This window comes from Nitrobacter winogradskyi Nb-255, from assembly GCF_000012725.1.
Lineage (GTDB): Bacteria > Pseudomonadota > Alphaproteobacteria > Rhizobiales > Xanthobacteraceae > Nitrobacter > Nitrobacter winogradskyi.
In genome coordinates, this window is the sequence record NC_007406.1 from 3,339,311 (window position 1) to 3,395,953 (window position 56,643).

53 protein-coding genes, 1 tRNA gene and 10 pseudogenes (1 of these 64 running past the window's edge) are annotated in these 56,643 nt (G+C 60.0%); 34 read left to right on the forward strand and 30 right to left on the reverse strand.

Annotation, left to right across the window (positions count from 1 at the left end):
* From yidC to rpmH, 3 genes are all read right to left on the reverse strand, one after another.
* Positions 1-600 carry the 5' portion of a membrane protein insertase YidC gene (gene yidC / locus NWI_RS16000; protein ID WP_011316238.1) on the reverse strand. It extends 1,245 nt beyond the left edge of the window, so only the first 600 of its 1,845 coding nucleotides appear in the window; it begins with the start codon at positions 598-600; its stop codon lies beyond the left edge, outside the window.
* A gap of 72 nt (positions 601-672) precedes the next feature.
* Complete coding sequence (gene rnpA / locus NWI_RS16005) at positions 673-1,008, reverse strand: ribonuclease P protein component (protein ID WP_011316239.1); 336 nt, start codon at positions 1,006-1,008, stop codon at positions 673-675.
* Between the two features lie 22 nt (positions 1,009-1,030).
* Entirely contained in the window at positions 1,031-1,165 is a 135-nt protein-coding gene (gene rpmH, locus NWI_RS17270) for a 50S ribosomal protein L34 (protein ID WP_006609582.1), read from the reverse strand.
* Positions 1,166-1,483: 318 nt separating this feature from the next.
* Between rpmH and NWI_RS16010 the strand changes: the two genes are divergently transcribed.
* From NWI_RS16010 to NWI_RS17770, 7 genes and pseudogenes are all read left to right on the forward strand, one after another.
* The gene (locus tag NWI_RS16010; protein WP_011316240.1) at positions 1,484-2,962 is read left to right on the forward strand and encodes a sensor histidine kinase; all 1,479 of its coding nucleotides are present in this window, start codon (positions 1,484-1,486) and stop codon (positions 2,960-2,962) included.
* 226 nt (positions 2,963-3,188) lie between these two features.
* Positions 3,189-3,265, forward strand: a tRNA-Arg gene (locus NWI_RS16015).
* A gap of 677 nt (positions 3,266-3,942) precedes the next feature.
* A complete protein-coding gene (locus NWI_RS16025; RefSeq protein ID WP_011316242.1) occupies positions 3,943-4,455 on the forward strand; it encodes an RNA polymerase sigma factor in 513 nt (170 codons plus the stop codon).
* 165 nt (positions 4,456-4,620) lie between these two features.
* Positions 4,621-5,619, forward strand: coding sequence for a FecR family protein (locus NWI_RS16030; RefSeq protein WP_041345218.1), 999 nt, complete (start codon positions 4,621-4,623; stop codon positions 5,617-5,619).
* A gap of 211 nt (positions 5,620-5,830) precedes the next feature.
* Complete coding sequence (locus tag NWI_RS16035) at positions 5,831-7,495, forward strand: TonB-dependent siderophore receptor (protein ID WP_049750597.1); 1,665 nt, start codon at positions 5,831-5,833, stop codon at positions 7,493-7,495.
* Complete coding sequence (locus tag NWI_RS18405) at positions 7,402-8,286, forward strand: TonB-dependent siderophore receptor (RefSeq protein ID WP_049750598.1); 885 nt, start codon at positions 7,402-7,404, stop codon at positions 8,284-8,286. Before NWI_RS16035 ends, NWI_RS18405 begins: the two co-directional genes overlap by 94 nt.
* A 386-nt stretch (positions 8,287-8,672) precedes the next feature.
* Positions 8,673-9,011, forward strand: a pseudogene (locus tag NWI_RS17770) (Mu transposase domain-containing protein); the annotation flags it as partial.
* Here NWI_RS17770 and NWI_RS16045 read toward each other — a convergent pair.
* A pseudogene (locus NWI_RS16045) lies at positions 8,985-10,235 on the reverse strand (SAM-dependent methyltransferase); the annotation flags it as partial. The pseudogenes NWI_RS17770 and NWI_RS16045 overlap by 27 nt on opposite strands.
* A 229-nt stretch (positions 10,236-10,464) precedes the next feature.
* Here NWI_RS16045 and NWI_RS16050 point away from each other — a divergent pair.
* Positions 10,465-10,740, forward strand: coding sequence for an AbrB/MazE/SpoVT family DNA-binding domain-containing protein (locus tag NWI_RS16050; protein ID WP_011316245.1), 276 nt, complete (start codon positions 10,465-10,467; stop codon positions 10,738-10,740).
* Positions 10,727-11,116, forward strand: coding sequence for a type II toxin-antitoxin system VapC family toxin (locus tag NWI_RS16055; protein WP_011316246.1), 390 nt, complete (start codon positions 10,727-10,729; stop codon positions 11,114-11,116). The genes NWI_RS16050 and NWI_RS16055 overlap by 14 nt, the downstream gene beginning before the upstream one ends.
* Positions 11,117-11,176: 60 nt before the next feature.
* On the opposite strand, the pseudogene NWI_RS16060 reads toward NWI_RS16055, so the two are convergent.
* The 10 genes and pseudogenes from NWI_RS16060 to NWI_RS16105 form a co-directional block, all read right to left on the reverse strand.
* A pseudogene (locus tag NWI_RS16060) lies at positions 11,177-11,554 on the reverse strand (hypothetical protein); the annotation flags it as partial.
* Positions 11,555-11,627: 73 nt separating this feature from the next.
* Positions 11,628-12,979 (reverse strand): IS3 family transposase gene (locus NWI_RS16065; RefSeq protein ID WP_148203761.1). Its coding sequence is split into 2 segments (ribosomal slippage): positions 11,628-12,643 and positions 12,643-12,979, totalling 1,353 coding nucleotides; the frame shifts between segments, so codons are not numbered across the junction.
* Between the two features lie 85 nt (positions 12,980-13,064).
* A pseudogene (locus NWI_RS18410) lies at positions 13,065-13,241 on the reverse strand (DUF6117 family protein); the annotation flags it as partial.
* A gap of 94 nt (positions 13,242-13,335) precedes the next feature.
* A pseudogene (locus NWI_RS16075) lies at positions 13,336-14,697 on the reverse strand (ParB/RepB/Spo0J family partition protein); the annotation flags it as partial.
* Between the two features lie 257 nt (positions 14,698-14,954).
* A complete protein-coding gene (locus tag NWI_RS16080) occupies positions 14,955-15,653 on the reverse strand; it encodes a methyltransferase family protein (protein ID WP_011316250.1) in 699 nt (232 codons plus the stop codon).
* A gap of 48 nt (positions 15,654-15,701) precedes the next feature.
* Positions 15,702-16,016, reverse strand: coding sequence for a YdeI/OmpD-associated family protein (locus tag NWI_RS16085; RefSeq protein WP_041345222.1), 315 nt, complete (start codon positions 16,014-16,016; stop codon positions 15,702-15,704).
* 177 nt (positions 16,017-16,193) lie between these two features.
* Positions 16,194-16,487 (reverse strand): type II toxin-antitoxin system RelE/ParE family toxin, encoded by a 294-nt coding sequence (locus NWI_RS16090; protein WP_011316252.1) that lies wholly within the window; start codon positions 16,485-16,487, stop codon positions 16,194-16,196.
* The gene (locus NWI_RS16095; protein ID WP_011316253.1) at positions 16,487-16,741 is read right to left on the reverse strand and encodes a type II toxin-antitoxin system ParD family antitoxin; all 255 of its coding nucleotides are present in this window, start codon (positions 16,739-16,741) and stop codon (positions 16,487-16,489) included. Before NWI_RS16095 ends, NWI_RS16090 begins: the two co-directional genes overlap by 1 nt.
* A 112-nt stretch (positions 16,742-16,853) precedes the next feature.
* Positions 16,854-17,111: a hypothetical protein gene (locus NWI_RS16100; protein ID WP_041345224.1), complete on the reverse strand. Its 258-nt coding sequence runs from the start codon at positions 17,109-17,111 to the stop codon at positions 16,854-16,856.
* 117 nt (positions 17,112-17,228) lie between these two features.
* Positions 17,229-17,486, reverse strand: a complete 258-nt coding sequence (locus tag NWI_RS16105; protein WP_011316255.1) for a hypothetical protein — start codon at positions 17,484-17,486, stop codon at positions 17,229-17,231.
* Positions 17,487-17,906: 420 nt separating this feature from the next.
* On the opposite strand from NWI_RS16105, the gene NWI_RS16110 reads away from it, so the two are divergent.
* Entirely contained in the window at positions 17,907-18,320 is a 414-nt protein-coding gene (locus NWI_RS16110) for a hypothetical protein (RefSeq protein WP_148203894.1), read from the forward strand.
* A gap of 417 nt (positions 18,321-18,737) precedes the next feature.
* Here the strand turns inward: NWI_RS16110 and NWI_RS17280 are convergent, their stop codons facing one another.
* The 3 genes from NWI_RS17280 to lpxD all read right to left on the reverse strand — a co-directional run bounded on the left by NWI_RS17280 (position 18,738) and on the right by lpxD (position 21,863).
* A complete protein-coding gene (locus NWI_RS17280) occupies positions 18,738-18,875 on the reverse strand; it encodes a hypothetical protein (protein ID WP_244374941.1) in 138 nt (45 codons plus the stop codon).
* An 89-nt stretch (positions 18,876-18,964) separates the two neighbouring features.
* Positions 18,965-20,316, reverse strand: a protein-coding gene (locus NWI_RS16115; RefSeq protein ID WP_148203749.1) for an IS3 family transposase whose coding sequence is annotated in 2 segments (ribosomal slippage) — positions 18,965-19,983 and positions 19,983-20,316 — 1,353 coding nt in all. Because the reading frame shifts where the segments join, the coding sequence is not laid out codon by codon here.
* 521 nt (positions 20,317-20,837) lie between these two features.
* On the reverse strand, positions 20,838-21,863 hold the full coding sequence (gene lpxD / locus NWI_RS16125; protein ID WP_011316260.1) for a UDP-3-O-(3-hydroxymyristoyl)glucosamine N-acyltransferase: 1,026 nt from the start codon (positions 21,861-21,863) through the stop codon (positions 20,838-20,840).
* Positions 21,864-22,495: 632 nt separating this feature from the next.
* Between lpxD and NWI_RS17775 the strand changes: the two are divergent.
* The 4 genes and pseudogenes from NWI_RS17775 to NWI_RS16145 form a co-directional block, all read left to right on the forward strand.
* A pseudogene (locus NWI_RS17775) lies at positions 22,496-22,643 on the forward strand (IS110 family transposase); the annotation flags it as partial.
* A gap of 494 nt (positions 22,644-23,137) precedes the next feature.
* Complete coding sequence (locus NWI_RS16130; protein ID WP_041345226.1) at positions 23,138-23,398, forward strand: hypothetical protein; 261 nt, start codon at positions 23,138-23,140, stop codon at positions 23,396-23,398.
* A gap of 360 nt (positions 23,399-23,758) precedes the next feature.
* Positions 23,759-24,121 (forward strand): DUF768 domain-containing protein, encoded by a 363-nt coding sequence (locus NWI_RS16135; RefSeq protein ID WP_187148052.1) that lies wholly within the window; start codon positions 23,759-23,761, stop codon positions 24,119-24,121.
* 1,217 nt (positions 24,122-25,338) lie between these two features.
* A protein-coding gene (locus NWI_RS16145) for an IS3 family transposase (protein WP_148203749.1) occupies positions 25,339-26,690 on the forward strand; the annotation gives its coding sequence in 2 pieces (ribosomal slippage) (positions 25,339-25,672 and positions 25,672-26,690; 1,353 coding nt in all).
* 1,691 nt (positions 26,691-28,381) lie between these two features.
* On the opposite strand, the gene NWI_RS16150 is transcribed toward NWI_RS16145, so the two are convergent.
* From NWI_RS16150 to NWI_RS18425, 3 genes and pseudogenes are all read right to left on the reverse strand, one after another.
* A complete protein-coding gene (locus NWI_RS16150) occupies positions 28,382-28,702 on the reverse strand; it encodes a DUF488 domain-containing protein (protein ID WP_011316266.1) in 321 nt (106 codons plus the stop codon).
* A 213-nt stretch (positions 28,703-28,915) separates the two neighbouring features.
* A pseudogene (locus NWI_RS17780) lies at positions 28,916-29,209 on the reverse strand (TrbI/VirB10 family protein); the annotation flags it as partial.
* 285 nt (positions 29,210-29,494) lie between these two features.
* Positions 29,495-29,992, reverse strand: a pseudogene (locus NWI_RS18425) (recombinase family protein); the annotation flags it as partial.
* Between the two features lie 147 nt (positions 29,993-30,139).
* On the opposite strand from NWI_RS18425, the gene NWI_RS16160 reads away from it, so the two are divergent.
* On the forward strand, positions 30,140-30,451 hold the full coding sequence (locus NWI_RS16160) for a type II toxin-antitoxin system HigB family toxin (RefSeq protein ID WP_011316268.1): 312 nt from the start codon (positions 30,140-30,142) through the stop codon (positions 30,449-30,451).
* Positions 30,451-30,825 carry a helix-turn-helix domain-containing protein gene (locus NWI_RS16165; protein ID WP_011316269.1) on the forward strand — a complete coding sequence of 125 codons (375 nt, stop codon included), beginning with the start codon at positions 30,451-30,453 and terminating at the stop codon, positions 30,823-30,825. The genes NWI_RS16160 and NWI_RS16165 overlap by 1 nt, the downstream gene beginning before the upstream one ends.
* A gap of 129 nt (positions 30,826-30,954) precedes the next feature.
* Here NWI_RS16165 and NWI_RS16170 read toward each other — a convergent pair.
* Both NWI_RS16170 and NWI_RS18075 read right to left on the reverse strand, forming a co-directional pair.
* Positions 30,955-32,306, reverse strand: a protein-coding gene (locus NWI_RS16170) for an IS3 family transposase (RefSeq protein ID WP_148203856.1) whose coding sequence is annotated in 2 segments (ribosomal slippage) — positions 30,955-31,970 and positions 31,970-32,306 — 1,353 coding nt in all. Because the reading frame shifts where the segments join, the coding sequence is not laid out codon by codon here.
* Between the two features lie 63 nt (positions 32,307-32,369).
* Positions 32,370-32,555: a hypothetical protein gene (locus tag NWI_RS18075; RefSeq protein WP_041345227.1), complete on the reverse strand. Its 186-nt coding sequence runs from the start codon at positions 32,553-32,555 to the stop codon at positions 32,370-32,372.
* A 463-nt stretch (positions 32,556-33,018) separates the two neighbouring features.
* Between NWI_RS18075 and NWI_RS17310 the strand changes: the two are divergent.
* A pseudogene (locus tag NWI_RS17310) lies at positions 33,019-33,710 on the forward strand (IS5 family transposase); the annotation flags it as partial.
* Between the two features lie 19 nt (positions 33,711-33,729).
* On the opposite strand, the gene NWI_RS17315 reads toward NWI_RS17310, so the two are convergent.
* Both NWI_RS17315 and NWI_RS18430 read right to left on the reverse strand, forming a co-directional pair.
* Positions 33,730-34,305, reverse strand: a complete 576-nt coding sequence (locus NWI_RS17315; RefSeq protein WP_081431754.1) for a helix-turn-helix domain-containing protein — start codon at positions 34,303-34,305, stop codon at positions 33,730-33,732.
* Positions 34,302-34,472: a hypothetical protein gene (locus NWI_RS18430; protein ID WP_244374942.1), complete on the reverse strand. Its 171-nt coding sequence runs from the start codon at positions 34,470-34,472 to the stop codon at positions 34,302-34,304. The genes NWI_RS17315 and NWI_RS18430 overlap by 4 nt, the downstream gene beginning before the upstream one ends.
* A 494-nt stretch (positions 34,473-34,966) precedes the next feature.
* On the opposite strand from NWI_RS18430, the gene NWI_RS17320 reads away from it, so the two are divergent.
* The 10 genes from NWI_RS17320 (at position 34,967) to arsH (ending at position 42,977) form a co-directional block, all read left to right on the forward strand.
* Positions 34,967-35,239: an N-6 DNA methylase gene (locus NWI_RS17320; RefSeq protein ID WP_283805217.1), complete on the forward strand. Its 273-nt coding sequence runs from the start codon at positions 34,967-34,969 to the stop codon at positions 35,237-35,239.
* The gene (locus NWI_RS16200) at positions 35,232-36,260 is read left to right on the forward strand and encodes a virulence RhuM family protein (protein ID WP_011316274.1); all 1,029 of its coding nucleotides are present in this window, start codon (positions 35,232-35,234) and stop codon (positions 36,258-36,260) included. The genes NWI_RS17320 and NWI_RS16200 overlap by 8 nt, the downstream gene beginning before the upstream one ends.
* Positions 36,261-36,399: 139 nt before the next feature.
* Complete coding sequence (locus tag NWI_RS16205; RefSeq protein ID WP_049750601.1) at positions 36,400-36,954, forward strand: restriction endonuclease subunit S; 555 nt, start codon at positions 36,400-36,402, stop codon at positions 36,952-36,954.
* Positions 36,954-38,405 (forward strand): Shedu immune nuclease family protein, encoded by a 1,452-nt coding sequence (locus tag NWI_RS16210; protein ID WP_011316276.1) that lies wholly within the window; start codon positions 36,954-36,956, stop codon positions 38,403-38,405. Before NWI_RS16205 ends, NWI_RS16210 begins: the two co-directional genes overlap by 1 nt.
* A complete protein-coding gene (locus NWI_RS16215) occupies positions 38,353-39,246 on the forward strand; it encodes an HAD family hydrolase (protein WP_244374943.1) in 894 nt (297 codons plus the stop codon). Before NWI_RS16210 ends, NWI_RS16215 begins: the two co-directional genes overlap by 53 nt.
* A gap of 617 nt (positions 39,247-39,863) precedes the next feature.
* The gene (locus NWI_RS16220) at positions 39,864-40,226 is read left to right on the forward strand and encodes an ArsR/SmtB family transcription factor (protein WP_011316278.1); all 363 of its coding nucleotides are present in this window, start codon (positions 39,864-39,866) and stop codon (positions 40,224-40,226) included.
* Complete coding sequence (locus tag NWI_RS16225) at positions 40,219-40,761, forward strand: arsenate reductase ArsC (RefSeq protein WP_011316279.1); 543 nt, start codon at positions 40,219-40,221, stop codon at positions 40,759-40,761. Before NWI_RS16220 ends, NWI_RS16225 begins: the two co-directional genes overlap by 8 nt.
* Before the next feature lie 9 nt (positions 40,762-40,770).
* Positions 40,771-41,196, forward strand: coding sequence for an arsenate reductase (glutaredoxin) (arsC, locus tag NWI_RS16230; RefSeq protein WP_011316280.1), 426 nt, complete (start codon positions 40,771-40,773; stop codon positions 41,194-41,196).
* Between the two features lie 9 nt (positions 41,197-41,205).
* Complete coding sequence (gene arsB / locus NWI_RS16235) at positions 41,206-42,261, forward strand: ACR3 family arsenite efflux transporter (protein WP_011316281.1); 1,056 nt, start codon at positions 41,206-41,208, stop codon at positions 42,259-42,261.
* Positions 42,261-42,977, forward strand: coding sequence for an arsenical resistance protein ArsH (gene arsH, locus NWI_RS16240; RefSeq protein WP_011316282.1), 717 nt, complete (start codon positions 42,261-42,263; stop codon positions 42,975-42,977). The genes arsB and arsH overlap by 1 nt, the downstream gene beginning before the upstream one ends.
* A gap of 79 nt (positions 42,978-43,056) precedes the next feature.
* Here the strand turns inward: arsH and NWI_RS18080 are convergent, their stop codons facing one another.
* Positions 43,057-43,368, reverse strand: a complete 312-nt coding sequence (locus NWI_RS18080; RefSeq protein ID WP_011316283.1) for a hypothetical protein — start codon at positions 43,366-43,368, stop codon at positions 43,057-43,059.
* A gap of 226 nt (positions 43,369-43,594) precedes the next feature.
* Between NWI_RS18080 and NWI_RS16250 the strand changes: the two genes are divergently transcribed.
* The 5 genes and pseudogenes from NWI_RS16250 to NWI_RS18435 all read left to right on the forward strand — a co-directional run bounded on the left by NWI_RS16250 (position 43,595) and on the right by NWI_RS18435 (position 49,521).
* Positions 43,595-44,002 (forward strand): FixH family protein, encoded by a 408-nt coding sequence (locus NWI_RS16250; protein ID WP_011316284.1) that lies wholly within the window; start codon positions 43,595-43,597, stop codon positions 44,000-44,002.
* Entirely contained in the window at positions 43,999-45,420 is a 1,422-nt protein-coding gene (locus tag NWI_RS16255; protein ID WP_011316285.1) for an efflux RND transporter periplasmic adaptor subunit, read from the forward strand. Before NWI_RS16250 ends, NWI_RS16255 begins: the two co-directional genes overlap by 4 nt.
* Complete coding sequence (locus NWI_RS16260) at positions 45,417-48,593, forward strand: efflux RND transporter permease subunit (protein ID WP_011316286.1); 3,177 nt, start codon at positions 45,417-45,419, stop codon at positions 48,591-48,593. The genes NWI_RS16255 and NWI_RS16260 overlap by 4 nt, the downstream gene beginning before the upstream one ends.
* 196 nt (positions 48,594-48,789) lie before the next feature.
* Positions 48,790-49,275, forward strand: a pseudogene (locus NWI_RS16265) (DUF411 domain-containing protein).
* A 27-nt stretch (positions 49,276-49,302) separates the two neighbouring features.
* Positions 49,303-49,521: a GDCCVxC domain-containing (seleno)protein gene (locus tag NWI_RS18435; protein ID WP_081431756.1), complete on the forward strand. Its 219-nt coding sequence runs from the start codon at positions 49,303-49,305 to the stop codon at positions 49,519-49,521.
* A gap of 8 nt (positions 49,522-49,529) precedes the next feature.
* Here the strand turns inward: NWI_RS18435 and NWI_RS16270 are convergent, their stop codons facing one another.
* A complete protein-coding gene (locus tag NWI_RS16270; RefSeq protein WP_011316288.1) occupies positions 49,530-49,949 on the reverse strand; it encodes a MerR family transcriptional regulator in 420 nt (139 codons plus the stop codon).
* 66 nt (positions 49,950-50,015) lie between these two features.
* Between NWI_RS16270 and NWI_RS16275 the strand changes: the two genes are divergently transcribed.
* Entirely contained in the window at positions 50,016-52,154 is a 2,139-nt protein-coding gene (locus tag NWI_RS16275) for a heavy metal translocating P-type ATPase (RefSeq protein ID WP_011316289.1), read from the forward strand.
* A 52-nt stretch (positions 52,155-52,206) separates the two neighbouring features.
* Here the strand turns inward: NWI_RS16275 and NWI_RS16280 are convergent, their stop codons facing one another.
* The 4 genes from NWI_RS16280 to NWI_RS16295 all read right to left on the reverse strand — a co-directional run bounded on the left by NWI_RS16280 (position 52,207) and on the right by NWI_RS16295 (position 56,251).
* On the reverse strand, positions 52,207-53,286 hold the full coding sequence (locus NWI_RS16280; protein WP_011316290.1) for a tyrosine-type recombinase/integrase: 1,080 nt from the start codon (positions 53,284-53,286) through the stop codon (positions 52,207-52,209).
* The gene (locus NWI_RS16285; protein ID WP_011316291.1) at positions 53,283-54,965 is read right to left on the reverse strand and encodes a site-specific integrase; all 1,683 of its coding nucleotides are present in this window, start codon (positions 54,963-54,965) and stop codon (positions 53,283-53,285) included. Before NWI_RS16285 ends, NWI_RS16280 begins: the two co-directional genes overlap by 4 nt.
* Positions 54,966-55,184: 219 nt before the next feature.
* Positions 55,185-55,322 carry a hypothetical protein gene (locus tag NWI_RS16290; RefSeq protein ID WP_187147995.1) on the reverse strand — a complete coding sequence of 46 codons (138 nt, stop codon included), beginning with the start codon at positions 55,320-55,322 and terminating at the stop codon, positions 55,185-55,187.
* Positions 55,323-55,465: 143 nt separating this feature from the next.
* Positions 55,466-56,251 carry a hypothetical protein gene (locus NWI_RS16295; protein WP_011316292.1) on the reverse strand — a complete coding sequence of 262 codons (786 nt, stop codon included), beginning with the start codon at positions 56,249-56,251 and terminating at the stop codon, positions 55,466-55,468.
* Positions 56,252-56,434: 183 nt separating this feature from the next.
* Here NWI_RS16295 and NWI_RS16300 point away from each other — a divergent pair, with 183 nt between their 5' ends.
* The gene (locus NWI_RS16300) at positions 56,435-56,641 is read left to right on the forward strand and encodes a hypothetical protein (protein WP_041345232.1); all 207 of its coding nucleotides are present in this window, start codon (positions 56,435-56,437) and stop codon (positions 56,639-56,641) included.
* Positions 56,642-56,643 lie beyond the last annotated feature (2 nt).

The window sequence follows — 56,643 nt, forward strand, 5'->3', positions numbered from 1 at the left end:
TGTGACCTCGTCTTTGATGGTGAACAGATACTGATCATCCACCGAGACGGTACGACGGAACGTCAACCCTTCGCCGTTGTCGTATTTCAGCGTGACAGGGGTGGACGGGGTCAGGGCGCCCGCCCCCTCCTGTTGCCACAGGGTGCTCCGGTCCGGAACCCGGACGGTCGATCCGGTGCCCGGAACCCATCCGAACTCGGCGTAATAAGGAGAGGCCGTGCCGGACGGCGAGAACAGTTCGATCGCGGGAGAAGCGGGATTGACCGTCTCGCGGTACTTGGTCAGCAGAAGATCATCGATGCGCGCGCCGGTCAGCGAGATGCTTCCGCTGAGGCGAGGGGTGTTGATCTGGACGCGCGGCTTGGACGCGATGGCAACATCACGGGCAACCACCGCCGATCCGGCCGCGGATTGACCGGGCGCGGCGGTATTGGGCGCAGCCTCGCCCTGTGACTTGCTCTGGGACTTGGCAAGCTCGCTTTGCGCCTGGTGGGCGGCGCGGTCCTTCTCCATCTGCGGGATGTTGTAGAAATACTGCCAGGCGATCAGCACGAGAGCCGACAGAACGATAGCGATGATGGTATTGCGGTTCTCAGACATCGTTCAGGGTCTCGTCACTCGGTTCGGGTTGCGGCTGGATGCACCGTTGATGCCGCCGATTTGACGCCGCGTTCATCCTGGATGCCGGCGGTCGAGACGCTGAAGCGCCGAACGCAAATCATCGAGCATCACTGCGAAACGGCGGTTCAGCGCGGCACGGCGGCCGATTATCACATAATCGCTGTGCGGTCGCATGGATACGGCGTCCACGCGCTTCACCAATTCGCGAAGTCTGCGGCGGATGCGATTTCGTTCGGTCGCGGTGCCATTTTTCTTGGTCACCGTGAAGCCGATCCTGATCGCACCGTCATCGCTGCGGCGGCGATTTTGCACCACGAAGGCTGGGGTGCTCACCCGCGGCCCATGGGCAGCGGCGAGGAAGTCCGCCCGCTGCCGCAACCGGTCCATGATGATTCCCGGAACGATCCGCTCAGGCGCTCAGGCGCTTGCGGCCCCGCGCGCGCCGCGCTGCGAGAACCTTCCGGCCGCCGGTGGTCGCGAGGCGGGCACGAAAGCCATGACGCCGCTTGCGTACCAATTTACTGGGTTGATAAGTCCGTTTCACGGGAGTCTCCGCTGACCGGGCGCGTCGCCTGATGTTGAGGTTGAGTCCGGCAAGGCCGCCCGAACCGAGCCGTTTTTCGGCTCGGACAAGCCGCCCCGGCCGAAACCGGGCCGTCACGGACAATTGGCGCGGCTTATACGGGAGCGACCTCTTTTCGTCAATCTTGCCCTCTATCGTTTCCTGGTCCCGTCAAACTGGCCAACCTGTCGCGCCGGCCTATATTACACAGGTGTTCGGCAGTATTTCCTGAGGTCCCGTCGTCCGTTTCAGGAGCGCGGATCATGGTCAGTTTGCCGCAGGGCCCGCAGAGGAAAACCCGTGTCTCAGGCGATCGAACAGCTCCGGATTCGCGCCGCGCGTCTGTCGTTGCGCGGCCGGCTCGGCCTGTCCGGCAAGCTCCTGCTACTCACGATCCCGCTGGTCATGATCGCTGAAGTCCTGATCTACGTCCCGTCGATCGCGAACTTCCGGGTAAACCGGCTCAATGATCGGCTGGCGGCCGCGAACACAGCCGCCCTGGTGCTCGACGCGGCCCCCTCGGGCATGGTGCCCGAGTCGCTCGCGCGGCAGATCCTCGGCAGCATCGGCGCGCGGGCGGTCGCCATCAAGATGGGTCAGCAGCGGCGACTGCTCGCCAGCGCGGATCTGCCGGCGTCGATCGACCATGACATCGACATGCGCACCATGACGCCGTGGTCAGCCATTGTCGGCTCATTCGAAACCATGCTGGAAAGCGGCAACCAGGCGATCCGCATCATCGGGCCCGGGCCACGCGGTGCCCAGTTCATCGAAGTCGTCACCGACGAGGAGCCGCTACGCCAATCGATGTACCGCTTTTCACGCAACCTGTTGCTGGTCTCGCTGGCGATAGCTGTTCTGACGGCCGCATTGGTTTATCTGGCGCTGCACTACCTGTTCGTCCGCCCGATGCGGCGACTGACCGCCAATCTCGTGGGTTTCCACCAGAACCCCGAAAGCCCCGCGCGAATCATCGTGCCGTCGCAGCGCGGCGACGAGATCGGCGTCGCCGAGCGTGAACTCTCCGACATGCAGCGCGACCTGGTGTCCATGTTGCATCAGAAGAGCCGGCTGGCCGCGCTCGGTCTCGCCGTTTCGAAGATCAATCACGACCTTCGCAATCTATTGGCGTCCTCCCAGCTGCTTTCCGACCAGCTGGCCAGCGTACCCGATCCACGGGTGCAGCGGTTCGCGCCGAAGCTGATGCGCTCGCTGGAGCGCGCCATCGCGTTCTGCCAGTCAACGCTGTCTTATGGACGGGCGCAGGAGGCTACCCCCGACCGGCGGCTGATGGCGATCGAGCCCATCGTCAACGAGGTGCGGGAATCAGCCGGGCTGACGCCGGAGGGGTCCATAACCTGGATCGATGCGATCGAGCGCGGCCTTACGATCGACGCGGATCCGGATCAGCTTTTCCGTATTCTGCTCAATCTGGTGCGCAACGCCGCACAGGCTTTGGAAACCCAGCCGCGAAACGAAGCGGCGACCCGGCAAATCCGGGTCGCCGGCCGCCGCGAAGGCGCGGTGGCGATCATCGAGGTTTCCGACACCGGACCGGGCGTTCCGGAACAGGCGCGCAGCCACCTGTTCGAGGCGTTCCAGAGCTCAGGACGCCCAGGCGGCAGCGGCCTCGGCCTTGCGATCGCGGCGGAACTGGTGCGTGCGCATGGCGGCGATATCCACCTGGTGGAAGGCACCATAGGCGCCACGTTCCGGATTACGATCCCGGACCGTCCCGTGGAGTTGCAAACCATCCGTAACGAACGCGCGCGGGCCTGATCGATTCAGGGATTGCCGCCGCTCCGTATCACCGGATTTCGGTTGTCTGCCATAAGGTTGATAATCACCCTTCCGTCGCACCGTTCTCGGTTCATCCTATGGGATTTCGTGTCATCCGCCGTTGGTAGCGCCGCGCCGCTTGCAAAGCCGCCCGGGAGCCGTTAGCAATGGCCCGCTTCGGGATGCCTGTTCCGAAATGCGATGATTTTGATTTCCGCCGACAAACGCGCCCGTAGCTCAGCTGGATAGAGCACCAGACTACGAATCTGGGGGTCAGAGGTTCGAATCCTTTCGGGCGCGCCAATAAAATCAAATACTTAATACAATCTAACCGTTTCAAAAACACGATTTGAAACGGTTTTTGAAACGGTTTTCGCCGTGGCACACTCTATGACCGCATACTCTACTTATTGTCGCGCCAGTGTTCGCAGCCTCGTCTCGGCGAAACGTGCGTAAAGCTCTGCGCGTCGAAGCGTTGCCGCCGACTGTGATCATTGGAGCGAGTTGCGGCAGGGGTTTCAGGAAGATGGGCGCTTGAGCGGCGCGGGCGATCAAGCCAATCCTTGAAGATATCCAGCCTGATGTGATTGCACTGCCACAACGACGCATAAACGAGGCCTGGATAGGTCGCCCGGAAGAGTTTCAGGAAAGCGTCCGAGATCGCTATCGCTTCGAAAAACCTCACGATTCCTGCAGACTCGGGTCCCGTAAAACATCTGCAAGCCGACCAGATTTCTAGAACAGGTCTAAATCATTGCTGTTGCACGCGAATTTTCATCTGATAGTGAAGCGGGATCAACGATAGCGATCCTTGCGCGGTCGTGTGAAAGTGCGTGAACCTTGGGAAACGGTCCAACCAAAAGGATTGCTGAAGCAGATATGCTTCGCCCTGCGGCAGGGTGCAGCTTCGCATCTTTGTCGGCTGACCGGGTCAGGGTAGCCCCGGAAGCGCTTCCTCCTCAGGCCGGCCGGAGGCGATCATGTCGGCTGCGTTGAACGCGATTTTCCAGTCGCACCGCCGCTCCCTCCTTTGGACCGTCATGAGGATCGTGCGCGATCCGCAAACGGCCGAGGACCTCGCGCAGGAAACCTATTTGAAGGTCCGAAAGGCACTTGAGACAAGGCCGATCGAGCACGTTGAGAGCTTCCTGTTTCAAACTGCTCGGAATCTGGCGATCGACCATCAGCGGCGTAAGGCGGTTCGCAATCGGTACGAGGCGTCCGACGCAGCAAGGGAAGACATAGAGAATGTCGCCGCCGCGGAGCCCTCGATCGAAGACGATTTGATTCAGCAGCAGCGGTGGCGGGCGTTCGAGGACGCACTGGCGGAACTCCCGGTGCGAGCAAGAACCGTATGGTCCATGATTCACCTGCAAGGACGTACGTGCGCTGAGATCGCGGAACATCTCGGCGTTTCCCGCAATACCGTCTATAATGACATCAAACTTGTCATGGGGCATTGCCAGGATGTGCTTGCGCGGCTTGAGGATTGAAGCCGGTGACGTGTACAGAAAAACTCTGGCAACACGCTCTGAGCAACCTGTCGGAATCGCTCAAGCTGCCATCATTGGTATCGCAAGGAGAAATTTGTGACGGGTCTTCCTGTCAAACGTCTCACTCATATGAGCGTCCGAACAATCGAATGGCGGATCAGCTAGGTGAGACAGAAACTGACAGGGGATTACGAATCGGATGGAGAATACATGCATCCGGATCCCGTGACGGATCAGGCCCTCGACTGGTTCATTCGACTCCAAGAAGAGCGTGATTCCGCGACGCTGGCGGAGTTTGAGGCGTGGCGGCGATCGGACATGCGCTGCGGCCAGGCATTTGCGCGTATCTCCGCGATGCACGGCATGGCTTCCTTGCGCAAGGCAACCGAGACCGACGCCCGCCGGCTCGGGCTGGACGTGCCCGCGTCCGCGGTTTCGGTGCGGGAACGGAAGGCACCACGAAGCTGGATCCCGGCTGTTGCCGCGGCCGTTCTCCTGCTGCTGATAGGCTGGCAGCAGTTGCCGGGCGTCATGCTGCGGTGGCAATCTGACTATATGACAGCAACCGGCCAGCGGGATACCATCACGCTTCCGGACGGCTCGACCGCGACGCTCAACACCTCGACCGCCATAGCCGTTGATTTTTCTGGCGGTCGCCGCCGGGTTACATTGCTCGACGGTGAAGCCTATTTCGACGTCCAGCATGACCCGTCGCGCCCATTTGTTGTCGCAGGCCATTTCGCGCAGGTCGAGGTCAAGGGGACTGCTTTCAGCGTCAGGACCGAAAATGATCAGGACACTGTCGTGCTCGAACGTGGCCGCGTTGAGGTGAGCAGCCAGGCCGGTCACGAGTTCCTTGCGCCGGGGCAGATGATTGTCGCCAGCGCGTCCGGCTTATCTGCGGTGGAGGCAGCGGACATCGATAAATCGCTTGCATGGCGCGACGGCCGGATCGTGTTTCGCGACCGGCCATTCCGCGCCGCATTGGCCGACCTCGAGCGCTATTTCGACGGACGGGTCGTGGTTATAGGCAGCGTGGCCTCGGATCGCCTGGTGAGCGGACATTATCGCATCGATGATCCTGACGCGGCGATCAGGACGCTCGCGCGATCGGCCGGTGCCGACGTCACGCGGCTTCCGGGTGGAATCTTGATCTTGCGTTAAAGCATTTTTCGGCGAAGTGGATACCGGTTAGCCGGAAGAAAATGCGACCAGACAATAATCTAGAGCATGGTCCGATTCAACTTGATCGGATCATGCTCTAGCGACCAAACTTTTTTTGTGACGGGTCGACCCCTCATCGTCCCTGTTATGAGGGCCGAGTTTTCACAAGGTGTGACAGCAGCCCTCTGCATCTGGTTGAGGGCAGCGAGCGATGAACGATCGGGGGATCGCAGATCGGAATAATACTTCGGCATCGAGCAAGGACGGACGAACGAAACGTCTCGGCGTTGTTCTGCTCGGTTCGACGATCCTCGCCTGTGGCATCGCGAATGCGCCCGTCATCGCGCCCGCCCAGGCGCAGCAGGCGGTCCGCACTGTTCAATTCTCGATCCCCGCCCAGCCGCTTTCCTCCGCGATAGATGCATTTAGCCGTGTCACTGGCTGGCAGGTCGGATATTCATCCGACATTGCTCGCTCGACGACCACGCGTGCTGTCTCGGGCGCCATGACGCCTGCTCAGGCGCTGCAGACCATGGTGGCCGGAACGGGCGTCAAGGTCAGCATCACAGGCCCGGCGAGCGCCGCGTTGGTTTCGAGTACAGCCAATGCAGGGAGCGGCGGCGGCGCGCCGGCAGGCGCGATCGCGCTCGATACGATTGACGTGCAGGGCGAGACCGCGTGGGGGCCGGTGAACGGTTTTGTCGCTAGCCGCAGCGCCACCGCCACCAAGACCGACATTCCGATCCTTGAGGTGCCGCAGTCGGTCTCGGTGGTGACGCGTGATCAGATGAAAACGCGGCAAGTCCAGTCTCTGCACGAGACGCTGCAATACACATCGGGTGTCTTCGCCGGATTTAGCGGTCAGCAACAATTTAATCCCAGGTTCCAGATACGCGGTTTTTATTCTGAAGGTTGGGATGGGCCGATCTATCTGAACGGGCTGCCTACCTTCGGAGCCGCCGACATCGAGACCTACGGGTTGGAACGTGTCGAGGTGATGCGCGGGCCTGCTTCGGTTCTTTACGGTCAGGGCCAGCCCAGCGGCGTGATCGCTCTTGTCACCAAGCGTCCGACCGAACAGCCCCTCCGGGAAGTGCAGCTTCAAGGCGGCAGCTTTGATCGAAAAAGTGGCGCCTTCGATTTCAGTGGTCCAGTCACGGAGGACAAGTCGCTGCTTTATCGTTTCACTGGCTTATGGCGCGACGGCGGCAATGGCATAGACTTCTCAAAAGAGAACCGCACGTTTTTGTCGGGCTCGTTGACCTGGCGTCCCACCGCTGCGACGGAAATCATGGCCTACAGCCTTTATCAAAAAGACAAGGGACGATGGAACTTCGGTCTTCCAGCACGGGGTACGGTACTGCCAAATCCAAATGGACCAATCCCGCTCACTCGCTACCCTGGCGAGCCAAGCCTCGATTACTACAATACAGAGAAAACCACTGTCGGGTATAGCCTCCAACATCGCGCCACCGACGGCCTGACTTTCAGGCAGAATCTTCAGTACTCACGGGATACTTACGACGAGCGTGACATTAGTACGTCCGCCCTTGCAAGTGATTTGCGTAGGATAAACCGTATTGGTCTCCTAACCCACTATACGTTTGATACGTTTGCGATCGACAATCAGGCTGAGTTGAAAGCCACCACTGGCAGCCTGCAACACACCCTTCTGTTTGGCGTGGACTATCGATGGCGAGGGAGGAGTAATCAAGGTATCGGATGGGACAGTGTCGTTCCTCTGCTCGATATCTACGCCCCCGTTTATGGCTTGCCTGTTATTTGGTCGACCACGCCAACTTCATCCCGCCACAGACACAAAATGTCACCGGTATCTATCTTCAGGATCAGATCAAGTTCGACCAATGGATTCTGACACTTGGCGGCCGCTACAATTGGGCGGAATCCAAGACTGTTAATGTCCTCAGCAGTTCGGCGACGACTCAGGATGATCAAGCCTTCACCAAGCGGGCCGGGCTCGGTTACGAGTTCGATAGCGGCTTTGTCCCCTACATCAGCTACGCTGACTCGTTCGTGCCTCTTTCCGGGACAACATTTGATTTGGTGCCGTACAAGCCGGAAACCGGGAGACAGTATGAGGCTGGCATCAAGTATCAGCCGAAAGATGCAAGATGGCGGATCACGACAGCCGTGTATGATTTAATAAAGCAGAATGCCTTGACGCGGGATGTCGCCCATCCCGGATACTCTATACAGACCGGTGAAATTAGCTCACGTGGTTTCGAGTTCGAGGCGGTCGCTAGCCTGACCAACAATCTAAATCTGACTGCCGCTTATGCCTATAATCATGCACGCGTGACCAAGAGCAACGATGTCAATCTCGGTAAGCGGCCAGTGACCACACCGGCGCATATGGCGTCGGTGTGGGCCGACTACACCATTCGGGAGGGCGCGCTGAACGGGCTCGGCTTCGGTGCCGGCGTGCGTTATGTCGGGGCTACGCCCGGTGACATGCTCAACAGTTTTTACGCGCCAGCTTACACGCTGGTGGATGCCCTGGTCCGTTATGAGATCGACAACTGGCTTTTTACGGTCAACGTCAGCAACCTGTTTGACACGCAGTACGTGGCAGCGTGCGCCAGTCTCAATCAGTGTAACGTCGGGCGTTTTCGTACCGTGCTCGGCAAAGTGAGCTATCGCTGGTAGCTGATGGTGTCATTTGCGGAGAAGATCCACAGTGCTGCCGCAACACACAGGAGTTCAGAGCGCCGCGAGTACAAAACGCGTCGATTCGGCGCTTTCCTCATCTGATGACAATAGCGGCTGATGTCGGCAAGGCCGTAGAAGCAGGAAGCGGAACGGGATAGCAGAGCCCGATCAAGAGAATGGCCCCTCTCATGTGAGGACATGTCAATGCTGACGTTGGCAAAGGATATATCGGATCACCAACTCCTGACGCCGCTCAAACGTCGATCGGAGCCGCAACCGCGCCGAAGCGATTATAATCGTCGCCGCTTCCTCGCCTGGCTGCGCGACGAGGTGGCGGTGCTGCGCTCCGTTGTCATTCGGCCTGCAATATTGACCCTCTAAGCCGGGGGATCGACGAGCTAAACGCCTGGCTGCTCGACAAATGCATCACTTACGCCAAGGCGCATCGCCATCCGGAACTGGCCGATCAGACGATCTGGGACGTGTTCGAAGCCGAGCGCCCCAAGCTCGTTCCCTATGCCGGCCGGTTCGACGGCTTCCACGCGGTGCCGGCGTCTGTCTCCAAGACCTGTTTGGTACGCTTCGACAACAACAAATACTCGGTCGCGGCCAGCGCCGTCGGACGCCCGGTCGAGGTTCAGGCCTATGCCGACCGTATCGTAATCCGTCAGGACGGGCGCATCGTTGCGGAGCATCGGGTGCGCCTGAGCGCCGGCGATACGGATCGTCTGTAATCCGTAATCTTCATAGATGGAATCGGAGAGGCGACCGTTCTCGGTCGGCTTCCATTCAACGGTGTCGTAGGCGAGCGGAACGCCATCGGGCGCGGCGGGCGATGCGGCTAGAGCGAGCTTCGCTGCCCGGTTCAGATAGCCGCGCACGGTGCGGGGTGCGACCGGCGCAGCGATCGGCACGGCGATGGATGAATCGACAGGAAGCCTCGCGGGCAGATGCTCGGTTAGCCAGCCGTGCAGCGTGGCGACGTCGGGCGCGACTCCGGGCGCGTCCGGGAAGACGGAGGGATCATCGGCGGGCAGCTTGTCGATGACGGTGAGCCGCGTCGCGAAGGTGGTGCCGTGCTTGGCATAGACCGAACCGTCGATCGCGGCGGAGAAGACGACGCGGCCGCGCTCTTGCAGGCACGTGAAGGCGGGCGCCCAGACCGTATTGTCCTGAGAGAAGCCCGCGCCGGTGATCGTGACAAGACGGCCGCCGGGGGCGAGGCGAGCGAGCGCGGAAGCGACATGGCGGAATGTGGCGTCCGCTACCCGGCCCTCGACGTGCGCCATGACGGAGAATGGCGGGTTCATCAGCACAACGGTGGGTACAACGGCCGCGTCCAGATGATCGTCGATCTGCGCGGCATCAAAGCGGGTGACGGAAATGGCCGGAAAGAGGAAAGAGAGCAGCGCGGCACGCATCTCGGCCAGTTCGTTGAGGACGAGCGCGCCGCCGGCGACTTCGGCGAGGATGGCGAGAAGGCCGGTGCCCGCGGACGGTTCCAGAACGCGGTCGGCCGGTGTGATCGCGGCGGCAATCGCGACGGCGAGGCTGAGCGGGGCCGGCGTCGAGAACTGCTGCAATGCCTGGCTCTCTTCGGAGCGGCGCGTATGGGTTGGAAGGAGGTCGGAGATCTTGTCGAGAAGCGGCAGGGCACGCGCCGGAGAACCAGCCTTGCGCAACAGCGCCTTGCCGTATTTGCGCAGGAACAGGACGATTGCCGCCTCGCACGCGTCATAGGCGCGCTTCCAGTCCCAGGCGCCGGTGGCGTCCGACGCGCCGAACGCCGTCGTCATGACGCCGCGCAGGATGGCGGCGTCCACTCGCGTTCCTCGCTCGATATGCGGAAGAAGGAGCGCGGCGGCATGGATGCAGGCCGCGGGATCGACGGACGCGGAAACGGGAGCCGCCGGAACGGCTTCGGCCGCGGGGAACAGGGCGTTCATGGGAGATCCTCGGGAGAGCTGGACGGGAAAGCCCATGGCCGCTCTCTCTCGAACCGCACGGGCTCAAACCCGTCCCGGCATCCCCTTCCTCTCACTCGGCTGTTGCTTCCGGAATCCTGTCGGACTGGCGCTCGCCCTGGTGAGCCTTTCCGCGCAGGGCTGGAGCCTTGAAATTCGGGACGATTCCGACTATCTTACCTTCGTCTTACATTATTTCGGGTCCAGCGCGATGGCCAGTGCGGAAAAGCTCACCACGACAGTCTCCACCAAGGGGCAAGTCATTTTGCCGAGCGCCATCCGCCAGCGGCGCGAGTGGAACGCTGGCACGCGCCTGACGGTCGAGGAGACGCCCGATGGCGTGTTGCTGAAGCCGGCTCCCGCTTTTGCCGAAACCAGGCCGGGAGATGTCTTTGGCGTGTTGCCCTCGAAGGGCGGGTCGAAGACGATCGCTGAGATGGATGCTGGCATTCTCGCCGAAGCGAAGCGTCGACATGCTCGCGATTGATACCAATCTCGTTGTCCGATACCTGACCAACGATCACCCGCGACAGTCTCCGCGTGCGCGAGCCTTGATTGACGGGCAGGCAGTTTTTGTCGCCGTCACTGTGATGCTGGAAGTGGACTGGGTGTTGCGCAGCGCCTATGGCTACCGGCCGGCGGACATCGCTCGCGCGATGCGCTCGTTCGCGGGTCTGCCGACTGTTTCCGTAGAGGACCCCACGGTCGTTGCGGCAGCCCTCGATCTTTCTGAGAACGGCATGGACTTCGCGGATGCGCTGCATCTGTGCAAGACGACGCACTGCGAGGGCATGGCCAGTTTCGACCGGAAGTTCGTGAAGGCCGCCAGAGCCGCCGGCTACGACCGTGTCCGGGAAGCATGACGACGATCAACGCCGAGCCGGAAACCTCGTCGAGCCGATAAGACCCTGATTTCGATGATCTTAGGTATCGGGATCATCTCCATCGAGTACCTCGGCAAGCCAGCCATCGGTGTAGATCCATGCGACGGTGCCTCCGGTGGTCAGATCGATCACATGCGCACCGCCACCGAAACCGTCGAGGCGCGGCCTCGAGCAGGTGTCGGCGTATTGGAATCCCCAGCGGCCTGTAAGGCCAAACTCGGTGGCGCAGCGTTTGACGAACTGGATCAGGCGCTCGGGATCGCCGGTGCCATCGTCGCGCATCCAGAGTTGAGTGCCGCCATATTCCGGTTCGATCGACAGAAGAAAGCCGCCCGACGGCGGCTCCTCGGATGCGCCTTGCTTCGAAAGCGTGTTGTAGAGTTCGAGAGCCCGAGCCGCGTTCTGGGGCGTGCCGACTGTCCGTCGTCAGATGAATTGAGACTGTTCCGGGGTCACGGGAACGGAGGTTCTGGCTCATCTGGGTTTGAGGTTAGGCGGCCTGCAGGTGATGCTGCAAGCGTCTTTGGTGGATGGTCTGGCGTTTGATCCTTTCGCGTTCGGTGAGGATGGTCTGCCCGCGGCCGAAGTAGACGTCAGCGGGCGTGAGATTATCGATGCTCTCGTGATAGCGGCCGTGATTGTAGTGCTCGACGAAGGCCGCGACCTGCCGTTCAAGGTCGCCGGGCAGATAGTAGTTTTCCAGCAGGATGCGGTTCTTCAGGGTCTGATGCCAGCGCTCGATCTTGCCCTGCGTCTGGGGATGATACGGCGCGCCGCGAACGTGTTTCATGCCCTTGCCGTCGAGCCAGGTAGCGAGTTCGGCCGAGATGTATGAGGCGCCGTTGTCGCTCAACAGCCTCGGCCGATGCGCGACCGTGATCTGGTCGAGCCCCGATGCCGCCAGAGCCAGATCGAGCGTGGCGGTGACGTCATCCGCCCGCATCGTGGCGCAGAGCTTCCAGGCGACGATGAAGCGGGAGAAGTCGTCGAGCACGGTCGAGAGATAATACCAGCCCCAACCCGTGATCTTCAGGTAGGTGAAGTCGGTTTGCCAGAGCTGGTTGGGCGCTGTCGTCTTGTCCTTGAACTCAGACGCCGCCTTGATGACGATATAGGCTGGGCTGGTGATGAGATCATGAGCCTTCAGCAGCCGATATACCGACGCCTCCGAGACAAAGTAGCGCTTCTCGTCGGTGAAGCGCACCGCCAGCTCGCGCGGGCTCAGCTCCGTTTCGCGCAGCGCCAGCTCGACGATCTCGGCCCGGATTGGGTCAGGAATCCGGTTCCAGACACGATCCGGCCGCGAGCGATGATCGGCCAGAGCCTCGATCCCACCGGTGAGATAGCGATCGTACCAGCGATAGAACGTGGCGCGCGGGATGCCGAGCTTGTCCAGGGTTCGCCGTGCCGGCAGATGCGAGGCCTCGACCAGGCGAATGATCTCGGCCTTTTCGGATGCAGGATACCTCATGTGTCGTCCTCCCCATCCGCGAGCATGCTTTTTTTCAGCAGGCGGTTTTCCAGGGTGAGATCGGCCACGGCCTCCTTCAGGGCCTGCGCCTCACGGCGCAGCTCTTTCACCTCGTCCGACGTCGCGGCGCGGGCCGTGTCACCAGCGAGACGGCGCTTGCCGGCGTCGAGGAACTCCTTCGACCAGCCGTAATACATCGACGAGGCGATCCCCTCGCGCCGACACAGCTCGGCGATGCTCTCCTCGCCGCGCACGCCTTCCAGCACGATGCGGATCTTCTCTTCAGCCGAGAACTGCCGGCGCGTTGCCCGGCGGATGTCCTTCACGACCTGCTCTGCCGGTGCTTTCTCCGGCCCGGATTTCTGTCTCATCTGCGCTCCAAATTGGCTGCGATGATCCAGAAATCCTCCCTTCCCGAAAACCCCTAAACTGTCTCAAGAGCCCTGACGGCGGACACGCGAGATGGCCCAACGGCGTGAACACATAATCACCTCCGTCGCGTCCGACAGCGCAAAGGACGTAGCGCGGTTCGCGCGTGGCCGCGTCGAGGCACTCCATGAGCGCAAGGTTGCCGTCGCCAGCGGCGCGCAACATGGTGTTGAAATTCGTGCGGGCGTAATCGGGAATGGCCATGGATTTCTCCTGAAACGAAAATGGCCCGGCGGAATGCTAGGCCATGAGGTCGAAGGGAGGATATGCGTGGCGACCGAGCCGCCCCGCTGGTGTGTCACTCGGCGGCAATGAGAGGCGTCGGATCGCCGGTGGCTTCATCCGCCGCGCCATCGTCGTCATCAGCGAAGAACTCGGGCAACGCGACGTCGTCGCCGTTTTGCCCGGCCGAGGTTTCGGCGGCCGGCGCCTCGGCGACGAGACGCAGGGGCTCCGGCAGCCAGCCGGTGTCGGCGAGGAGTCGTTCGGCCTCCCGCGCCATGTCGTCCTTCTTCAGGTGATCGATCAGGCGCACCTTCTCCTCACCGAGGGCCTCATGGACGGCCTGGAGAATGCGGGGCTTGGTGATGCGACCCAGGTAGTTCGCGACGGTGGGACGGAAACCGGCATCCGCCATGTCGAGGCCGGTGACGCGGGCAAGGGCGCCGTCCTCGTCGACGGTGATGAAGACGCCCGCGATGGCGATCTCGGCGGGATCATAGACGGCGGGACGGCGCTCGAAGGCGTCGAGCTGCTTTTCGATCTCGCCGAGGCGTTGGTCGATGTCGTCCGGCAGTTCGTCATAGTCGGCGTATTCGGTCTCGAGACGCTCCTGTTCCTCACGCAGCTTCTCGCGCTGGCGCTGCTCCTTCCGCGTCAGCTCCGCAAACGCGCCGGTGATCGCGCGCAGCCCGTGGTCGTGGCCGTAGGGAAGTTCGAGGTCGACCGTGATCCATTTCCAACCTTCGGCGGCGACCTCGTCGGCGACAACCTTCAGTTTTTCCGCCACCAGGCGATCGAGCAGCGAGACATCCTTGAGCCAACCGTCTTCATCATCGTCGAAGAGGTAGCGTGGCAGCATCTGGCCGCCGGCCGCCATGTAGGCTTCGATGCCGACGAAAAGCGCGCGCTTGTCGGAGGCGGCAACGGTGGTTTCGGTCAGCATATTCCGGATGCGCCAGGGCTCGCGGTAGTGGGACCGTTCGACGGCATCCCACACCTGTTCCTGACGAGCGTGATCCGGATGCGCGGTGAACGCCTCCAGCATCGCCAGCGTCATGCCGTCCTGGGCATAGACCTCGTGCAGCCTCGGCGAAACCTTGGCGAGCGCGAGGCGCTGATCGACGTAACGCTGGCTGGTGAAGTAGGTGCTGGCGACCTCCTCGGTGCTCATCCCACCGTCGACCATGCGCTTGAACGCCTGGAACTGGTCGAGCGGATGCAGAGCGAGCCGGAATGTGTTTTCGGCAAGCGAGTCATCGATCGCCGAAGTCTTGGCATCGGCCTTTTTGACGACGCAGGGGACGAGGCCATCGGCCGGGAAGCGGCCGGCTTCGACGAGGCGGGCGATCGCCCTGTAGCGGCGGCCGCCGGCCGGGGTCTCGAAATCGCCGGTTTCGTTTCCGTCATCATCGAGAATGGCGCGGGCATTGAGGCCCTGTCACGTCTGGACATCGCGGTTCTCCGCGACGGGCGCCGGGAGCCTCTCTCCCAGCCCTCAACCCGTCACGGCAAACCCCGTCTGCACTCTCACTCTCGGGGCGTTGCGGGGGCTCCCCGCAGAAAGGGTGTATCGGCAACGAAGTGCCGACCAGGGGAAGGCTTTCCCCCGCAAAGCCGCAGAAACCCAAAGTTATAAGTATTGAATGTAAGCTGCCAAATGGACAGCCTCCGTGGCGTCGCTGAATGTCTTCGTGTTCACCAGATGCCCGGCATGAGCCGGAATCGGGTGCGGCGCGCATAGTCGGCGTAGCCGTCAAGCTCAGTGCGTAACAGCGCATCCTCCCAACTCGTCCGCAGGATCAGGATGGCGGTCGCGAAAGCGGCCGGGATCAGCGCCCACCATGACGCGAGCGAAAACGGTACGCCGACGAATATCATGATCGCGCTGACATAGCCGGGATGGCGCACGAATTGGTAAGGCCCGGCCGTGATGACGTGCTGGCCGCGCTCGCGCTGGATGCGCACGCCGGGCTCAAAGAAGCGATTGACGGCTTGCGCCCACGCGCCGAGCGCGATGCCGGCAACAAGCAGGACATAGCCGAGGACCACGATTGAGAACGGGACATCCGACCAGGACATCCTGCCGGCGTCGAAGGTAGCCACCGGAATCTCCGCGACCATCGCCGGGAGCATCAAAGCGAGCAGGATGCGGTCCCAGCGTTCCGTGCCCGGCTGGAAGCGGCTGCGCGCCCGATAGATCACGGGGTTCACGCGCCACAAGACCAGCGCCGATATGCCATAGACGACAATAAGGAAGGTGACGAAGAACCACCCTGGCGACCAATCGAGGCGACCGACCGGAAGGAACACGATCGCGAGCAATGCCAGCGGCAGTCCGATCGCGTAGCTGATCGCGAGCGCTCGGGTCATCGGCGGAGGTTCGGTGACAGTCATCTGTCCAGGTTCTTTCCCCGGAAGAAGCGGACGCTCACGCAGGTTGGATTAGCGCCTCTTCTTTCCCTTCTGATCGATCAAGACCGCCTGCTGCCATCGGCTCCGCATCTTATCGGTGCGATGAATGCAGCCTACCCAACAGCAGGGGCGCTTCTTGCCTTCCAAGAGTTCGTCACGGGTTCGCTCGATGCGACGCTGGCGTGTCTTTGGCTGTTTTGCGTCCTCCACCCAACAGATGAACTCGTTGCGACCCAGCGGCGTCAGGTTTTCCCACAGCGCAAATACTTTCGAATCCGATCGCAAGGCCGCCTGAAGGTCTTTGCCTGCTTTGTGGACGGTGCCGTGTGGAAAGGTGTTCGCCATGCAACCTCCAACAATGCGGCCAGCGGATGAGTTCCGGGTTTCATGCACCGGAGGGCGGAACCCGCCGCTTCACGAATCTCGTTAGTCGATGATCTCGGCGCCCTCAGCGTTCAAACGGGGACCGTCCTTCTTCTCCTGTCGTCGTTCAGGCGGGTGCCGGAAGCGGTTTATGGCGTGCTACCGTGCCCCTTCGCTTACCCAATCCTCGTGCCCGTGGCGCACGCGGACAATGAGGACGCCGTCCTCCTCGATCCGGTAGATGACAAGATGGGCCTTGAAGGGATGGATACGCATCGGTGGCGACAACTCGTGACGCTCCCGCGCCATGCGGGGATTGGCCGCGATCAGGTCGAGGATCGCAAACAGATCATCATGGTATTGCCTCGCCTGCGCGGGACCGAACAGGCGCACGCCTTCTTCGGCAATACCGATAATGTCGTCTTCCGCCGCGAGAGAGAGGCGAAAGCTCATCAGCCGTTGCCGCGCGGCGTTCCAGCGCGTTTGACCGCTTCAGCAAACAGCGCGTCTTTGGAACGATTGCCGGCGCCGCTATTCAGACCTTCATCGACAAAGCGCTGCATGGCCGCAATCTTGTCATTGCGCTCCTGATCCTTGCGGATCAAATCGCGTACATAGTCGCTCGCATTGGCGTAGCGACCTGTTTCGGCTTGCGCTTCGACCCAGTCCTTCATCGCGTCGGGCAAGGATACGTTCATCGTTGCCATATCAAACCTCCATACCTCGTCAGCATGGCATACTTTGGCAAAGATTGTCAATTTCCTGCTGCCTCTGCAATGTGAGTTCGGCTAGAACCTTATCGCTTTCCAGCGCTTCAATTCATGACATGCGCTCCGACCTCCACAGGCCGTCCTTGCTTTGGACGAGACGCCAAGTCCAGCGCGATACCTGCGTTCCCTTCGCCGTATGATAGGCGGGAATAGAGAGATGGATGGCATTGCCCACGGCGTACCACTCGGCGATCACCGTCACTCCGTCGCCAAACTCGACGAGGCATCCAGGTCCCGATTTCTGGTCATCATCTACGGTGACGCGGCCGCGCCGGAACGCATGGCTATGAGGAAACACGAAACGCATTGCTGGCACCCGATCGCCGGTCGCCACGCTGGGCCGTTGAGATATTAGCCCGAACAAGGTGAAGCGACAGCCGTCGCTGATGTCTTTGAACGCTTACGCTGTGAAGAAGCCGCGACGTCAATCATCCAGCTTCTTGTTCTTGAGCGTGAAGTCGGTGTTGAATTTCAGATCGTATGATCGACCATCGTTGCACGACGCATTGCCTACCTCGAATTCGCGGTCATCGTCATCCCACTCCATCTTGCCGCCGGTACAGCCTTGGGCCGTAAGGGCAGAGATCAACTTGTCACCCTCGGTCTCAGTGACCACCCGGTCGGCCTTCGCCGGAACAGCAAGGGCCACAAAAACTGAAAGCGACGTGAGCAGCATACGCATGACCCGGCTCTCCCTTTCTTTTACAGCAGCTTATCGCGTGACCGGGCAGCAATATGACCATTGCGCGATATCTGCCGATCAACGGCACAGGCTTCAACGCTGTGTCGATCGATCGCTCCGATCGTTTACTACTGAATTGCCAGAACCCCGCGATGAATCCGAAAGTGTTGCGCTAACGCTTTTCGTCTCGGAGCTGCGTGCTTCGCCCCGCCCGGCGGCGTCATAAAGATCACCAGCGACGCCAACGCGGAAGCCCCGCGATAACTTGAACTCGGCCCCTAGTCTTCGAAAGCGGCGGCCCCGACCAAAATCATTTCCGAGCGTCCACAATGTTCCCGCATTCGGGAGCGATTGCAGGTCATGTTTCCAGGTTTGGGAATGGCACTCCCCCGCGCCGGTTGCGCAAAGGACAAGAGAGCCATGACGATTCGACGAGGCTTGCGCGCCGTTCCCTTCCTGGCCTTCGGCGCAGCCAGCATCTGGTGGGCTGCCCGTGCCCCACACGGACGCAAGCCCTTCGCGATCGCATGCGATTTCTCGCTCGACGCCCTTCTTCTTGCGCTAACGAAGTGGCCGCATATGGCGAGCATGGCATTCCTCTATCTGCTTGCTCTCATCGCAACCGGCTTGCAGCGCAGCGTCCTCGCTGCCACCCTCGTATTCGGGGTTGGAGTTGGATGGGAGCTGGCGCAATCGACCGTCATCGGCCACAACGCACGGATTGCAGACCTCCTTCCCAACGCCGCCGCCCTGACTGTGTGCGTCCTCGTTACGAGGATCGGCCAGATGCTGCATAGGAGAATGGCCGGCGCGCGCGCCCTAAACGCCAACTAAAATCACAGGTAGATAACTGGCGATATGGCCTGGCCAACCGATGGCAACACGGTCGTCATCGTCGAGCATGACATGCGCGTTCTGGGTCGTCGATCTTGGGCCTGTTGCAGGGGAGGATGGCGGTCGGGTCATCGCCCGTGGCATTCCCTGTGAAATCGCCGACGCAAAAGACAGCCTGACGGCGCCGTAACTGAAAGCAGCGCTATAGCTGATCAGCAACGCGAAGCAGCTTGTCGCGGCGATGCGACAGGTTCCGTCGACGGTCGTGCAACACCGAACCGCTCCAGCGCGCGTTCATCTCAAACAGTCTTGTGGTGCGGGCGGTCGGTGTCGAGCCGGCACTCTGTCACCAGAACAGGATTTTGAAGCCCAGGACACGAGGCGATGCAGCCGGCGGGGCGCCTCGGGTCGGCCACATCACGTTTCGTGAATGATCTTGCCCATGTCGCTGATGTCATATCCGCCAATGCTCTTGAACTCGTTCTGAAACTTCTCGGAGCGCAGGATTTTGAACATCGTCTGGACGTCAGGCGCATCGACGCGTTCCGTCTTCACCACGAGATCGTAGCGTGTCCGTCGTCAGATAATTTGAGACTGATCAGACATTTCTAGAAGAGAGGCTCTGGTTCATCTGTGGTTAGAGTTTAAGCGGCCTGCAGCTGATGCTGCAAGCGACGGTTTGCGATGGTGTCGCGCTTGATGCGGTGTCGTTCGGCGAGGATTGTCTCAGCCCTGCCGAAGTAGACGTCGGCAGGTGTAACGTTGCCGATGCTCTCGTGGTAGCGGTCATGATTATAGTGTTCGACGAACGCGGCGACCTGACGTTTGAGGTCGTCCGGTAAATAGTAGTTCTCAAGCAGGATGCGGTTCTTCAACGTTTGATGCCAACGCTCGATCTTGCCCTGAGTCTGAGGATGATACGGCGCTCCGCGCACATGCTGCATGTCCTTGGCCCTGAGCCACGTGGCCAGATCATCCGCGACGTAACTCGAACCATTGTCGCTGAGAAGCCGGGGCCGCTGCCTGACGCTGACGTGATCCAGACCAGAGGCGGCCAGTGCCTGATCGAGCGTAGCCGTGACGTCGGAGGCACACATCGTGGGACCTAACCTCCAGGCGACGATGTAGCGCGAGAAGTCGTCGAGCACCGTCGATAGATAGTACCAGCCCCAGCCGGTGATCTTCAGGTAGGTGAAGTCGGTCTGCCAGAGCTGGTTGGCGGCGGTGGTCTTGTCCTTGAACTCGTTCGCCGCCTTGATCACTACATAGGCCGGACTGGTGATGAGGTCGTGCGCCTTCAGCAGCCGATAGACCGAAGCCTCCGAGACAAAGTACTTTCTCTCGTCGGTAAACCGCACGGCGAGCTCTCGCGGCGATAGTTCCGGAAGCTCCAATGCCAGGTCGATGATCTGGCCGCGGACGTCATCCGGGATACGATTCCAGACCCGATCCGGTCGAGAGCGGTGATCTGCCAGGGCCTCAATGCCGCCCGCGCGGTAGCGATCGTACCATCTATAAAACGTGGCGCGGGGGATGCCGAGCTTGTCCAGCGTGCGTTTGGCCGGCAAATGCGACTGCTCCACCAACGCGATGATCTCGGCTTTCTCGGACGCAGGATACCTCATGCCTCGTTCTCCCCATCCCCGTTCATGCTTTTTTTTAGCAGACGGTTCTCCAGGGTGAGATCGGCGACGACTTCCTTCAACGCCGAGGCTTCCCGACGAAGATCTTTCACCTCGCCAGAGGTTGCGGCACGTGCCGTGTCGCCCGCCAACCGGCGCTTGCCGGCTTCCAGGAACTCCTTGGACCAACCGTAATACATCGAGGCGGCGATGCCTTCGCGGCGGCAAAGCTCGGAGATGTTCTCCTCGCCGCGCAGTCCTTCCAGCACGATACGGATCTTCTCCTCCGCCGAATAATGCCGGCGCGTCTGCCGTCGGATGTCCTTCAGCACCTGTTCTGCCGGCGCTTTGCCTGGTCCGGATTTCTGTCTCATCTGCGCTCCAAATTGGCTGCGATGATCCAGAAATCCTCCCTTCCCGAAAACTCCTAAACTGTCTCAAGAGCCCTGACGGCGGACACATGCAGCCTCGAAAGCGCAGCACCTGCGTAAAGAGGCAATGGGGACCCAGCCAGGCGCTCGACGCGACCGGCTTATCCGCAGAGCGCGGCTGGCTGAGACCGCCTCTTGCACGGCCAGGAGGCTATCATCACCGGCTTGGAGACTCCGAAATGACCGCAAAAATGAAACGCTACATTGCATGCCGGGTGGCAACCGCTGTATGTCGTGACAAAGTCGAGACTAATACAAACCGGCGTGACTATTGGCTTGTGGAAGCACAAAAATGGGAAAAGCGCGCCGAGGATTCGGAGAGCGCTGTGGACTCTTATTCAGGCCAACGCTACGCGGATAATTGATCGCCTCAACCATTTCCATCCTCTGAGAGAGGATGCTTGGGGCAAAGGCCAAAGTCGGAATAAGGAACACGGTCTTCACCGTAAGCCGTCGGAAGTTTTTTATTTCTTTTTTGCCAAACGCTTCAGTGCGGCAAACTGACGAAAGAACGCTCGGCTCGGACGAGCGGGAAGTCCTACCCAGCGCTCTCCGGCCGGAATGTCACACATTACTCCGCTCGCACCTCCGATTTGAGCTTTTTCGCCAATTGTGAGATGTGGGGCGATCCCCGCGTGACCACCAATGGCTACAAAATCACCAATAGTTGTCGATCCCGCTATCCCGACCTGGGCTGCGATCACGCAATGCGCGCCAATCGTCACGTTGTGTGCCACTTGAACGAGGTTATCGAGTTTTGTTCCTTCACCGATAACCGTCGCCCGCATCGATCCGCGATCGATCGTGGTGTTGGCGCCAACTTCCACGTCATCTTGGATTATTACACCGCCGACCTGGGGAACTTTGACCCACTTTCCTCCGAGAAACGTGAACCCAAAGCCATCTTGGCCAATGGAGGTGCCGGGATGAATAATAACGCGGTCACCAACAACGGCGTACGCAACCGTGACGTTGGCTCCGATATAGCAATTCCGCCCAATCCTGACACTGGGTCCAATTACTGCATTTGATCCGATACAGGTGAAGCCGCCGATGCGTGCGTTTGGGCCAACGGATGCACCCGGATCAATCGTGACGCCATGTCCTACTATGGCTGACGCATGGATGTTTGCTTTTGAGGAAATCCCATTTGTCCCAAAATTCGACGCAGGAATTGTTGCTTCCGGGTAGAGCAGCGCAAGCACTTGCGCATAAATCGCATAAGGATGCGGAGTTACAAATGAAAAGGTTCCCCCCGGAACGAGTTCTTTGAATCGAGGGGATATGAGGCACGCGCTTGCTCGTGTTACCTTTAGTTCCTCAATATATTTGGTATCGTCCATATAGCAGATTTCGCCAATGCCAGCCGTTGCTAGCGCACCCGCAGCCGATATGGCAAAATCCTCCGTGACAAACGATAAACCGGCAAGGGCAGCTATCTGGCTTGCGGCTACGCTATGGTTCGACAGAAAGAAGGTCTCGCCGGACATGCATATCTCAATCGTTCTGCTGCAGCGCAGCCGATGGGTACATCCTATTCACTTAGGATCGTTTCAAGTCAGCAAGCTTACTATCCAAAAATGATCTCAAGCTCGGTGTTCCGAGAGGCGGCGGCGCCAAAGGTCCGCGCCGCACGTCGCGCAGGCATTTGTTACTTCTTGCGAGTTTTCGCAGCGTCGGATCGCACAAGCCCCTTCAGGCTGGGAGCCGCCGCGATCACCTTCTGTTTTTCTTTCTTCGGCTTCTTTGCTTCACGATTCCCGCGTTGCTCACTTTTAGCCATGGTTCAGTCCTCCGACCCGGCGTGGGCCCTATCACTCACACTAGCACGGACAGGAGCATCCGTTGCAGTTCCTATTCGTTATCGACGAGCGTACCCCGGAACTCCGCTGGCCCATCGATCAATCCTGCTCACTCGCCAAAGCGGCCAAAACCTGAGCCATCCGCCCATAGCGGCTCGCTGTTAGCTGCCCTTTCAGCAAGATGCAGGCAGATCTCTACGTTTTCGCGAAATATGTTTGAATCTTGAGCCATCGCAGACAACACGTGTCAGACAGGATAGTTGCTCCCAGCGTGAACTAGCCGGATGCTCGGCTTGTTCGAGAGCGGCAGTTACCCAACGCACGCACGATCGCTCCTGGCCTGCCCCTATGAGGCAGCGTCGGCGCTGATGACGCGGTTCAAACGCAAGGACAAGGTCAAGACCTGGGGGTCGGCAGATCACCAAACGTTCCTGTCACCGCAAAGCGTGCGTTGCGGTGGCGCGCAAGTTCGTCCACAAAAACACCATAGTTGCGGCCCCGACGCCAGGCATCGAACGCGATCGCGGTTATTACCGAGCAGGACTTTCGCTGTCTTCCTAAACGTCCTGTGATCGCGCCGTAAGCGGTTTCCAGGAACGAAATTTTCTTATTATCGCTTGACCCCATTGCGATCAGGCGTTCGCTCCCTACTTCCTGGACAGGCGTTCGCTCCCTACTTCCTGGACAGGCGTTCGCTCCCTACTTCCTGGAGATGGCCCGGAAGAAGTTCCGACGGAAGTCAAACCCACCTTTCGCGAGAGGTTCGAGAGCGGGAGGTTGGCTTTTCAATTCTGCCATCATTCGTGACTGTTTAGTTCCGCCGATTGTTGTTCCTCTGTTCCTAAGCCCTCGTGGTTCTGGGCGCCGTCATTTGGCGTTGGTGACTTGGATGGAATCTCGCGATCGAGAGTTGCGCGGGATTCTTCTTCGGGCTTTGAGCGCCAACGCGATTGGAGAACGTTATGACCGTCAGATCCCGTACAGACTCCGTCGTTTTCAAACATAGCTTCTGCATCGAAGGCATCGATCGGCCGTTTCCGCCTGGCACCTATGAGGTTGTAACCGACGAGGAGGAAATCGAAGGCTTGTCATTCCTCGCGTTCCGCCGGATTGCGACGTCCTTCAGAGCCACCGATTCGCGCAGAGCGCGTTTAACGACCGAGTCGTTCGATATTGATCCTGATGATCTGAAAGAAGCGTTGCGAATAGACGCGGTAGCCTAACTACGCGATGGCTTGTCCGCATAACGGGTCCCCTAAACGGCTGAGAATAGGGATATCGGAGTTGTTTGATCATGAATCGCGATAATGAAGTTAGCCCAGGCGGTGTGCCCCCAGTCAGGAACGCACCAGATATCGAGAAGCTTTTAACGGTCCATGATTTGGTGGCGGAGCTAAGCCAGTGGAACGGTGATGACCAAGTGGTGTTCCGATCGACCTCAGATGGCGGCGCGCTGCGATTCTATTGTTTTCGATCACCCGAGGCCGGAATCCTCGAGATAAATCTCAACGACGACTAGCATCAGGATAGGCGATAGCGGTGCGCTGTACGCTTGATCGCCTAATTAACGGATGGAGGACGCTTTGGGCGATAAGGTTCGTACATTCGTAGACTTTTGGATTCAGTCTCATATCCGCGCCGAGGGCTATCAGGCGAAAGGGGACACCAGGCTCGCTAGCGCGCTAGCTCGCAAGTGCATTGAGATGGCTCAAACGGAAGGCATATCAGCTAGCGATATCGAAGCTGAGTTCGGTGATATCATCGAGTACGTTCACTGGCAGATCAAACGCGTAAACGACGATTTGGCCATGAGCGTGAGGGATGTCGATCGAGCAAGTATCCGACGTATCGATCAACAGCTGGAAGAAGGGTTGATCGACTCCTTTCCGGCATCGGATCCCGTAAGTGTGACGCAGCCCAGCAAGTCCAGATACGAAGCGCGCTAACCATAAAATCTCTCGATGGTTCGGCGCAGTGCATTATCAGCTGAAGGGTGTCCAATGACTTCTGTGCGCAAAACTATCCTGGCATTAACTGTCGGAACCAGCGCTTTAGTCCTTACGTCCTTGACGGCTTCGGCGGGGATCGTTTGTTCCGAAAACGTGTGCTGGCACACACCGGATCATTACAGCTACCCGCCGGACGCCAGGGTCGTCATTCACGACGATAGCTGGCGCGCCGACCCGCATGTCGTCTTCCGCGAACATGAGGGGCGAGGTTACTGGAGGGGCGACGAATGGGTGACTTGGTAACAAGTCTTCAACAGCCGTGAGAAATGGCCTTCGCTTGGTGAACGAGCTCCGAGTTGAAAGGGCTGATAGATCGCTAGCCTCGGCGAACGCTTTCAACACCACCGCCTCGCTGAACTCAGTCACGGCCGGATCGCCTGTTCGGCTGAACGCCACTGCTCCGACGTTGCCACTGACGCGTGATAACTGTTCCGCCTTACGGATCGCAGCGTGGGAGCTTTGACATTCTGCGGCTTCACCTGGTGCAATGCTGTATTCTGCGGCGATGACGGGCAGAGCGACATAATAAGTCACATCAACCATCACGGTCTCCTTTGTAACAACCTCTCCCACCCCGGCCAGTACCCATTAACTTCATGCCTTCCCGTTCGATGGGGGCAAGTGTTATCGAGCAATCGTTGGCCAACGTCTTTCCAGATGGCATGTGGACCGTAAGCACGCACCGCATCCGCCTTCTGCTTATCGGAAAGCCCACGGCACGTTCGCCGCGTCGGTTGCTTTGCTGTCAGCACATTGTGGAAATCCGTGCCGGAGCGCCTCGTGTAGGTCCGCACTGAACGTTGTCAGCCGCGCGATGAGGCCTTGTATCGGGTAGACTTTGCTGCCACTTGTAAAGTGGTAGCTGCGTTTATTTGGCTGCAGCCCTGAAGCGACCTGATGAATGGCTGGTGGGACGCCCTCCCATTCGCGCTCTGCCGGTGTGTCAGGCAACCCTATTCAGTAGCGACGTGTCGAGCGACCTGTCGCCGGAGATGCTTCACAACGCGTTGCGTGAAGTCGACGATGAGCGGTTTATACGGACCAAGATTCGCGCTAACGACACCACGTTTGTCCGCCGTCAGGGCTCTTGAGACAGTTTAGGAGTTTTCGGGAAGGGAGGATTTCTGGATCATCGCAGCCAATTTGGAGCGCAGATGAGACAGAAATCCGGACCAGGCAAAGCGCCGGCAGAACAGGTGCTGAAGGACATCCGACGGCAGACGCGCCGGCATTATTCGGCGGAGGAGAAGATCCGTATCGTGCTGGAAGGACTGCGCGGCGAGGAGAACATCTCCGAGCTTTGCCGCCGCGAAGGCATCGCCGCCTCGATGTATTACGGTTGGTCCAAGGAGTTCCTGGAAGCCGGCAAGCGCCGGTTGGCGGGCGACACGGCACGTGCCGCAACCTCTGGCGAGGTGAAAGATCTTCGTCGGGAAGCCTCGGCGTTGAAGGAAGTCGTCGCCGATCTCACCCTGGAGAACCGTCTGCTAAAAAAAAGCATGAACGGGGATGGGGAGAACGAGGCATGAGGTATCCTGCGTCCGAGAAAGCCGAGATCATCGCGTTGGTGGAGCAGTCGCATTTGCCGGCCAAACGCACGCTGGACAAGCTCGGCATCCCCCGCGCCACGTTTTATAGATGGTACGATCGCTACCGCGCGGGCGGCATTGAGGCCCTGGCAGATCACCGCTCTCGACCGGATCGGGTCTGGAATCGTATCCCGGATGACGTCCGCGGCCAGATCATCGACCTGGCATTGGAGCTTCCGGAACTATCGCCGCGAGAGCTCGCCGTGCGGTTTACCGACGAGAGAAAGTACTTTGTCTCGGAGGCTTCGGTCTATCGGCTGCTGAAGGCGCACGACCTCATCACCAGTCCGGCCTATGTAGTGATCAAGGCGGCGAACGAGTTCAAGGACAAGACCACCGCCGCCAACCAGCTCTGGCAGACCGACTTCACCTACCTGAAGATCACCGGCTGGGGCTGGTACTATCTATCGACGGTGCTCGACGACTTCTCGCGCTACATCGTCGCCTGGAGGTTAGGTCCCACGATGTGTGCCTCCGACGTCACGGCTACGCTCGATCAGGCACTGGCCGCCTCTGGTCTGGATCACGTCAGCGTCAGGCAGCGGCCCCGGCTTCTCAGCGACAATGGTTCGAGTTACGTCGCGGATGATCTGGCCACGTGGCTCAGGGCCAAGGACATGCAGCATGTGCGCGGAGCGCCGTATCATCCTCAGACTCAGGGCAAGATCGAGCGTTGGCATCAAACGTTGAAGAACCGCATCCTGCTTGAGAACTACTATTTACCGGACGACCTCAAACGTCAGGTCGCCGCGTTCGTCGAACACTATAATCATGACCGCTACCACGAGAGCATCGGCAACGTTACACCTGCCGACGTCTACTTCGGCAGGGCTGAGACAATCCTCGCCGAACGACACCGCATCAAGCGCGACACCATCGCAAACCGTCGCTTGCAGCATCAGCTGCAGGCCGCTTAAACTCTAACCACAGATGAACCAGAGCCTCTCTTCTAGAAATGTCTGATCAGTCTCAAATTATCTGACGACGGACAACGCAACCAAATGACACCCCGATGACGCAACCCAAAGTCAGGTTAAGCGGAAGAAAAAATAGCCCTGCCCCGGCGGGAGAGTTCCATCACAGAGGCTGCCCAATGAGGCGGCCTCTGTATTAGGTTCCTTTGTCTTTCTGCTCTTGGATACGAGAAGGCTTCGATCGTTTGACTTTTCCCAAAGCAAGTTCAGCGCTGCCGTAATTGCCCAATCAGATTTGACCGTCAGTCGTTTACGAAAACGACCTAAGCGTTTCGTGCCTGCCAAGACGTAGGTGTGATATTTGCTCATTATCTCGGTGTCTGAAGGCCTGGGGACGACAGCCACTGGTCGATGTGCGACGCTGTTTCAGCCTGGCGTGCCTTTCGGATTAGCCGCTCTCGCTCAACGCCGGGCTGAGTACCGCGCGCCTCTTTACGTAGACGCTGAGCTTCATCGTTGAGACGTTGATAGAGCGATTTTGGATTCGGTAGAAAGCGAGATCGAGTCCGCATGGCGTGGCTCCTTTGTTAGCAGAAAGCGGAAGCGCAACGCTCTCAGTCACCGATAAATGCGGAGGACCGGACTGCGAAGCGAGGGTGAGCACTCATAACGGCGCAAGCGCCGTCATCAGGGGAGGATTTGATACGTTAGCCGCACCAAACTTATGCTTCGGTCGTCCACCGAGTATTGCACTTAGAACAGTGCCATTCGTTGGTGACTACATGAGGCGAATATTGCGAGTTCACCGGTGCTGTTACAGCATTCCCACAAGCGCAGGTATCAGTCCCCTCGGGGCGCGATCTTCGGATGGGTATCTCACGAGCGACGCGACTTGCCCATCTGCGCTCTGAACTCCTCTGAAGATGAATCGGATAGACCATGGCGTACATAGCTTGCTCCCTTTGTGGGCAAGAGCACAGGAGCGTCTCTCTATCGCCAGCGCCGATTATGATTTTAGTGTCTGGCGATTGCTCTCATATAGGCAGTTCAACTGAACATAACCAGAGCCATGCAACTGAAACCTAAAAAGAAAAGGAAGTCTCATGGTTGAGTTTGGCGGGCAGACGCGCCGTCGCGCAAGGCTGCACTCATTGCTCTAGTAAAAAATGTAAATAATCCTCATTTGGAAGAGCAACCTTATGTCAGTTGGGAGCTTGGCTATTGGGTGTTTTCCCATGACACCCCGCCTGTGGCGGCCTCGGCATTTGCAGGCTGCCGGGGCCGTCGCTTGGTCTCGTAGAGTCCACTCCGAAAGGCTTTCTCCGCGCCCCCTGTGATAGACTGACCTCAAGACAGGAGGAGGCAAGTCATGACAGAGCGCCGCGAACTATATCGAAGCCCGAATGGAGATTCCTGGTACTTGGGTCGCGAACCTACGGACGGGCATGCCTTTATCATCCACCAGCCCAATTCCCCTTCCGGCGGGCGGTTGTCGCACATTGAACTGGGAGCGTTCCTCCGGAGTGGAAAGGGTCCAGAACAGCAAGCATTGCTCCGTTTGATCGGCACACTCGTTGAAGTGCCACCATACGCCTGATCAGGCGCTATGCGTATCCAGCGAAGTTATTATGAGCGACGCGCTTCTGCCAACCCATCCGAACAAGCGTCTCCACTGCATGAGAGAACTCTGCAGTCTACATGTAATCGGCGAAGCCTCGGAAACTCTTGTTGCGCCAACCGTCATTCGGAGAATCCTTGCGCGCGCGCCGCAAGCCGCCCAACGCCCCCATATGGGCATACTCGATGTGGGCCGCCCCAAGACTTCCGGCGAGCGCGTCGCTCCCGAACTGCGGATTGTGTCGTGAACCCGGCATCGTGCGGATATCGATCAGTTGTTCGATGCCGTAGATTTTCAGCAATTCGACGAAACGCTCGATCGGCAAAGTCGAATGTCCGACGGTGAGGATCGTGCTTTTCGGCCAATGTACATCCTGTGGCAGAATATAGTCGCTCATGATGAAAATCGCGATAAAGTCTGCTCATTAGACAAATCCAGCCCATCCTAGCGCAATCGATTTCGTGAGGCGACCACGGCTGCCAGCATCCGGACCCCGCGCGATCAGCATCGATTCGCTGCCGCATAATCGATAACCAGGCTGGCGTAGTTCCGATCATACGCTCCCAACGTCGGTAGACTCTGCAATAGGATCGTTCAGTTGTCGGCACTTTCGCGTGGTGCGCGCGGCCTCTTCCTCAGCCCGACGGCGTTGTTCGGCCTCATCCACCGTGGGCGTGGCGATGGTTGGCGGGACGACAGGCCGCCCCCTATTCTGTGCATCAACGATCGGACGCCCGAGATCGCCCGGCAACGGCGGGCCAAGAACAGGCCCGGTATAGTCGCGCGGCAGGCCGGCGAGCCCGTCGGCGGGTTGCCGGTTGGTGGTGGAGTAAAGCTCCTGACCACTCTTGCCGGCGTCGCGCGTCTGGATCGCGTAGATCAGCGCCCCACCGACGCCAAGCGACGGTCGAGGCGGATGCATATGGTGCATGGGACCGACGCCGAAGGTCCCGCCGGCCTTGGTCCGGTAGCCATGGCTGTTGAGCCATTTGACCAGTTGCTTGATACCGAGCGGCGGAGTGCGAGTTTCGGAATCGCCTTCCGCATAGAGGCGGAAGATCAGCCGGACGGTCTCGGCCTCGACAGGATCGATGGCGAGGTGTTTCTTGATCTTCTGCCCGCGCCGTTCCGCCTCGACAATAGTGTAACCCAGTGGCGGTGAGGCACCGTTCCAAAAGCCTTGTTTGGCGTTCTCCTTCATCGCCCTGGTGACATTCTTGCCGTTTTCCTTCGAGGTGTACTCGTCGAAGATGCCGATGATCTGACGCATCATCTCTTGCGACGGATCGGTGCCGGTCGGCTGCGTCATGGAGACAACCTCGACACCGTGACGGCGAAGCTTGCGGATCGTCAGTTCCATCGTGGCCCCGTCGCGGAAAAACCGCGAAAAGGAGTGCACGACGATGACATCATAAGGGTGATCGGCATCGCAGGCGCGTTCCAGCATCGCCTGAAACACCGGCCGTCGATCGTCGGTGGCGCTCGCTCCGGGCTCGACATATTCATCGACGACGGACCAGCCGTTCGACAGGCAATGCCGCGTGGTCAGATCGCGCTGCGAGGGGATCGATACCTCGCCTTCCGCCTGCCGCCCGGTCGAGACACGCAGATAGACGGCGGTGCGCAGCGGTGCGGGGCAGTCCGTCGCGGCAAGATTTGTTCGTGAATGCAGATTCCGGGCAATCAATGCATCGCCTCGATCTATCCGCCGGTCATATCGGTGTATGAAGATTACAGTCCGGCAGTTGTTTCCAGTGCTTTACTTTTACATCTTTTTTCCCAAAAATGGAAACGCTATCTTCCATTTCCTGGAAATCTGCGCTAGTATCCGCCCATGCTGGTGATCGGCACGGACATTGTTGAACAATATTTTGCCGAACGGTCCGGTCATCGAGGTATTGATGCGGCGCGCTCTCAATACAGAGCGTGGCTTGCGATTGCAGGAGCTTCGGATTGGCGGACGCCGCAGGACGTGAAGCGTTCGCACCCCAAGGCGAGCATCCTGAAAGGCGGACGGGTGGTATTCAATATCAAGGCCAATGACTTCCGGCTGATAGCCTTGATGCAGTATCGTGATGGTGTGGTGATGATCCGCTTTTTCGGCAGCCATGAAGAATATGACAAGGTGAATGCGGAGACGGTGTGATGAAGGCAACTTTGATCGTTATCCAGAACCAGGCCGATCATGAGGCGGCCAAGGCCCTTGTCGGCAAGCTGATCCAATCAAGCGATGCCGCCGATCGTGCGCGCATGGTGGCGCAATCGCGCCTTATCGAAGCCTATGAACGTACACGCTGGCCGCGCAAAGCGCCGCCATTGCCTGATTTGCTGAGCTATCTGGTGGAGCAACATGGTTTGACGCGTGCCGATCTTGTGCCGCTTCTGGGCACGGCGAGCCGCGTTAGCGAAGTGATGTCCGGCAAGCGCGAATTGAGCATGACGATGGTGAAGCGTCTGCGCGAACGTTTCCATATTCCTGCCGACTTGCTGATTTCGGCAAGCGAGAGTGTCGCAGCCTAGGTGGAAAAGGATTCGAGCGCGCTCCGGTAAAGCAGTGCGCGAACGGGATTGATGGGTGTCCGTCGTCAGATGAATTGAGACTGTTCCGGGGTCACGGGAACGGAGGTTCTGGCTCATCTGGGTTTGAGGTTAGGCGGCCTGCAGGTGATGCTGCAAGCGTCTTTGGTGGATGGTCTGGCGTTTGATCCTTTCGCGTTCGGTGAGGATGGTCTGCCCGCGGCCGAAGTAGACGTCAGCGGGCGTGAGATTATCGATGCTCTCGTGATAGCGGCCGTGATTGTAGTGCTCGACGAAGGCCGCGACCTGCCGTTCAAGGTCGCCGGGCAGATAGTAGTTTTCCAGCAGGATGCGGTTCTTCAGGGTCTGATGCCAGCGCTCGATCTTGCCCTGCGTCTGGGGATGATACGGCGCGCCGCGAACGTGTTTCATGCCCTTGCCGTCGAGCCAGGTAGCGAGTTCGGCCGAGATGTATGAGGCGCCGTTGTCGCTCAACAGCCTCGGCCGATGCGCGACCGTGATCTGGTCGAGCCCCGATGCCGCCAGAGCCAGATCGAGCGTGGCGGTGACGTCATCCGCCCGCATCGTGGCGCAGAGCTTCCAGGCGACGATGAAGCGGGAGAAGTCGTCGAGCACGGTCGAGAGATAATACCAGCCCCAACCCGTGATCTTCAGGTAGGTGAAGTCGGTTTGCCAGAGCTGGTTGGGCGCTGTCGTCTTGTCCTTGAACTCAGACGCCGCCTTGATGACGATATAGGCTGGGCTGGTGATGAGATCATGAGCCTTCAGCAGCCGATATACCGACGCCTCCGAGACAAAGTAGCGCTTCTCGTCGGTGAAGCGCACCGCCAGCTCGCGCGGGCTCAGCTCCGTTTCGCGCAGCGCCAGCTCGACGATCTCGGCCCGGATTGGGTCAGGAATCCGGTTCCAGACACGATCCGGCCGCGAGCGATGATCGGCCAGAGCCTCGATCCCACCGGTGAGATAGCGATCGTACCAGCGATAGAACGTGGCGCGCGGGATGCCGAGCTTGTCCAGGGTTCGCCGTGCCGGCAGATGCGAGGCCTCGACCAGGCGAATGATCTCGGCCTTTTCGGATGCAGGATACCTCATGTGTCGTCCTCCCCATCCGCGAGCATGCTTTTTTTCAGCAGGCGGTTTTCCAGGGTGAGATCGGCCACGGCCTCCTTCAGGGCCTGCGCCTCACGGCGCAGCTCTTTCACCTCGTCCGACGTCGCGGCGCGGGCCGTGTCACCAGCGAGACGGCGCTTGCCGGCGTCGAGGAACTCCTTCGACCAGCCGTAATACATCGACGAGGCGATCCCCTCGCGCCGACACAGCTCGGCGATGCTCTCCTCGCCGCGCACGCCTTCCAGCACGATGCGGGTCTTCTCTTCAGCCGAGAACTGCCGGCGCGTTGCCCGGCGGATGTCCTTCACGACCTGCTCTGCCGGTGCTTTCTCCGGCCCGGATTTCTGTCTCATCTGCGCTCCAAATTGGCTGCGATGATCCAGAAATCCTCCCTTCCCGAAAACTCCTAAACTGTCTCAAGAGCCCTGACGGCGGACACTGACGATGAACCGTTCGTCATCATCGCCACCGATCGAGCGGTTTGCGTAGAATGTTAGGCGAACCACGTCGGCCCCGATGAAATCAACACCGGCAACACCATCGCAGAAGACGTCTGGCACTCGATCCGGATCAAGATAGCTATCGCGAGGGAAGCGCGTCATTCGAAGACCCCTCCCCTCTGGATACCGAGCACGCCCCGTTGCTGCCGCAAGCGCAGCGGTCGACACCGCAATTTCCGGCTTCGTTGAGGAAAACAATTCCGTCATCGACGAACCGGCGCACCGCGGGAATCAGAGCGATGCCCGACGTGCCCATCAATATTTCGATCGATCGAGTTAGTCGCTCGCAAGCATTGGAGAGGCGAATCGTGGCCCGCTCCCATGCGATCACGACTTCGGGCGGTTCTGCGCGGGAACGGCCCGAAGGAGCAGCCTGTTCCGACGCGTCACAGGCTGCTCCTTCAACAGTCGAAGGCTGCGGTACCGGTGCAGCATTGCACTGGCCTACCTGTGCCCGCTGGGCACAGGTAGGAACCGCCAGCTTAGGTCGGATCGACATTCAGGATTCCCAGGCGGTCTGATCGCTGATTCATAGGGTTCCGTGATTCTGACACGGAGCTGCACGATGGGGATCAAGCGGTATGAGCTGAGCGATCATCAGTGGGCGAAGATTGCACCGTTGCTGCCAGGCAAGGCCTCTGATCCGGGACGGACGGGATCGGATAATCGGTTGTTTGTGAACGGCTGCCTGTGGGTGCTGCGATCCGGCGCGCACTGGTGTGACCTGCCGGAGCGCTATGGTCGCTGGAAGACGGTGCATCGGCGGTTCAGCAGGTGGTGCCATGCCGGTGTGTGGGAACGGGTGTTCTCCACCCTGACAGCCGATCGCGACAACCAGTATCTGATGCTCGACTCAACCATCGTTCGAGCCCATCAGCAGGCGGCTACCGGAAAAGGGGGGCCAAGGATCAGGCGCTGGGGCGTTCCCGAGGTGGACTGACCACCAAGGTCCACATGCTCGCCGATGCGCTGGGCCGACCCTTGCGTTTCATCGTCACCGCCGGGCAGGTCGGAGACATCACACAAGCCCCCGCGCTGCTCGAAGCCCAGGCCGGGGACGCCGTGCTGGCCGACAAGGCTTATGACAGCAACGCCTTGCGTGCACTCATCGCCGGCATGGGCGCCGAAGCGGTGATCCCCTCAAACAGGACGCGCAAAATCATCATCCCGCATGACGCCGGTCTCTACAAGCACCGCAACCGCATCGAGCGCTGCTTCAACCGTCTCAAGCACTTCCGCCGTTTCGCCACCCGCTACGACAGGCGAACCGTTCACTTCACGGGCTTCGTTCACCTGGCCGCAGCCCTGATCTGGCTGCCGCGATGCGGTTCTGAATTACTTCAGGACCATCGGATCGGACCGATGACCTGCTCGCAGGATGCATGGCTGATCGCTGCGTCGCTTCCTTCCCATTGCCAGACCGACTGAGGTTCTCCACAGGAGGCGGTGGTGAAGAGGGTAAGGGAGAAGTGATGGTTCTATGATGGTTCATAGATGTGCGATGAGTCGCACAATTCGATGTGCGATCGGCGCACATCAAAGCCTCGGATTGAGCACCGGTTTGATGTGCGTCCGTCGCACATCTACTCATGCATAGCTCGTAAGTGTGGACCCGCTTTCGAAGACCGCCGGCGGCCCTAATCACCTTGATGAATCCGCTCTCCTCGAGCGCCTTGACGTGGCGAAGTACGGTCTCGCGCCGGCATGATGCCTCGCGGCCAATCGTCGCCATGGATGGCCAGCACCGCCCGGTGACGTGGTCGGCGTGGTTCGCAAGTGAGATCAGGACCAGTTTGGAGCGCGGGTCATTGATGTGCTGCTCGAGCGCCCAGGCAACCGCTTGGATGCTCATTCGCTCGACTCCCCGCACGCGGGAGCGAAAAGCTCTTCAAGGAACCGTTTGCGGACGTCCGGCGCGGCGGAGCGCCAGGCGTCGCGCAGCGGCTGCAGAGCATCCGCAACGCCGGCGGCTCGCGCCATGCCGTCGCGAATTCGCTGGCGCACCGCCGGGTCCGCCATGCGAATCTTCGTCTCTTCGCTAACCCTTGCCCGCTCGGCTGGATCAGCCCACCGTGCGCGGTTTCTTTCCGCGATTTTCGCCTTAGCTTCGGGCGAGTGCTTCCAGCCGCTGGGCTTCGTCATGGAAGCACCACGGCGGAACGACCCGAGAACCGGTTACGCGGACATTCAGCGGACGGTGATGGCTTGAAATGCGAGAAAGTGGCGCGCCATTCAGAATAAAACAGCGAACTCTTATGTAATTGATATTGCTTTATAATTTTCGAAGCGCTCGGCGCTTTTTAGTCGAGCGACAATTGGTTTCCAGACGATTGAACGCTTTCCTGAGGGACGTTCTCACTCTGGTGAAGGAGCAACGACAAACTCCGGCGGGAGCTTAACCCTGACGCCATCGAATTTGCGTTCGGCTCGACCCCAATCGCCGTATGATCATGAATGGGTCACCTCTCCCTGAGGCTTTCCTGTTTATATCGGAGCAAGGGCGAGAGAGGTAGCTGACAGAATTCGAACCAGAGCATATCAACAGGGCGCTGGAGACTTACGACTCACGGGCCGAGATCGAGAAATACTCCCATCGTGCCAGCCCGGAGGAGATCGCCGAGAACGACTTCAACCTCAACATCCCCCGCTACGTCGACACCTTCGAGCCGGAGGAGGAAATCGACGCTGCCGCCCTGCAGAAGCAGATCACCACGATCGAGGCCGAGCTGGTTGAGGTGCGTGGCAAGATGGCCGGCTACCTGAAGGAGCTGGGCGTCGATGTCTGAAGGTGAACTGATCCTTTACAGCACCGAGGACGGCGCCGCGACTGTTGGACTGCGGGCCGTGGACGGGACCGTATGGCTGAGCCAGCGGGAAATCGCGGAGTTGTTCGACAAGGATGTGCGCACTGTCAACGAGCACATCCGCAATGTCTTCGCCGAGGGGGAGTGCGACCCCGAGGCAACTATCCGGAAATTCCGGATAGTTCAAACCGAGGGCGCTAGGCAGGTCGAACGCGGAGTGGATGCCTATAACCTCGATGTCATCCTCTCGGTCGGCTACCGCGTTCGCTCTGCCCGAGGCACCCAGTTTCGCCGCTGGGCCACCACCGTCTTGCGCGAATATCTGGTCAAGGGCTTCGTGATGGACGACGCCCGGCTGAAACAAGCCGATCAATGGGACTATTTCGACGAGTGGCTTGCTCGCATCCGGGATATCCGCGCCTCGGAAAAGCGCTTCTATCATAAGGTACGCGACCTTTACACCACCGCCATCGATTACGACAAGACGTCGGAACAAGCGCAGGCCTTCTTCAAGAAGGTGCAGAACAAAATGCTCTGGGCGGTGACCGGCAAGACCGCCGCCGAACTGATCGAAAGCCGCAGCGACCCGGACGCGCCCAACATGGGCCTGACCAGTTGGAAAGGCTCGGTCGTGCGCAAGGGCGATGTCGGTACCGCCAAAAATTACCTCAGAGCCGAGGAGGTCGAGGAACTGAACCGCATCGTCGTGATGTATCTCGACTATGCCGAGGACCAGGCCAAGCGCCGCCGTCCTGTCACCATGGCCGAGTGGTCCGATAAGCTCGACGCCTTCCTATCTTTCAATGAGCGCGACGTGCTGACCCACGCCGGTCGGCTGCGGATGGACGTAGCGCAGAGGCTGGCCGCCGAGCGGTTCGAGGTATTCAACGCGAGCAGGCGCGCGGCCGAGGCGCTGGCGGCAGACGCGGAGGATATCGCCCAGCTGGAGGAGATGGAGAAGGCAGCCAAGAAGGGCCGGAAGAAGGGTGGCGGCGATGCTTAAGGGTACTTTTCAAGCTGAGCTTGTTAAGCAGCCCCGAGTCGCGACCTCGCGGTCGCTACCGCTGACACCGCTTAACCCTGGTCCGGTACCGAAGGACTGGCAGGTTAAGACGATCGCCCGAGAATGGAAACTTCGCTGTTTGGGCGAGATCACTCGCGAACTGACGTGGCGCCACAACGACAGAAATTTTGGCCGCGAATTGGTGATGGGCGTCACCAACTCGCGCGGGATCGTGCCGATGCAGACCATCGGCAGCGATCTGACCAGATACAAGATTCTGCTACCCCGCGCCTTTGCCTACAACCCGATGCGCATCAAGGTCGGCTCCATAGCCAGGCTGCGATTGCCTTCCGAAGTGCTGGTCAGCCCCGACTATGTTCTGTTCGAATGCGTTCCCGGCAAGCTCGACCCGGACTTCCTCAATCACCTGCGCCAGAGCCATTTCTGGGATCACTACATCAACGCAGGTGGATCCGGCAGCGTGCGTATGCGAGCCTATTATGATGACCTCGCCGCGCTGCGTCTGAAACTTCCAGGATTTGCCGAGCAGCACAGAATCTCGGCGATGCTGAATACGGCCCAAGGCGAGATCGCGCTTGTCGCCACCGAAATCGAAACTCTCACCCGCCAGACGCGCGGCCTCATGCAGAAGTTGCCGACCGGCGAACGGCGCGTGAAGGTGGGGGCCAACTAATGGCACTCGGTTTCCGGCAGCACGACCCAGAGCGTGACGGCACCCTCGAGGTCGAGGAGTATCACCCTAATTTTGTCGGGGTCTACTTCGTACCCCCGAAGGGCAGCTTGCTTGCGGCTGGGCTCGATCCGACGCAAGCGAAGAGCTACCGGACCAAGCTGCTGGACATCCATGGCCAGTACAAATTTCTGACGATCCATCCGATCAGCACGTTCGGCGGCAAGTCCGATTTCCTGAAGCCGAAATATGGCCAGATCGAGCGGATCACGCTCGATGGCACGGACATCATCTTTCGCGGTGGCGACGATGGCGGCGTGCCAACGACGCCTGAAGGCGTGCTTGAACTCCTAGAAGAACTCCCCTCCGCCTTCACCAAGGATTACGCCTACGGGCTCGGACTCGCAAAATCATATCGCTTCATCATCGATGCGGTGGAATCGCTGTCGGATAGCACCGAGATCGCCATCACAGACGATCACGCCACTGGTCCCGACCCGGACGGCAATCGGATTTTCTATATTTCCCGCAGAGACTTCGAGCAGGCGCGGCGCTGCATCAACAGTATCGATAGCCTCGCTCAATCGGCCGCCCGTTCGGTTAAGGAGACAGCCACCTACAATATCCTGGCAGAACGGCTCGGCGTGCCGACGCTGGATCCGAAAGCAGGCAGGCACCCCTATCGAAAGCTCTTCACGGCCGTGGCGCAGGGCAAGGAGGAGCTCTCCGAAGAGGATCAAAACGCTGTCATCGGCGCCCTCAGCAACCATGCCGCCAGCATTGCTGAAGTCCAGCCGGAAAAACTCGTAAAGCTGCGCGGCGACATCGAACTTGTGACGCTCGAAGCGCTGACCAAGCGATATGAGGAGATGCTCGGTGAGAAGCTTGTCGAGGGCCGCTGGCAGGTGTTCTTCAACGAGAATCCATTCATCTTAAACATGGCTTTCGGCTATCCCGTCATTAAGGTTCGGGACCAGGCGTCGGTTGGCGGTCGAAAGCTGTCAGGCAACGGGGAGAAGATTACCGATTTTCTAGTCAAGAACAGCCTGACCAACAACACGGCGATCTTTGAAATCAAGACACCGCAGACCGCGATCCTCAACAAGACGCCGTTTCGCGATGGTGTTTTCACGCCGTCGGCCGATCTGTCGGGTTCGATCAATCAGGCGCTCGATCAGAAATATCAGTTTCAAAAGCAGATTGCCCAGATCAAGGACAACACGCGGCTCTACGACATTGAGTCCTACGCCGTGCACTGCTGCCTCGTCATCGGAAAAACACCTGACGGCGATGACCAGAATAAATCCTTCGAACTTTTCCGGCGCAATTCCAAGGACGTCGAGATCGTGACCTTCGATGAGCTTCTGGAAAAACTCAAGCAACTGAGCGTCTTCCTGCGAGTTGGCGACGAACCTGCCAAAAGCCAAGAATCGAAAGGCAATGCCAATGGCTAAAAAACACATTGAAATGGCCATCGCTTACGACTTCGACGGCACGTTGGCGGACGGCAACATGCAAGAGCATCAGTTCCTGCCCGACATTGGCATGAAGCCCGCGGCCTTCTGGGCCGAGGTGAAGCGCCTGACCAAGGAGCATCAGGCCGATGAGGTGCTCGTCTACATGAACCTGATGCTGCGCAAGGCTGCCGCCGCCAACGTGCCGGTGCGGCGGGACGATTTTAAGGCGCGGGGCAAGGCTATCCAGCTGTTCGAGGGTGTCGAGGACTGGTTCGACCGCATCACTGGCTATGGCAAGGCGCAGGGTGTCCGCGTGGAGCACTACCTCGTCTCGTCGGGAAATGCGGAGATCTTCGCCGGTACGCCAATCGTCTCCAAGTTCGCCCAGGTCTATGCATCGAAGTTCATGTTCGACCAGAACGGCGTTGCCGCCTGGCCGGCGCTGGCCGTCAATTACACGACCAAGACGCAGTATCTGTTCCGTATCAACAAGGGTGCGTTCGACCTGAGCGACAACAGCAAGGTCAACCAGTTCGTCGAGAAGCGTGACAGGCCCGTTCCGTTCGAGAACATCGTGTTCATCGGCGATGGCTCGACCGACATCCCATGCTTTCGCCTGGTCAAGGAACAGGGCGGGCTTTCCGTGGCCGTATTCAAGCCCCACACCAAGGGCGCGCGCGGCAAGGCAGACAGCTACATCAAGGATGACAGGGTCCACTGCGTTGCGCCTGCCATTTACACAGACGGCAGCGAGCTTGATCGCATCATCAAGGCCAACATCGCCGCCGTCGCAGCGCGGTCGGCGCTCTCGGGGCTGTTTTCGGAGGGGACGCAATGACCTTCGACGCCGCCGAAAAGCATCAGTCCCAGATGCCTGCCCTGCAAGTCGAAGTTGCGGCTTGACGCCGAGAACGCGGCGCTTCGACATCAGTTGATTGTTTTGCGGCGCAAGCTGCGTGGCCGTGTTCGACTCGCAAACAGCAATCGCTGGTTCTGTGTCCAGCTGTATCGCTGGCTCCCGTCTATCCTTCAGGTTTTTGCAATCATCCGCCCTGAGACGCTCATTCGCAGGCACCCGTGCTTGCCCAAGTCATGCATTCCAGCACCTTGCGGCGGCTGACACCGGTGTGCTGCGAGATACGCTTGCGCACCTAGGGGACGCCATAGCGGCCTGAGTGGCGGCGCTGATCCGAGCGCGGAGCTCAGGGGCGTTTCGGACTAGAGCTCGAAACTCAATTAAGCTTGCCATTGATGTAACATCCAGCAGCATCTCCGAGTCTCGCAAGTCCCGTACATTCCTACAAAGCCTTAAGACGCGGGCGACCAAAGCAGGGTTAGCACGTACCTTCCTTTTATAGGCGGCACTCGAAGTTGGAATTTCCACCGAAGGACTGGCGCGACACGAACTCTTGGTGTATTCATTATCTCAACAATTATTGAGGTGTTGAGATAACGATGTACGAAAAGCAGGCCCTCGACGCCTTCGCCGCGCTTTCGCAGGAAACGAGGCTCCGCATCGTCCGTCTTCTGGTGAAAGCCGGTCCCGAAGGGATGTCCGCTGGCGCCATCGGAGAGGCGATGGACAGCGCGTCCTCCTCCCGCATGTCCTTCCACCTGAGTCATCTTGAACACGCCGGGCTTGTCGAATCTCGGCGCGAAGGGCGGTCGATCATCTACAGCGCGGCCTTAGTGACGCTCTCCAGCCTCGTCGAATTCCTCATGCGTGACTGCTGCCAGGGCCATCCCGAGGTGTGCAATCCGGCCGTCGCCGCGCTGTCCGCTTGTTGCGAACCTAAGAAACGCGGTCCCCATGTCTGATCCAGATCAACCAAACCGCATCTTCAATGTCCTTTTCCTTTGCACTGGAAATTCGGCCCGCTCGATCCTCGCCGAGAGCATTGCGGCCAAGGATGGCGCTGGCCGCTTTCGTTCCTTTTCCGCTGGCAGCCAGCCTAAGGGCGAGGTCAATCCTTTCGCTCTGAAGGTGCTGAAGAACTTCGACTATCCCGCCGATGGCTTCCGCTCGAAGAGTTGGGAGGAATTCGCTGGGCCGGATGCTCCGGTCATGGATTTCGTGTTCACCGTTTGCGACAACGCCGCAGGCGAAACCTGCCCGGTCTGGCCGGGTCAACCGATTACGGCGCATTGGGGCATCGAAGATCCCGCTGCGGTGGAAGGCTCCGACTTCCAGAAGGAAGCCGCGTTCGTCGCCGCCCTTCGCTATCTGAAGAACCGCTTCTCCATCTTTGCCGCACTGCCCGTCGCTAGCCTCGACAGAGCATCCCTGCGGGCCAAGCTCGTGGAAATCGGACAATCGGACGGCGCGTCCTCGTCTCGCAACAGCGCGGCGTGAGGAAAGATCATGGACGTCATCATCTATCACAACCCCGACTGCGGCACGTCGCGGAATACGCTGGCGTTGATCCGTAATGCCGGCATCGAGCCGCACATCATCGAATATCTGAAGACGCCGCCGTTGCGCGTGCTGCTGGCGCAACTCATTGCGCGCATGGGCATCTCCGCGCGGGCGCTTTTACGCGACAAGGGCATACCTTACACGGAGCTTGGCCTTGCCGATCCGAAACTGACCGACGACCAGATTCTCGACGCCATGATGGCGCATCCGATTCTTATTAACCGGCCGATCGTCGTCAGTCCCAAAGGCGTGAAGCTCTGCCGGCCGTCCGAAGACGTGCTCGATCTGCTGCCGCCGCAGCAAGGCGAACTCACGAAGGAAGACGGTGAGCGCGTTATCGACGAACAAGGCCGCCGCATCGCGACGGCGTGAGGAAAAATCATGTCTACATTCGAACGCTATCTCACCTTCTGGGTCGCGCTTTGCATCGTCGTCGGCATCGCGTTCGGCCATGTGATGCCAGGCGTGTTTCAGGCGATCGGCGCGGCGGAAATCGCCAAGGTCAACCTGCCGGTGGCCGTACTGATCTGGCTCATGGTCATTCCGATGCTGCTCAAGATCGACTTCGCCGCGCTCGGCGAGGTCGGCCGTCACTGGCGTGGCATCGGCGTGACGCTGTTCGTCAACTGGGCGGTGAAGCCTTTCTCCATGGCTTTGCTCGGCTGGCTCTTCATCGGCTGGTTGTTCCGGTCACTGCTGCCCGCCGACCAGATCGACAGCTATATTGCCGGCCTCATCATTCTTGCCGCAGCCCCCTGCACGGCGATGGTATTCGTCTGGTCGAACCTGACGAAGGGTGAACCGCATTTCACGCTGAGCCAGGTCGCGCTCAACGACGCGATCATGGTGGTGGCCTTCGCGCCTATAGTGGGGCTCTTGCTCGGTCTGTCCGCGATCACGGTGCCATGGGGCACGCTGATACTGTCGGTGGCGCTCTACATCGTCATCCCGGTGATTGTCGCGCAAATCATCCGACGGCGTCTACTGTCGAGCGGCGGGCAGGCTGCGCTCGACAGGCTGCTCGCGAAGCTCGGGCCGGTCTCACTGGTATCGCTGCTGGCGACGCTGGTGCTGTTGTTCGGTTTCCAGGGCGAGCAAATCATGGCGCAGCCGATGGTGATCGCGCTGCTCGCCGTGCCGATCCTGATCCAGGTCTATTTCAATTCCGGGCTCGCCTATTTGCTCAATCGAATCTCGGGGGAGCAACATTGTGTCGCCGGGCCGTCGGCCCTGATTGGCGCGTCCAACTTCTTCGAGCTGGCCGTTGCGGCCGCCATCAGCCTGTTCGGTTTTCACTCCGGCGCGGCGCTCGCGACCGTTGTCGGTGTGCTGATCGAAGTGCCGGTCATGCTCTCCGTCGTGTGGATCGTGAACCGCTCCAAAGGTTGGTACGAGCGCGACGGTAAGGCGGCGGCGGTTGTGGAGGCAAACCGTTGATGTTGCCAAACCTCCCTAATGTGGATGCCGATTGCATCGCTGTGCCGCGCATTGATCGACTGCGGGCAACACCCTCGACCCATCCGCCCCGTATTCTGTTGCTCTATGGTTCGCTTCGCGAGCGGTCATACAGTCGTTTCCTGACCCAGGAAGCCGAACGCCTGCTGAAGCACTTCGGCGCGGAAACCCGCATCTTCGACCCGCATGGCTTGCCGTTGCCCGATGGAGCGGCAATCGATCACCCGAAGGTGCGTGAACTGCGGAAACTCTCGCTCTGGTCGGAAGGCCAGGTCTGGACCAGCCCGGAGCGGCACGGCGCCATGAGCGCGGTGATGAAGGCACAGATCGATTGGATTCCCCTGTCGGTCGGCGCCGTCCGGCCGACGCAAGGCCGAACGCTTGCCGTCATGCAGGTATCGGGCGGCTCGCAGAGCTTCAACGCCGTCAACCAGATGCGCGTGCTTGGCCGTTGGATGCGGATGGTGACGATCCCCAACCAGTCATCCGTTGCCAAGGCCTATCAGGAGTTTGATGAAGCTGGGCGGATGAAGCCATGCTCCTACTATGATCGGGTCGTCGATGTGATGGAAGAACTGGTCAAGTTCACGCTGCTGACGCGCGATGTCTCGGCTTACCTCACCGACCGATATTCCGAGCGCAAGGAAAGTGGGGAAGCTCTGATGCGGCGGGTGAACCTGTCGGCGGCGTCCTCTTGAGATTGAATGCAACGACTTGAAATGAGCCAAAAAGCCATCCGACACGCGATCTGTCGTTCCGCGACTCTTCACGAAAGGGTCATTTTCCCCGTCTTCCCAGAACGCGAAGCCTGTGCCATTTTCCGATCATGAGGGTAGGCATCTGGCTCCGCAGGTTGCTCCCGATCCTTGCGATCGTGGGGCTTATTGCTGGACCGTTCACCGGATCGGTGAGCGGAGCCGTGGTGGCGGCCGCCTCTGATATCTCCATGGCGTCGATGCCGGACGATATGCCCTGCTGCCCGCATGAGAAACCGGCCGTCCCGGATTGCCAGAAGTCCTGCCCGTTGATGGCGATCTGTATGGCCAAGTGCTTCTCGGTCACGCCGACGCTTTCGAGTCTTGCCTTCATTTTTTGGGATCAAAGCGATTCTCTTTCTCTAGGCAACGACGTCGTGCGCGATGCGCTCGCGGTAGAACCTCCAGCTCGACCTCCGAGAACCTAGAACATCGCCGGCGCTTCGGTGCCGGTTCGCGCCGCCCCAGCGTGTGCTCGGGCGGTCGAGAGCGCGTGGCCGTAGGCCGCGCAACGCCGGGCCATGCGCACGGTGCTCCGATGAAACTAGGAACTTCAAACTATGATAACTGCTCTTACGAAGCGCGCCGTTGCGGCGGTGCTTGCGGCCGCGCTTTCCGTGACGGCCTTCTCGGCAGCGAAAGCCGACATCACGGACTATGCGTTTCGACTCGTTCAAACTGAGATCAAGCACGGTAACGGCGCCATCGTCGCTGTCCGGCTCATCGACAAGCGATCCGGCAAAGCAGTTCCGGACGCGGTCATCTTCGCGACCCGGATCGACATGGCGCCCGACGGTATGGAGTCGATGGCGGCGCCGATCGAGGCTCTGCCATCGACCGAGCCGGGCGTCTATCGCTTCAAGACCAACCTGACGATGGCTGGTGGCTGGCGGCTTTCGCTCGGCGCCAAGATCCAGGGTGAAACCGGAACGCTCGAGAACAAACTGGTCCTGAAAGCGACACCATGAAACCGCTCGCTCTCATGGGCCTCGCCCTCGCCGCTATTTTAGCGGCGGGGGCCGGAGGCTATTGGGCGGGTGTTCGGAATCTTCCGATCACCGGCCTCCGCGAATGGCTTGGTGTCGAGGCAACCTTCGCAGCGGCAGAGCCGGCCGGCACGGGAGCGGTGATTTACTATCAGGACCCTGACGGTAAGCCAGCTTACTCGGCAACACCGCGCAAAACCGCAGACGGCCGTGCTTTCCGCGCCGTTCGCGCCAGCGAGGATGTGAGCTTCGAAGAGAAGCAGCCGACGACAGCCGAGGCGACCGGGCAGCCCGGCGCGCGGCGCGTCCTCTACTACCGCAATCCGATGGGTCTGCCGGACACCTCACCGACGCCGAAGAAGGACTCGATGGGGATGGACTACATCCCGGTCTATGAAGGCGAGGATGACGGCGGCTCGGTCGTGCGGGTGTCGCTTGGCAAACTCCAACGGACCGGTGTGCGATCCGAGTTGGTCAAGCGCCGCACCGTCGGCAGACTGATGCGCGTACCGGGAATGATCCAGCTCGACGAGCGGCGCATCTCTGTGGTTGCAACGCGGAGCGATGCTTTCGTCAACGAAGTGGCGAATGTTACGACTGGAGACCGAGTGACGAAAGGCCAGGTACTGGTCCGGCTCTACTCGCCCGACATCGCTGCCGCGGGTGCGCTGTTTCTCAGCGATCTCAATATTGGCGGTCGCGACGGCGCTATCGGCGGTGCTCGCCAGCGCCTGGAAAATCTGGGAGTACCACCCGAGGCCATCGCCGAGATCGAGCGTACCCGCAAGGTGCCGCTATCGATCACATGGCGCGCGCCGCGCGACGGCGTCGTGCTCGAACGCAATGTCGTTGAGGGCATGAAGGCAGCGCCAGGCGATGTGCTATTCCGCCTCGCCGACATCTCGACCATCTGGGTGCTCGCGGACGTTCCGGAGTTCGATCTTGCGGCCGTTCGAATTGGTGCGCCGGTGACGGTACGAGTCCGAAGCCTACCGGGGCGCTCCTTCGAAGGGCGTGTGTCGCTGATCTATCCTCAGGTCGGTGAAGCGACGCGAACCGCGCGCGTGCGGATCGAAATTGCCAATCCTGACGGTGTTCTGCTCCCTAATATGTATGCCGAGGTGGAGATCGGCACCGGCGATGCCGCGCCTGTGGTTGCCGTTCCAGACAGCGCGGTGATCGACACCGGCACGCGACAGGTCGTGATCATAGATCGTGGAGATGGCCGGTTCGAACCGCGCGACGTGAAGATCGGCTTGCGTGGCGAAGGGCTCACCGAAATCCGCGAGGGGATTGCGGAGGGTGACCGTGTCGTTGTCGCGGCGAACTTCCTGATCGACGCCGAGAGCAATCTAAAGGCGGCGCTCCGCGGCCTGACCCCACCGGAGGCCCGGCCATGATCGCCCGACTCATTGGCTGGTCGGCCCGCAACCTTGTGCTCGTATTCGTCGGCACGATCTTCGCCGTTGCCGCCGGGCTCTATGCGCTGAAGACGCTGCCGCTCGACGCCATCCCCGACCTCTCGGACGTGCAGGTGATCGTCTACACCAACTATCCCGGCCAGGCGCCGCAAGTGGTCGAGGATCAGGTCACCTATCCGCTGACGACCTCGATGCTGACGGTGCCGAAGTCAAAAGTCGTGCGCGGCTTCTCCTTCTTTGGCGTCTCCTTCGTCTATGTGATCTTCGAAGACGGCACCGATCCCTATTGGGCACGAAGCCGCGTCCTTGAATATCTCAACGCTGCCGCTCAGCGGTTGCCGGCGGGCGTGACGCCAACCCTCGGTCCGGATGCGACCGGTGTCGGCTGGGTCTACCAATACGCCGTCGTCGCGAAGGAGATGACGCTCGCCGAGCTGCGCTCTCTGCAGGACTGGGTGATCCGCTTCGGGGCCTCCAAGGCGGATGGCGTCGCGGAAGTCGCCAGCGTCGGCGGCTTCGTGAAGCAATATTCGATCGTGGTCGATCCCAACAGACTGCGGGCGTTGGGCATCCCGCTCGACCGCGTGCGCGAGGCCGTCAAGGCCAGCAACGCCGATGTCGGCGGTCGCACCGTCGAGCTCTCCGAATTTGAATTCATGGTGCGCGGTCGCGGCTATATCAGAAGCGCCGCCGACATCGAAAATGTGGTGCTGAAGACCGACCGTGGCGTGTCGCTGCGCGTGAGAGACGTTGCCCGCGTCGAAATCGAGCCGGGCGAACGGCGCGGTATCACTGAACTCAACGGCGAAAGCGAAGTCGCGAGCGGCATCGTCCTGCAACGCTTCGGTGCCAACGCGCTGACCGTGATCGAGAACGTCAAGGCGCGACTTGCCGAGATTGCGTCGAGCCTGCCCGAGGGCGCCGAGATCGTGCCGGTCTACGACCGTTCCGAACTGATCGGCCGGGCGATCGAGACCCTGAAGGGCACGCTGATCGAGGAGAGCATCATTGTGGCGCTGGTCTGCGTGGTGTTCCTGCTACATTTGCGCAGCGCGCTTGTCGCCATCCTGATGCTGCCGGTCGGCATCTTCATCGCCTTCGCGGCGATGAAGGCGATTGGGCTTGGCTCCAACATCATGAGCCTCGGTGGCATCGCCATCGCCGTCGGCGCCATGATCGACGCCGCCATCGTGATGATCGAAAACGCTCACAAGCATTTGGAGCGCGCACCGCCCGACAAGCCGCGCGTCGAAATCCTGATCGAGGCGGCGAGCCAGGTCGGTCCGGCGCTGTTCTTCAGCCTGCTCGTTATCACCGTCTCCTTCCTGCCGATCTTCACGCTGGAGTCGCAGGAGGGCCGGATGTTCGGTCCGCTCGCCTTCACAAAGACCTTCGCGATGGCGGCCGCGGCGTTGCTGTCGGTGACACTGGTGCCGGCGTTGATGGTGGTCTTCGTGCGCGGCCGGATCATCCCGGAGCACCGGAACCCAATCAACCGTTTCCTGATCTGGGTCTACCGGCCAGTCATCCGCGGAGTCCTGAAGGCGAAGACGCTCACCATCCTTATCGCGCTCATTGTCCTCGGAGTGACTGTCTGGCCGGCACGACAACTCGGTTCGGAGTTCATGCCGAGCATCGACGAGGGGGCACTGATGTACATGCCGACGACCTTACCAGGGATTTCCGTGACCAAGGCGGCTGAGCTTCTGCAAGTGCAGGACCGGATCATCAAGAGCTTCCCGGAGGTGGCTTCGGTCCATGGTAAGGCGGGACGTGCGCTCACCGCCACCGATCCGGCGCCGATGGAGATGTTCGAGACCATCATTAATCTGAAGCCGAAGAGCGAATGGCGGCCCGGTGTCACCATCGACAGCCTGAAGACCGAAATGGACCGGGCATTGCAATTTCCCGGCGTCTCCAATGCCTGGACCATGCCGATCCGCGCTCGCATCGATATGCTTGCGACCGGCATTCGCACGCCAGTCGGTGTCAAAGTGTTCGGAACGGATCTCGCTCAGATGGAGCAGGCGGCTCGTGAGATCGAGCGGGTGCTGCGATCGCTGCCGGGCACATCCAGTGCCTATGCCGAGCGGGTGATCGGCGGCTACTACCTTGACATCGTGCCGGATCGCGACGCGCTTGGTCGCTATGGCTTGGCCATTGGCGACGTCCAGGCCGTGATCGCAAGCGCGCTCGGGGCCGAGACGGTGACCACGACCGTTGAGGGTCGCGAACGCTACGCCGTCACCATCCGCTATCCGCGCGCTTTCAGGAGTGACCCACAATCGATCGCTCGTGACGTGCAGGTGCCGTTGCCGGGAGGTGGAACGGTGCCGCTCGGCGAGGTCGCCAAGGTCGAGCTGACCCGCGGCGCCACCTCGATCCGCACCGAGAACGGTCAGCTCGCAGTCTACGTCTTCGTTGATATCGCCGGCCGCGATCTCGGCGGCTATGTCGCCGCGGCACAGCAAGCGGTCGCGACCGAGGTCAAGCTGCCACCCGGTACCTATGTCTCGTGGAGCGGCCAGTTTGAGTATCTTCAACGCGCAGAAGCGCGGTTGAAGATCGTCGTGCCGGTGACGCTGCTGGTCATTTTCCTGTTGCTCTACCTCAACTTCCGGGCGCTGACCGAGACGCTCATTGTCATGCTGTCGCTGCCATTCGCGCTGGTCGGCGGCATCTGGTTGATGTGGTGGCTCGGCTTCAACATGTCGGTCGCCGTGGCGGTCGGCTTCATCGCGCTTGCCGGCGTCGCCGCCGAGACCGGCGTCATCATGCTGATCTATCTCGAACAGGCGATGGCGGAACTAAAGGTTGAGCGGGAGGCGGAAGGACGGCCCTTCACCCGCACAGATCTCTACGAAGCGATCATGCTCGGCGCCGTCGAACGTGTCCGGCCGAAGATGATGACCGTCATCGCCATCACAGCCGGCCTCATCCCGATCCTGTGGAGCACCGGCACCGGTTCGGAAGTGATGCAACGCATCGCAGTGCCGATGATCGGCGGCATGGTCTCCTCGACCGTGCTCACGCTGGTCGTAATCCCGGCCGTCTATGCGCTGATCAAGGGGTGGCGGCTGCCGCGGAGTGTGGCCGCCGATGAGACGATCATCGAACAGTGTCCAGCCGGCCTCAAGGCAGCCGCTGAATGAGAGGAGGGTCCGATGATGCATGACATGATGGGGGCCATGGGATGGGGTATGGGTCTCGCCGGCCTACTCGGCATCCTCGTGCTGGCGCTGTTGATCGCCGCTCTCGTGAAATACGTCTTCTTCTGGTGAGATATGTCATGCGCAACTTCGATCGGAGGACGGACTCGAAGAAACAGCCAACGGAAGGAGAAACATGATGACAACCGAGCTATCTGCGACACGGCGGGCACTGATCATCGGCGCGGCACAGGCGGCCCTTGCTTTCATGCTACCGTGACCATCGTGGGCGGCCGAGGCACTACCGAAGATGACTGTGACTCGTGACCCGAACTGCGGTTGTTGCGGCGGCTGGGTTGCTCATGTGAAGGCAGCCGGATTTCCGGCCGAGGTGGTCGAAGCGGCAGACCTCACGCCGCTCAAAACGAGACTCGGCGTGCCCGATGCCCTGATCTCCTGCCATACGGCAGAAGTCGGTAGCTATGTCGTCGAGGGGCATGTTCCCGCCGAGGCGATCAAGCTCGTCAAGCGGCCGCAAGCGACGGGCTTGGCCGTTGCCGGCATGCCCATCGGTTCTCCGGGCATGGAGGTTTCAGGGACGCTGCCTGAGACTTACGAGGTGGTTCTGTTCGGACAGGGACAACAGCGCGTGTTCGCACACTATCGCGGGTCACAGGCCCTCTGATCTTAAATCATCAGTAGAGGGAAGCCCATGGCTATCCTAGAGGCCACCATTACTTGCCCGCAATGCGGTGCAATATCGAAAGAGATAATGCCAACGGACGCCTGCCAATATTTCTACGAATGTCAGGCGTGCGGTGTCGTTTTGAAGCCCAAGCCCGGAGATTGTTGCGTCTACTGCTCATACGCAGACGTATCTTGCCCGCCGATTCAAGAAGATCCGTCCGATTGCTGCAAGACAAAGCCTTAAGTCTTGTCTTATGGCGCGACTATGGTTGTGGGCGACAGCGCCTCGATGATCCGGCAATCGGCAACCGTGCCGCAGCGACACTGATCGATCATGCTGTCGAGTTCACGACGCAGAGTGCGCAAGTCGGCAATCTTTCGATCAACCTCGGCCCGGTGCTCTTTGGCGATTGCATCGACAGCGTCGCAGGAGCGATCGTGCTGGTCGGCCAAGTCGAGCAATGCGCGCACTTGGTCGAGCGAAAACCCAAGATTTCGCGAGCGCCGGATGAAGCTCAGCCGATTGAGGTGCTCTGGACCATAGGCCCGGTAGTTGCCCGCCGTCCGGCCCGGCGCGGCAAGCAGTCCAATTCGCTCATAGTAGCGGATTGTTTCGATCTTGGTGTCCGTCCTTCGCCCCAACTCGCCAATGGCCAGGAAATCGCCTGTCATCGTCTTGACCCTATAGTTACTACAGGGTCCATATGGGTGGTCATGTCGAATTTGTCGAGGTGACTCATGGCAACCGCGAGTCCGTTGAAGCTGCGTATCGAAGGGATGGATTGCGGCGCCTGCGCCGCGAAAATCGAGAACGCGATGCAGCGGTTGCCGGGCGTCAGCGACATCAATGTCAACTACGGCCTGCAGTCGCTCTCGTTGGCGGTCGACGAAGACCGCACATCCCGCACCACAATCGAGGCCAAGATCAGGGCGCTCGGCTACACACCTGCCGATCCGTCTGAGCATGTCATGTCGTCGAGTCGTCGCGATGATGATCGTGATTCGGCGGAAGGTACGTGGTGGTCGTCGTCGAAAGGACGGCTGGTCATCGGCACAGGGGCCTTGTTGCTGCTCGCTTTCGCGGTGTCGTATATCGAGCCGGACTGGTCGAACTGGGCCTACATCGCCGCCACTCTGGTCGGCCTGATTCCGATCGGCCGGCGTGCGCTCGCCGGCGCCCTGTCGGGCACGCCGTTCAGCATCGAGACGCTGATGTCGATCGCTGCAATCGGCGCCGTAGCCATCGGTGAGGCGGGAGAGGCCGCCGTCGTCGTGTTCCTCTTTGCGGTCGGCGAACTGCTGGAAGGCGTTGCAGCCGGACGAGCGCGCGCCGGCATCAAAGCGCTGATCGATCTCGTACCGCGCACTGCCCGCCGTCAAACCGGCTCCGACATTGAGACGGTGCCGGTCGGAGATCTGGTCGTCGGCGATGCCGTGATCGTCCGGCCGGGCGACCGTGTACCTTCCGACGGGACCGTGATCGAGGGCGTATCGGAGGTCAACGAGGCACCGGTGACCGGCGAATCTGTTCCGGTCGGCAAGGAGCCCGGATCAACGGTCTATGCCGGCAGCATCAATGCTAATGGCGAGTTGCGTGTCAAAATCACCCGGACGGCCGCCGATAACACGATTGCCCGCATTGTTCACATGGTTGAGGAAGCGCAGGGATCGAAGGCGCCAACGGCCCGGTTCATTGACCGCTTCAGTCGCTGGTACACGCCGGCCGCCATGGCCGTTTCGGCGCTCGTTGTCCTCGTTCCTCCGCTGATGTTCGGCGCCGACTGGTTCACCTGGGTCTATCGCGGGTTGGCGGTGCTGCTGATCGCGTGTCCCTGCGCTCTGGTGATATCCACCCCGGCCGCGATCGCTTCGGGGTTGGCCAGTGGCGCGAGACGCGGCCTCCTCATTAAAGGGGGCGCGGCATTGGAAACGCTCGGCAAGGTCAGAACTGTCGCCTTCGATAAGACCGGCACGCTGACCATGGGTCACCCTCAGGTCACCGATATTGTCGTGATCGAAGGCACCGAGGCCGATATCCTGGCGAAGTCCGCTGCCGTCGAGCGTGGCTCCAGCCATCCGCTGGGAGCGGCGATTGTCGCCGAGGCTGAAAGGCGCGGTCTCGAGATCCCCAAAGCCTTTGGCGGCGGGATCGCGACGCCTGGCAAGGCAGTAACGGCCCGACTTAAGGCTGGTTTCGTCTCGGTCGGATCGCCACGCCACGCCAGCGAACAAGGCGAGGTGCCGGAGAAAGTCAGGAAACAGATCGAGGCTCTCGAAAGCCAAGGCAAAACCGTCGTGGTGGTCAGCGAGGGCAAGCAACTCGTCGGACTAATCGCGCTGCGTGACGAGCCGCGTCCAGATGCCGCTGACGGCCTTGCGAAGCTGCGCGCTCTTGGCATACGCCCGGTCATGCTGACCGGCGACAATGCCCGTACAGCGGCTGCGATCGGCGACGCACTCGGACTTGAAATCAGGGCCGAACTGCTGCCGGACGCCAAGCTCGACGCGATCTCGGTTTATAAGAGCGAAGGCCCTATCGCCATGGTCGGCGACGGCATCAACGATGCGCCCGCGCTTGCCGCGTCCTCGGTGGGCATCGCCATGGGAGGTGGCACGGACGTGGCATTGGAGACTGCGGACGCGGCGCTTCTGAAAAACCGTGTCACCGGCGTTGCCGAATTGATCGCGTTATCGCGCGCGACGCTCGCCAATATCTGGCAGAACATCATGCTTGCGCTCGGCCTGAAGAGCGTTTTTCTCGTCACCACGCTTTTCGGGGCAACACCGCTCTGGATGGCGATCCTGGCCGACACTGGTGCGACCGTTTTGGTGACCGCAAACGCCTTACGGCTGCTACGCCTCGAATTCAAAGCGTGAGCAGGACCATGGCAGTTCGACTACGTCGTCGGTGCCGCCGCAGCTTTGTGCACTAACAGTCTCGGTCTCGCCTGATAATTCGGGCAAATTTCTTGGCTGCGCTCAGGCTTGATGCGCGATTGTAGTGTTCTTCGGTGACGCGCGGGTCTCGGTGATGAAGGAGAGCACTTGCCAGGTACGGGTTGTGACCAGCGTGGACCGCTGCGCTTGATGCTGCGGCAGTCCGAAACATGTGTGAAGAGACCCCGACCCCTATTGCCGTCGAAGTGGTTCTTTTGATCGCGTCAGCGACGGCACTGTAGGTCATTGGGTGGCCATCCGCCGAGGATAACCACAGTGCATTTGATTCGCTCTCTTGTGCCAGCACATCCAGATAATTGGACAGGTACTTCTCCAGCATGGGAGCTAGCATGTCATCGAGGCGACGTTCGTCAGGGCGTTTTTCTTTGGTCTCAGCAGCGCCGAGAATAATCCACCACCGCCCTTCGATATTCACAAAGTTGCGCCCGATTTCGAGACCCGCAAAGTTCTTGAGGCGAATGGGATGCAGCGCCAGCATGGCAACCATCAATCCATTGCGAAACTGACGCGCCTTGGCAAGGTCGGAGCAGGTGGTCGAATGATCTGCCTCGGCCATCAAGGTCAGGCCATTCTCAACCAGAACTTCGCTGAGCACGAACCGATCGGCTTTCGAGCGCGGTCGCATCATCAAAGCGAGATCTTTTTCGATCTCCGTCAACCAGAAAAATTCGCTGTGAGGATCGAGCAACTCGCTGGCCCGCCGCAACTTGTAGATCGATCCGTAGACAGTAACGGATGAAACCCTCGTTTGCAGTTCATTCAGATACCCGGCGACGTTCTCGGGCGTAACGTTGCCGGCGGCGGGCCTACGGCGATCGAACAAACCCGACCGATCCAGGAAATCAAGAAAATAGCCGTAGCGGCGCGCGAGATCCGAAAGCGTGATTGGCTTCATGTGAGCCCCGGCACCGCCCCGAACCAGCCTTTGGCTCGGACGGCACGCCGCAATCCATGCGTCGCGATCTGCTGCCGGCCACTCTGCGATCGGCAATGATCGCGCCTGAAAACGATGAGGTCTTGATGCGGGAACTTTCGAGGTTGCCGGCATCATGCAACTTCCTCCTCGAACGTCATTTGCCCGCGAATCATCTTGCCGAATTGCTGGGTGGCTTGCACCGTTTCCAGACCGCAGTAGAAGTTGATCGTGGTCTGCATATTGCGGTGACCGAGCAGGCGCTTCACGACCTCGTAGGCGCCGGGATTGTGTCGCAAGTAAATTGCTGCGGCCGCATGGCGAAACTGATGAACGGTAAGCCGTAGACCCGCTACCTCTTCAATCCGGTCGGTAATCTGGCCGCTGAACATGCTGGCGGTCTTCGGGCCCCCGCTCACTCCGGGAAACAGGAAGTCAGAGTTCGCTCCGCGTATCAGATGCGGCCGATACTGATGGATGTATTCGTCGATCAGTGCTGTTAGCTCGTCGTCAAAAGTGAAGTCGAGGGAAACACGGTTTTTCACATCATAGTGCGGAAAGCTCAGCCAAAATGGTGATTTAGGCCCGCCCGGCTTGATCAGATTCTGGTCCATCCTGATGGTGCCCAGATTGCCGAGGCGGATGGGCGCGAAACACAGGATCGAAATAGCGACCGCGATCTGGGCCGTGAGCGCCGCCTTGATCGGAGCGTAGGAGAGATTGGCACGGGCGTCGCGCATTAATTGCCCTGGCAAATTGACAACGCTTCTCCAGACACCCGGCGTCAGCACCTTTCGGACAACCGCCAGGTTCTTTTCCGTCAAGCCGCCTTGCCGATGCTCTTCAAGAGCGGCGCGGTAGTCCTCCAGGCGATCGATCGCCTCTTGATCCAGACGCAAATAGCGCGCCAGTCCGAGTAACTTAGACGCCAACTCGATGGTGAAGATTTTTGGCTCATCGCCGTTATCACGCCAATAGGCGTCGAGGACGGGCCCGGCCACATCGGGATGCACGAGGGCCGCAAGCGAATTCAGTCGTCCAATGGGGGTGCCGATCCTGACCGCCTTTCGCGCCACTGCCCACAGTTCGGCCCTGCGGGTTTTGATGGTGGATGCGCTGCAGGGACGATAACGCTTGCCGTTCGTCCCTTTGCGGATCTTCTGGAGACTGGCGAGGTAAGCGTCGATATCTTTTTGAAGGTTCGGGGGAAAGTCGTTCCAACCGGGCCCGTCCGCCGATTGCAGGGCTGGCTCGGCAAGCTTCCGCTGTGGCCAGACCGCGCTGTGACCGACACACACATTCCAGGCGCGGGCTATTGAGCGACGGGCGGCGAGATTCGTGGAGAGTGATGTCGTCTGACTTCGATAGACAAAATAGGCATCGAGTGTCGCATCATCGACAGCCGCAGGCTCGATACCGCAACCGGAGCAGTAGCGCATCAGGCCAGAAAGGCGCCTTTTGCAGCCAGAGTCATCGATGCTCTCGCGCAAGGTAGCCCAGGCGGCCACGAACGGCACACCGCGTGGTGCCACATCACGCTCATTGCAGAACCAGCAAAGTGCCGCTTTGACATTCGACTTTTGATTGGCGAGCGTCTTGGCGTTGGCGCCCACTGCCGCGTGATGAAGGCGCCCAACGTTAAACCGCGCCGACGTCCAGCGAGCCGGCAGAGTTTCCATCGGTTTGTCGAGCGCCTTGCCAATCTGGCGCAACGCTGATGCCCACTGAGACCGCTTCTGCGGTGACAGGTCCGTCGACTGTTCGATCGCAGAGAGCGCGTCGGCAAATGAGGGTTCGAGGAGGGACGGTTTGGCCACGTTGGGAAGGCGTCCTTGGCGCCGATGGTGGACTGGGATAGCTGCAGATGTATCTAAGTGTAATTTGGGAAATTGTAAATAGTATAATGGCTATATGTACTTAGTAGAATATTCCCAATACATGACGTTGCTTATATATCTCGGTGTATACTGGTGTATTGCGAGTTATTTGTATTTGATCGCAAAGGGGCGCCCGCCCCATTTTGCGTCGATCGTCTTTTACGGCCTGCGTATCGGGAAATAGCGGACGGACCGACCGAATCTCACAAACGACGGACCGTCGCCGCGCTTGCGGGCCTTGGCGAGCCACGACAGGCTGACCTTCTGCGCCTTCGCAAACTCCTTAGGCGTCAGCATGCCTTCCGCGGTCGGGGTGTTTCGAGACGATTTTGGCGACTGCAAATCCATGACGGCAACCTCTCTGGTTAGGGCTGCCAGACATCGCTCCGGCAACCGTTACACCGTGGAGGTACCCCGGACTTCGACGTCCGTCGCATGCTTCAGTCTGAAACTGGAGTAGTCTTGTTGGCACGCCCACGATTGCCTGCTCGGCGATCGTTCAGGACTTTAATGTCCTGCGGTCGAATCTTGCGAGGCGGCGGGGGGAGCGGCGCGACATTGATGTCGCTTGGAATCCGCCAGTGCGTGTCGGCGTCAAGCGCGGGCTCTGAGTGCGGATCTTCTCTCTTTGCGCGGCCGAGACGCTCGAACTCTTGAGCGACGGCCAACACCAGATCAGGCATTAATAGCGCCATCTGAAACGGCAAAAACTGAGTTGGGTTCAGCCTTGGAGGGCTTTCGCTAAATCTGGTGCACACTTCTGCACAAACCAGGGTGGCCGCCGTCACCAGGTGCGCCACGTCCTTGTAGTCGCTCCAAAGTTTCCAGAGATTGGTCTCGCTGGTGCCCCGGCTCTTTGCGTTGGCTTCAACCAGCGAAATGGCCTTTCCTATGCTGGGCCCGCCACGCCGCTCCTGGTGCTGACCATCGATCAAGTCGCAGTACAAATGAAAGATGTCAGTGACCTTCAGCCAATTGCCCTGGATTCGGGGAAGCCTTTCGGGAACGGGTGGCTGCCCCGGTCCTTCGTAGTTCGGCCAACTGCGAAGCAGGTTCACGAGGCCGTGGCGCTCTGCCTCATCGTTCGGGTGGCACATGTAGCCCAAGAGCGGGATCGCCTGGCGGGGCCACATCACGACCGTCTCGTTGAGACGGGCTGCGAAAAGAGTTTCAAGATCGAGGATTTCGATCGGTCTCGGGAACGACGGGATGTCCATGACGCGCATGTCGAGACCTCGGAATCGATCTTGATTGGTACCGTCTGAGCGAATCGGGCGTCGCCCTCCGCGTGCTTCCGAGACTACTCCAGTTTCCAGCAATTGCGGCAGTCGGGCTTGTTTGCCCTGTTACGCACCGTCAACCGCGGCCCCGTCCAAAGGCCGCGCGAAGCTTGACGGATACCCATAGGAATGAGTCGGAAGCGCGGTTCGACTGTAGCAATAGAGATCGTCGCTAATGACGATCCTCGCATTGTTGCGGACACCCTTCCGCGCGAGCCATCGAGCTACCCGGAAGTTATTGACGATTGGACTGCAACTCCTCCGGTGACGGAGCGAGAGCTCGATATCATCGAGACCTACCTTGGCCAGCTGATCGGGGACATGCTGAAAGGTTGAGC

Coding starts and splice junctions, on each gene's coding strand:
- rnpA (WP_011316239.1), bottom strand. CDS start 1,008: ATGGACCGGTTGCGGCAGCGGGCGGACTTCCTCGCCGCTGCCCATGGG.
- NWI_RS16025 (WP_011316242.1), top strand. CDS start 3,943: ATGTCGGCTGCGTTGAACGCGATTTTCCAGTCGCACCGCCGCTCCCTC.
- NWI_RS16035 (WP_049750597.1), top strand. CDS start 5,831: ATGAACGATCGGGGGATCGCAGATCGGAATAATACTTCGGCATCGAGC.
- NWI_RS16050 (WP_011316245.1), top strand. CDS start 10,465: ATGGCCAGTGCGGAAAAGCTCACCACGACAGTCTCCACCAAGGGGCAA.
- NWI_RS16055 (WP_011316246.1), top strand. CDS start 10,727: ATGCTCGCGATTGATACCAATCTCGTTGTCCGATACCTGACCAACGAT.
- NWI_RS16080 (WP_011316250.1), bottom strand. CDS start 15,653: ATGACTGTCACCGAACCTCCGCCGATGACCCGAGCGCTCGCGATCAGC.
- NWI_RS16085 (WP_041345222.1), bottom strand. CDS start 16,016: ATGGCGAACACCTTTCCACACGGCACCGTCCACAAAGCAGGCAAAGAC.
- NWI_RS16090 (WP_011316252.1), bottom strand. CDS start 16,487: ATGAGCTTTCGCCTCTCTCTCGCGGCGGAAGACGACATTATCGGTATT.
- NWI_RS16095 (WP_011316253.1), bottom strand. CDS start 16,741: ATGGCAACGATGAACGTATCCTTGCCCGACGCGATGAAGGACTGGGTC.
- NWI_RS16100 (WP_041345224.1), bottom strand. CDS start 17,111: ATGCGTTTCGTGTTTCCTCATAGCCATGCGTTCCGGCGCGGCCGCGTC.
- NWI_RS16105 (WP_011316255.1), bottom strand. CDS start 17,486: ATGCGTATGCTGCTCACGTCGCTTTCAGTTTTTGTGGCCCTTGCTGTT.
- NWI_RS16110 (WP_148203894.1), top strand. CDS start 17,907: ATGACGATTCGACGAGGCTTGCGCGCCGTTCCCTTCCTGGCCTTCGGC.
- lpxD (WP_011316260.1), bottom strand. CDS start 21,863: ATGTCCGGCGAGACCTTCTTTCTGTCGAACCATAGCGTAGCCGCAAGC.
- NWI_RS16130 (WP_041345226.1), top strand. CDS start 23,138: ATGACCGTCAGATCCCGTACAGACTCCGTCGTTTTCAAACATAGCTTC.
- NWI_RS16150 (WP_011316266.1), bottom strand. CDS start 28,702: ATGAGCGACTATATTCTGCCACAGGATGTACATTGGCCGAAAAGCACG.
- NWI_RS16160 (WP_011316268.1), top strand. CDS start 30,140: ATGCTGGTGATCGGCACGGACATTGTTGAACAATATTTTGCCGAACGG.
- NWI_RS16165 (WP_011316269.1), top strand. CDS start 30,451: ATGAAGGCAACTTTGATCGTTATCCAGAACCAGGCCGATCATGAGGCG.
- NWI_RS18075 (WP_041345227.1), bottom strand. CDS start 32,555: ATGACGCGCTTCCCTCGCGATAGCTATCTTGATCCGGATCGAGTGCCA.
- NWI_RS17315 (WP_081431754.1), bottom strand. CDS start 34,305: ATGAGCATCCAAGCGGTTGCCTGGGCGCTCGAGCAGCACATCAATGAC.
- NWI_RS18430 (WP_244374942.1), bottom strand. CDS start 34,472: ATGGCGGACCCGGCGGTGCGCCAGCGAATTCGCGACGGCATGGCGCGA.
- NWI_RS16200 (WP_011316274.1), top strand. CDS start 35,232: ATGTCTGAAGGTGAACTGATCCTTTACAGCACCGAGGACGGCGCCGCG.
- NWI_RS16210 (WP_011316276.1), top strand. CDS start 36,954: ATGGCACTCGGTTTCCGGCAGCACGACCCAGAGCGTGACGGCACCCTC.
- NWI_RS16220 (WP_011316278.1), top strand. CDS start 39,864: ATGTACGAAAAGCAGGCCCTCGACGCCTTCGCCGCGCTTTCGCAGGAA.
- NWI_RS16225 (WP_011316279.1), top strand. CDS start 40,219: ATGTCTGATCCAGATCAACCAAACCGCATCTTCAATGTCCTTTTCCTT.
- arsC (WP_011316280.1), top strand. CDS start 40,771: ATGGACGTCATCATCTATCACAACCCCGACTGCGGCACGTCGCGGAAT.
- arsB (WP_011316281.1), top strand. CDS start 41,206: ATGTCTACATTCGAACGCTATCTCACCTTCTGGGTCGCGCTTTGCATC.
- arsH (WP_011316282.1), top strand. CDS start 42,261: ATGTTGCCAAACCTCCCTAATGTGGATGCCGATTGCATCGCTGTGCCG.
- NWI_RS18080 (WP_011316283.1), bottom strand. CDS start 43,368: ATGAAGGCAAGACTCGAAAGCGTCGGCGTGACCGAGAAGCACTTGGCC.
- NWI_RS16250 (WP_011316284.1), top strand. CDS start 43,595: ATGATAACTGCTCTTACGAAGCGCGCCGTTGCGGCGGTGCTTGCGGCC.
- NWI_RS16255 (WP_011316285.1), top strand. CDS start 43,999: ATGAAACCGCTCGCTCTCATGGGCCTCGCCCTCGCCGCTATTTTAGCG.
- NWI_RS16260 (WP_011316286.1), top strand. CDS start 45,417: ATGATCGCCCGACTCATTGGCTGGTCGGCCCGCAACCTTGTGCTCGTA.
- NWI_RS18435 (WP_081431756.1), top strand. CDS start 49,303: ATGGCTATCCTAGAGGCCACCATTACTTGCCCGCAATGCGGTGCAATA.
- NWI_RS16270 (WP_011316288.1), bottom strand. CDS start 49,949: ATGACAGGCGATTTCCTGGCCATTGGCGAGTTGGGGCGAAGGACGGAC.
- NWI_RS16275 (WP_011316289.1), top strand. CDS start 50,016: ATGGCAACCGCGAGTCCGTTGAAGCTGCGTATCGAAGGGATGGATTGC.
- NWI_RS16280 (WP_011316290.1), bottom strand. CDS start 53,286: ATGATGCCGGCAACCTCGAAAGTTCCCGCATCAAGACCTCATCGTTTT.
- NWI_RS16290 (WP_187147995.1), bottom strand. CDS start 55,322: ATGCTGACGCCTAAGGAGTTTGCGAAGGCGCAGAAGGTCAGCCTGTCG.
- NWI_RS16295 (WP_011316292.1), bottom strand. CDS start 56,251: ATGCGCGTCATGGACATCCCGTCGTTCCCGAGACCGATCGAAATCCTC.
- NWI_RS16300 (WP_041345232.1), top strand. CDS start 56,435: ATGAGTCGGAAGCGCGGTTCGACTGTAGCAATAGAGATCGTCGCTAAT.